Source organism: Micromonospora sp. DT68 (genome assembly GCF_049847245.1).
Classification (GTDB): domain Bacteria; phylum Actinomycetota; class Actinomycetes; order Mycobacteriales; family Micromonosporaceae; genus Micromonospora; species Micromonospora profundi.
This window is the reverse complement of the sequence record NZ_JBNCNZ010000004.1, coordinates 1-56,539: the sequence shown is the minus strand read 5'-3', so window position 1 is coordinate 56,539 and position 56,539 is coordinate 1. Positions and strand designations below refer to the sequence as shown.

50 protein-coding genes, 2 tRNA genes, 1 rRNA gene, 1 other RNA gene and 1 pseudogene (1 of these 55 cut by a window edge) are annotated in these 56,539 nt (G+C 69.5%); 30 read left to right on the top strand and 25 right to left on the bottom strand.

What is annotated here, in order from left to right; translation table 11 throughout:
- The 4 genes from ACPXB1_RS08815 to ACPXB1_RS08800 form a co-directional block, all read right to left on the bottom strand.
- A protein-coding gene (locus tag ACPXB1_RS08815) for an ABC transporter permease (RefSeq protein ID WP_355590268.1) crosses the window boundary here: on the bottom strand, nt 1-680 show its 5' portion. 325 nt of this gene lie to the left of the window's left edge; only the first 680 of its 1,005 coding nucleotides appear in the window; it begins with the start codon at nt 678-680; its stop codon lies beyond the left edge, outside the window.
- Between the two features lie 81 nt (nt 681-761).
- Nucleotides 762-2,423 carry an ABC transporter substrate-binding protein gene (locus ACPXB1_RS08810; protein WP_355590271.1) on the bottom strand — a complete coding sequence of 554 codons (1,662 nt, stop codon included), beginning with the start codon at nt 2,421-2,423 and terminating at the stop codon, nt 762-764.
- 324 nt (nt 2,424-2,747) lie between these two features.
- Entirely contained in the window at nt 2,748-3,341 is a 594-nt protein-coding gene (gene recR, locus ACPXB1_RS08805; RefSeq protein WP_053654896.1) for a recombination mediator RecR, read from the bottom strand.
- An 8-nt stretch (nt 3,342-3,349) separates the two neighbouring features.
- The gene (locus ACPXB1_RS08800) at nt 3,350-3,658 is read right to left on the bottom strand and encodes a YbaB/EbfC family nucleoid-associated protein (RefSeq protein ID WP_030489880.1); all 309 of its coding nucleotides are present in this window, start codon (nt 3,656-3,658) and stop codon (nt 3,350-3,352) included.
- A gap of 213 nt (nt 3,659-3,871) precedes the next feature.
- On the opposite strand from ACPXB1_RS08800, the gene ACPXB1_RS08795 reads away from it, so the two are divergent.
- Entirely contained in the window at nt 3,872-4,522 is a 651-nt protein-coding gene (locus tag ACPXB1_RS08795; RefSeq protein WP_425735048.1) for a DUF998 domain-containing protein, read from the top strand.
- Between the two features lie 141 nt (nt 4,523-4,663).
- On the opposite strand, the gene ACPXB1_RS08790 is transcribed toward ACPXB1_RS08795, so the two are convergent.
- The gene (locus ACPXB1_RS08790) at nt 4,664-7,921 is read right to left on the bottom strand and encodes a DNA polymerase III subunit gamma and tau (protein WP_425735047.1); all 3,258 of its coding nucleotides are present in this window, start codon (nt 7,919-7,921) and stop codon (nt 4,664-4,666) included.
- A 191-nt stretch (nt 7,922-8,112) separates the two neighbouring features.
- Nucleotides 8,113-8,202, bottom strand: an RNA gene (gene ffs, locus ACPXB1_RS08785) — signal recognition particle sRNA small type.
- A gap of 82 nt (nt 8,203-8,284) precedes the next feature.
- On the opposite strand from ffs, the gene ACPXB1_RS08780 reads away from it, so the two are divergent.
- Together ACPXB1_RS08780 and ACPXB1_RS08775 are read left to right on the top strand one after the other, a co-directional pair.
- Nucleotides 8,285-8,369: transfer RNA gene (locus ACPXB1_RS08780), tRNA-Ser, on the top strand.
- A 76-nt stretch (nt 8,370-8,445) separates the two neighbouring features.
- The gene (locus tag ACPXB1_RS08775; protein WP_355590280.1) at nt 8,446-9,282 is read left to right on the top strand and encodes a class I SAM-dependent methyltransferase; all 837 of its coding nucleotides are present in this window, start codon (nt 8,446-8,448) and stop codon (nt 9,280-9,282) included.
- A gap of 62 nt (nt 9,283-9,344) precedes the next feature.
- On the opposite strand, the gene ACPXB1_RS08770 is transcribed toward ACPXB1_RS08775, so the two are convergent.
- The gene (locus ACPXB1_RS08770; protein WP_355630519.1) at nt 9,345-9,983 is read right to left on the bottom strand and encodes a DUF1349 domain-containing protein; all 639 of its coding nucleotides are present in this window, start codon (nt 9,981-9,983) and stop codon (nt 9,345-9,347) included.
- A 126-nt stretch (nt 9,984-10,109) separates the two neighbouring features.
- Here ACPXB1_RS08770 and ACPXB1_RS08765 point away from each other — a divergent pair, with 126 nt between their 5' ends.
- From ACPXB1_RS08765 to ACPXB1_RS08750, 4 genes are all read left to right on the top strand, one after another.
- Entirely contained in the window at nt 10,110-10,664 is a 555-nt protein-coding gene (locus ACPXB1_RS08765) for a hypothetical protein (RefSeq protein WP_355630517.1), read from the top strand.
- A 93-nt stretch (nt 10,665-10,757) separates the two neighbouring features.
- Complete coding sequence (locus ACPXB1_RS08760) at nt 10,758-11,249, top strand: hypothetical protein (protein WP_355630514.1); 492 nt, start codon at nt 10,758-10,760, stop codon at nt 11,247-11,249.
- 303 nt (nt 11,250-11,552) lie between these two features.
- Complete coding sequence (locus ACPXB1_RS08755) at nt 11,553-12,425, top strand: YDG/SRA domain-containing protein (protein WP_425735046.1); 873 nt, start codon at nt 11,553-11,555, stop codon at nt 12,423-12,425.
- Nucleotides 12,426-12,772: 347 nt separating this feature from the next.
- On the top strand, nt 12,773-14,647 hold the full coding sequence (locus ACPXB1_RS08750) for a hypothetical protein (RefSeq protein WP_425735045.1): 1,875 nt from the start codon (nt 12,773-12,775) through the stop codon (nt 14,645-14,647).
- A gap of 11 nt (nt 14,648-14,658) precedes the next feature.
- Here the strand turns inward: ACPXB1_RS08750 and ACPXB1_RS08745 are convergent, their stop codons facing one another.
- Both ACPXB1_RS08745 and ACPXB1_RS08740 read right to left on the bottom strand, forming a co-directional pair.
- Nucleotides 14,659-15,195: a cysteine hydrolase gene (locus ACPXB1_RS08745; protein WP_425735044.1), complete on the bottom strand. Its 537-nt coding sequence runs from the start codon at nt 15,193-15,195 to the stop codon at nt 14,659-14,661.
- Nucleotides 15,196-15,199: 4 nt separating this feature from the next.
- Nucleotides 15,200-16,366: a hypothetical protein gene (locus tag ACPXB1_RS08740; protein WP_425735043.1), complete on the bottom strand. Its 1,167-nt coding sequence runs from the start codon at nt 16,364-16,366 to the stop codon at nt 15,200-15,202.
- Between the two features lie 909 nt (nt 16,367-17,275).
- Between ACPXB1_RS08740 and ACPXB1_RS08735 the strand changes: the two genes are divergently transcribed.
- The 12 genes from ACPXB1_RS08735 (at nt 17,276) to ACPXB1_RS08680 (ending at nt 26,952) form a co-directional block, all read left to right on the top strand.
- The gene (locus tag ACPXB1_RS08735; protein ID WP_425735041.1) at nt 17,276-17,521 is read left to right on the top strand and encodes a DUF6284 family protein; all 246 of its coding nucleotides are present in this window, start codon (nt 17,276-17,278) and stop codon (nt 17,519-17,521) included.
- Nucleotides 17,521-17,895: an RRQRL motif-containing zinc-binding protein gene (locus ACPXB1_RS08730; RefSeq protein ID WP_425735040.1), complete on the top strand. Its 375-nt coding sequence runs from the start codon at nt 17,521-17,523 to the stop codon at nt 17,893-17,895. The genes ACPXB1_RS08735 and ACPXB1_RS08730 overlap by 1 nt, the downstream gene beginning before the upstream one ends.
- Nucleotides 17,892-18,692, top strand: a complete 801-nt coding sequence (locus tag ACPXB1_RS08725; protein WP_425735039.1) for an ABC transporter permease — start codon at nt 17,892-17,894, stop codon at nt 18,690-18,692. Before ACPXB1_RS08730 ends, ACPXB1_RS08725 begins: the two co-directional genes overlap by 4 nt.
- 91 nt (nt 18,693-18,783) lie before the next feature.
- Nucleotides 18,784-19,113: a hypothetical protein gene (locus tag ACPXB1_RS08720; RefSeq protein ID WP_425735038.1), complete on the top strand. Its 330-nt coding sequence runs from the start codon at nt 18,784-18,786 to the stop codon at nt 19,111-19,113.
- Nucleotides 19,110-21,323 (top strand): cell division protein FtsK, encoded by a 2,214-nt coding sequence (locus ACPXB1_RS08715; protein ID WP_425735037.1) that lies wholly within the window; start codon nt 19,110-19,112, stop codon nt 21,321-21,323. Before ACPXB1_RS08720 ends, ACPXB1_RS08715 begins: the two co-directional genes overlap by 4 nt.
- A gap of 142 nt (nt 21,324-21,465) precedes the next feature.
- Entirely contained in the window at nt 21,466-21,714 is a 249-nt protein-coding gene (locus ACPXB1_RS08710) for a hypothetical protein (RefSeq protein ID WP_425735036.1), read from the top strand.
- Nucleotides 21,711-22,007, top strand: coding sequence for a hypothetical protein (locus ACPXB1_RS08705; protein WP_425735035.1), 297 nt, complete (start codon nt 21,711-21,713; stop codon nt 22,005-22,007). The genes ACPXB1_RS08710 and ACPXB1_RS08705 overlap by 4 nt, the downstream gene beginning before the upstream one ends.
- The gene (locus tag ACPXB1_RS08700) at nt 22,007-22,306 is read left to right on the top strand and encodes a hypothetical protein (protein ID WP_425735034.1); all 300 of its coding nucleotides are present in this window, start codon (nt 22,007-22,009) and stop codon (nt 22,304-22,306) included. Before ACPXB1_RS08705 ends, ACPXB1_RS08700 begins: the two co-directional genes overlap by 1 nt.
- 31 nt (nt 22,307-22,337) lie before the next feature.
- The gene (locus tag ACPXB1_RS08695) at nt 22,338-23,363 is read left to right on the top strand and encodes a bifunctional DNA primase/polymerase (protein WP_425735033.1); all 1,026 of its coding nucleotides are present in this window, start codon (nt 22,338-22,340) and stop codon (nt 23,361-23,363) included.
- Nucleotides 23,360-24,919 carry a hypothetical protein gene (locus ACPXB1_RS08690; RefSeq protein ID WP_425735032.1) on the top strand — a complete coding sequence of 520 codons (1,560 nt, stop codon included), beginning with the start codon at nt 23,360-23,362 and terminating at the stop codon, nt 24,917-24,919. The genes ACPXB1_RS08695 and ACPXB1_RS08690 overlap by 4 nt, the downstream gene beginning before the upstream one ends.
- Nucleotides 24,920-25,400: 481 nt before the next feature.
- Entirely contained in the window at nt 25,401-25,610 is a 210-nt protein-coding gene (locus ACPXB1_RS08685) for a helix-turn-helix domain-containing protein (protein ID WP_425735031.1), read from the top strand.
- A 16-nt stretch (nt 25,611-25,626) separates the two neighbouring features.
- Nucleotides 25,627-26,952, top strand: a complete 1,326-nt coding sequence (locus ACPXB1_RS08680) for a tyrosine-type recombinase/integrase (protein ID WP_425735030.1) — start codon at nt 25,627-25,629, stop codon at nt 26,950-26,952.
- A gap of 1,015 nt (nt 26,953-27,967) precedes the next feature.
- Here the strand turns inward: ACPXB1_RS08680 and ACPXB1_RS08675 are convergent.
- Nucleotides 27,968-28,054 (bottom strand) — tRNA-Ser (locus ACPXB1_RS08675).
- 75 nt (nt 28,055-28,129) lie between these two features.
- On the opposite strand from ACPXB1_RS08675, the gene deoD reads away from it, so the two are divergent.
- The 3 genes from deoD (at nt 28,130) to ACPXB1_RS08660 (ending at nt 30,083) form a co-directional block, all read left to right on the top strand.
- On the top strand, nt 28,130-28,837 hold the full coding sequence (gene deoD, locus ACPXB1_RS08670; protein ID WP_355590289.1) for a purine-nucleoside phosphorylase: 708 nt from the start codon (nt 28,130-28,132) through the stop codon (nt 28,835-28,837).
- Nucleotides 28,838-28,965: 128 nt separating this feature from the next.
- A complete protein-coding gene (locus ACPXB1_RS08665) occupies nt 28,966-29,604 on the top strand; it encodes a TetR/AcrR family transcriptional regulator (protein WP_355590292.1) in 639 nt (212 codons plus the stop codon).
- Nucleotides 29,601-30,083 (top strand): acyl-CoA thioesterase, encoded by a 483-nt coding sequence (locus ACPXB1_RS08660; protein WP_355590295.1) that lies wholly within the window; start codon nt 29,601-29,603, stop codon nt 30,081-30,083. The genes ACPXB1_RS08665 and ACPXB1_RS08660 overlap by 4 nt, the downstream gene beginning before the upstream one ends.
- A gap of 31 nt (nt 30,084-30,114) precedes the next feature.
- Here ACPXB1_RS08660 and ACPXB1_RS08655 read toward each other — a convergent pair whose 3' ends face one another.
- The 4 genes from ACPXB1_RS08655 to ACPXB1_RS08640 form a co-directional block, all read right to left on the bottom strand.
- Entirely contained in the window at nt 30,115-30,561 is a 447-nt protein-coding gene (locus tag ACPXB1_RS08655) for a nucleoside deaminase (RefSeq protein ID WP_355590409.1), read from the bottom strand.
- Nucleotides 30,562-30,718: 157 nt separating this feature from the next.
- Nucleotides 30,719-31,246 carry a tRNA adenosine deaminase-associated protein gene (locus ACPXB1_RS08650; RefSeq protein WP_355590298.1) on the bottom strand — a complete coding sequence of 176 codons (528 nt, stop codon included), beginning with the start codon at nt 31,244-31,246 and terminating at the stop codon, nt 30,719-30,721.
- A gap of 118 nt (nt 31,247-31,364) precedes the next feature.
- A complete protein-coding gene (locus ACPXB1_RS08645; protein WP_167946672.1) occupies nt 31,365-31,532 on the bottom strand; it encodes a hypothetical protein in 168 nt (55 codons plus the stop codon).
- Between the two features lie 126 nt (nt 31,533-31,658).
- A complete protein-coding gene (locus ACPXB1_RS08640) occupies nt 31,659-32,051 on the bottom strand; it encodes a hypothetical protein (RefSeq protein WP_377672692.1) in 393 nt (130 codons plus the stop codon).
- A gap of 63 nt (nt 32,052-32,114) precedes the next feature.
- Between ACPXB1_RS08640 and ACPXB1_RS08635 the strand changes: the two genes are divergently transcribed.
- Nucleotides 32,115-32,864: a M23 family metallopeptidase gene (locus ACPXB1_RS08635; protein ID WP_355630511.1), complete on the top strand. Its 750-nt coding sequence runs from the start codon at nt 32,115-32,117 to the stop codon at nt 32,862-32,864.
- A gap of 29 nt (nt 32,865-32,893) precedes the next feature.
- Nucleotides 32,894-33,964, top strand: a complete 1,071-nt coding sequence (locus ACPXB1_RS08630) for a PHP domain-containing protein (protein WP_355630508.1) — start codon at nt 32,894-32,896, stop codon at nt 33,962-33,964.
- 159 nt (nt 33,965-34,123) lie between these two features.
- Here ACPXB1_RS08630 and ACPXB1_RS08625 read toward each other — a convergent pair whose 3' ends face one another.
- Nucleotides 34,124-35,104 (bottom strand): DMT family transporter, encoded by a 981-nt coding sequence (locus tag ACPXB1_RS08625; protein ID WP_355590307.1) that lies wholly within the window; start codon nt 35,102-35,104, stop codon nt 34,124-34,126.
- A gap of 119 nt (nt 35,105-35,223) precedes the next feature.
- Between ACPXB1_RS08625 and ACPXB1_RS08620 the strand changes: the two genes are divergently transcribed.
- Entirely contained in the window at nt 35,224-36,894 is a 1,671-nt protein-coding gene (locus ACPXB1_RS08620) for a DUF885 domain-containing protein (RefSeq protein WP_355590310.1), read from the top strand.
- An 87-nt stretch (nt 36,895-36,981) separates the two neighbouring features.
- Here ACPXB1_RS08620 and ACPXB1_RS08615 read toward each other — a convergent pair whose 3' ends face one another.
- Both ACPXB1_RS08615 and ACPXB1_RS08610 read right to left on the bottom strand, forming a co-directional pair.
- Nucleotides 36,982-38,463, bottom strand: coding sequence for a DUF6114 domain-containing protein (locus ACPXB1_RS08615; RefSeq protein WP_355630505.1), 1,482 nt, complete (start codon nt 38,461-38,463; stop codon nt 36,982-36,984).
- A 128-nt stretch (nt 38,464-38,591) separates the two neighbouring features.
- Nucleotides 38,592-39,152: a DUF6230 family protein gene (locus tag ACPXB1_RS08610; RefSeq protein WP_355590415.1), complete on the bottom strand. Its 561-nt coding sequence runs from the start codon at nt 39,150-39,152 to the stop codon at nt 38,592-38,594.
- Nucleotides 39,153-39,601: 449 nt separating this feature from the next.
- Here ACPXB1_RS08610 and ACPXB1_RS08605 point away from each other — a divergent pair, with 449 nt between their 5' ends.
- Entirely contained in the window at nt 39,602-40,336 is a 735-nt protein-coding gene (locus ACPXB1_RS08605) for a class I SAM-dependent methyltransferase (protein WP_355630502.1), read from the top strand.
- Nucleotides 40,337-40,436: 100 nt separating this feature from the next.
- Here the strand turns inward: ACPXB1_RS08605 and ACPXB1_RS08600 are convergent, their stop codons facing one another.
- Nucleotides 40,437-41,477: a DUF3068 domain-containing protein gene (locus tag ACPXB1_RS08600; protein WP_355590319.1), complete on the bottom strand. Its 1,041-nt coding sequence runs from the start codon at nt 41,475-41,477 to the stop codon at nt 40,437-40,439.
- 134 nt (nt 41,478-41,611) lie between these two features.
- Between ACPXB1_RS08600 and ACPXB1_RS08595 the strand changes: the two genes are divergently transcribed.
- Entirely contained in the window at nt 41,612-43,096 is a 1,485-nt protein-coding gene (locus ACPXB1_RS08595) for an acyltransferase family protein (RefSeq protein ID WP_425735141.1), read from the top strand.
- A gap of 897 nt (nt 43,097-43,993) precedes the next feature.
- Here ACPXB1_RS08595 and ACPXB1_RS08590 read toward each other — a convergent pair.
- From ACPXB1_RS08590 to ACPXB1_RS08570, 5 genes and pseudogenes are all read right to left on the bottom strand, one after another.
- Nucleotides 43,994-47,149: pseudogene (locus ACPXB1_RS08590) on the bottom strand (alpha-(1->3)-arabinofuranosyltransferase); the annotation flags it as partial.
- 59 nt (nt 47,150-47,208) lie between these two features.
- On the bottom strand, nt 47,209-48,657 hold the full coding sequence (locus tag ACPXB1_RS08585; protein ID WP_355590322.1) for a glycosyltransferase family 4 protein: 1,449 nt from the start codon (nt 48,655-48,657) through the stop codon (nt 47,209-47,211).
- A complete protein-coding gene (locus ACPXB1_RS08580; protein WP_355590325.1) occupies nt 48,654-49,469 on the bottom strand; it encodes a glycosyltransferase in 816 nt (271 codons plus the stop codon). Before ACPXB1_RS08580 ends, ACPXB1_RS08585 begins: the two co-directional genes overlap by 4 nt.
- Nucleotides 49,470-49,499: 30 nt before the next feature.
- A complete protein-coding gene (locus ACPXB1_RS08575) occupies nt 49,500-49,661 on the bottom strand; it encodes a hypothetical protein (RefSeq protein ID WP_157552422.1) in 162 nt (53 codons plus the stop codon).
- A 40-nt stretch (nt 49,662-49,701) separates the two neighbouring features.
- Nucleotides 49,702-51,441 (bottom strand): hypothetical protein, encoded by a 1,740-nt coding sequence (locus ACPXB1_RS08570; protein ID WP_355590329.1) that lies wholly within the window; start codon nt 51,439-51,441, stop codon nt 49,702-49,704.
- A 164-nt stretch (nt 51,442-51,605) separates the two neighbouring features.
- Here ACPXB1_RS08570 and ACPXB1_RS08565 point away from each other — a divergent pair, with 164 nt between their 5' ends.
- The gene (locus tag ACPXB1_RS08565; protein ID WP_355590332.1) at nt 51,606-52,883 is read left to right on the top strand and encodes a polysaccharide biosynthesis protein; all 1,278 of its coding nucleotides are present in this window, start codon (nt 51,606-51,608) and stop codon (nt 52,881-52,883) included.
- Here the strand turns inward: ACPXB1_RS08565 and nudC are convergent.
- Entirely contained in the window at nt 52,780-53,703 is a 924-nt protein-coding gene (gene nudC, locus ACPXB1_RS08560; RefSeq protein WP_355630491.1) for an NAD(+) diphosphatase, read from the bottom strand. The two genes, ACPXB1_RS08565 and nudC, sit on opposite strands and share 104 nt — an antisense overlap.
- A 213-nt stretch (nt 53,704-53,916) precedes the next feature.
- Here nudC and ACPXB1_RS08555 point away from each other — a divergent pair, with 213 nt between their 5' ends.
- Both ACPXB1_RS08555 and ACPXB1_RS08550 read left to right on the top strand, forming a co-directional pair.
- Entirely contained in the window at nt 53,917-55,740 is a 1,824-nt protein-coding gene (locus ACPXB1_RS08555; RefSeq protein ID WP_355630488.1) for a VanW family protein, read from the top strand.
- A gap of 82 nt (nt 55,741-55,822) precedes the next feature.
- Nucleotides 55,823-56,212 (top strand): VOC family protein, encoded by a 390-nt coding sequence (locus tag ACPXB1_RS08550; RefSeq protein WP_355630485.1) that lies wholly within the window; start codon nt 55,823-55,825, stop codon nt 56,210-56,212.
- A gap of 98 nt (nt 56,213-56,310) precedes the next feature.
- On the opposite strand, the gene rrf is transcribed toward ACPXB1_RS08550, so the two are convergent.
- Nucleotides 56,311-56,427 (bottom strand): 5S ribosomal RNA (rrf, locus tag ACPXB1_RS08545).
- Between the last annotated feature and the right edge of the window lie 112 nt (nt 56,428-56,539).

Sequence of the window (56,539 nt, the reverse complement as noted above, 5' to 3'; positions counted from 1 at the left end):
ACCTCCAGCACGCTCGCCCGGGTGATCCGGACGATGATCGCCAGCGGGATGCTGGCCAGCGCGATGGCGGGCAGCACGAGATGCCAGAGGGCGTCGGCTGCCGCGTCCCACTCGCGGGTCATGAGCCCGTCGAGGACGAAGAAGTTGGTGACCCGGGTCGCGCCGAGCGTCGGGTCCTGCCGGCCGCTGGACGGGAACCAGTGCAGGTTCTCCGAGAAGATCGCCTTGAGCACGTAGCCGAGGAAGAAGACCGGGATGCAGATGCCGATCAGCGAGCCGCCCACGGACGCGTGGTCCAGGAACCGGCCGCGACGACGGGCCGCCAGGTAGCCGAGCGGGATGCCGACGCCGATCGCGATCACCATGGCGGTGATTGTCAGTTCGACGGTGCCGGGGAATCGCTCGATGAACTCCGTGGTGACCGCCCGCTTTGTGGAGGTCGAGGTGCCCAGGTCGAGCTTGATCATCCGGCGCACGAACCGCCCGTACTGCACCAGGATGGGCTCGTCGAGGCCCATGTTGCGGCGGATGGCGGCACGCATCTCGGGCGTACCGCGCTCGCCGAGGATCGCGGTCTCCGGGCCGCCGGGCAGCCGGCGGAGCCAGATGAAGAGCAGAAGGGAGAGCCCGAACAGCGTGGGTATCAGCTGAAGCAGGCGCCTGACGATGAACCGGAACACGGCGGCCTCGAAGGGGTGCGGAGGGTTGCGGGCGGGCGCTGTGCGACAGCGCCCGCCCGCGTTCCTTGCGTCAGATCAGACTTACTTGAACTCGGCGGTGGAGTACCGCTCGTCGGTGAGCGGGCTCGCCTTGACGCCCGTCACGTCCTTGCCGAACACGATCGCCGGCGGCGAGTGCGAGATCGGCACACCCGGCAGGAAGTCCATCACGGACTTGTTCAAGGCCTTGTACTTCTCGGTCCGGGCCGCGATGTCAGCGGTGCTGTCGGCGTCCTGGAACTGGTCGAACAGGGCCTTGTTGTTGAAGCCCCACTCGTCCTTCGGCCGGTCGAAGAACGTACCGATGAAGTTGTAGGCGTCGCCGTAGTCACCGGTCCAGCCGAGGAAGTGCAGGTCGTGCTTGCTGCCCGAGGTGGTGGCGTTCAGGTAGTCCGGGCTCCACTTGAGCGGGATCGCCTCGACGGTGATGCCGACCGCCTTCAGGTCCGCCGAAAGCAGCTCGAAGATGTCCTTCGGGTTCGGCATGTACGGCCGGGTGACCTCGGTCGGGTAGTGGAACTTCAGCGTGAGGTTCGACGCGCCGGCCTCGGCCAGCAGCGCCTTCGCCTTGGCCGGGTCGTAGGTGTACTTGGTGACGTCGCCATTCCAGCCCTCGACGGTGTCGGGCATGAAGTTGTCGGCCACCTTGGCGCCCGGCGGCAGCTTCGAGTCGACAAGCTGCTGACGGTTCAGGGCGTACGCGATCGCCTGCCGGACCTTCAGGTCGGCGAGCTTCGGGTTGCCCTTCTGGTTGATCGCCAGGTAGAGGATGTTGAACGCCGGGCGGGTGAGGACGTTGAAGCCCTCGCCCTTCAGCGGCTCGACGTCGGCCGGGCCGACGAGGTCGTAGCCCTGGATGTCACCGGAGCGCAGCGCCTGCTTGCGGGCGTTCTCGTCCGAGATCGTCTTGAAGATCAGGGTCTTCAGCTTGGCCTTGTTGCCGGCGTAGTCCTCGTTGCGCTCCAGGGTCAGCGTCTTGTTCGCGACGTCCCAGGACTTGAACTTGAACGGGCCGGTGCCGGTCGGGTGCTCCGTGGCGTACGACGGGTACTTGACGTCCTCGGCGGTGCCGGCCACGTTGCTGGCGTCGAACTCCTGCAGCGCCTTCGGGCTGTGCATCGAGAACGAGGGGAGCATCAGCGCGGCCGGGATCTTGCTGGAGACCCGCGTGAAGGCCAGGTCGACAGTGGTCGCGTCCTTGGCGGTGCAGGACTTGAAGAGGCTCGGCGGCAGGTCCGCGTTCTCGTTGGCGGCGAAGCCACCCATGACGTCCTGCCAGTACGCGGTCACGTCCGGGCTCTGCATGAGGCCCTTGGCGTTGTACCAGCGGTTGAAGTTGGTGCAGACGGCCTCGGCGTTGAAGTCGGTGCCATCGTGGAACTTCACGCCGGACCGAAGCTTGAAGGTCCAGGTGGTGCCGGCGGCGTCCGGGGTCCAGGACTCGGCCAGACCGGGGCTGACCTTGGTGCCGCCCTCCTCCGGCCGGACCAGGGTCTCGAAGACCTGACGCGCCACACGCAGCGACTCACCGTCGCTGGCGAAGCTCGGGTCGAGCACCTTCGGGTCTCCGGCGACGCCGAAGACGAGGGTGTCCTTCTTACTGCCGCTGGAACTGTCGTCGCGGTTGCTCTCGGCGCAGCCTGCTACCGCGAGGGCCGCGACCGCGACGGCCGCGATCGCGACCTTCGGCCTGGGTGCACGCATCGTGCTTCACCTCGTCCTTGGGGGTACGGACAACGTGGTGACAGGGGTCACCGATGGCGGTGACCATAGCTCCCGTGGCGTCCAGCCGGAAACAGGCGGGTGGACGGTTGGTATCGGATCGTGCCCCAACAGGCGTTTGACATTCGAATCGAAGGCGAGAGCGGCTCCCCGCCGAACAATCTGAATCCACGATGCCAAACTGTTACGTCGAACCGGCCCGATGAGCATGCAGGTGTCAGATCAATTCCGGGCAGTGACGAGGCCATGACGTGCCGATGGTCGGCACCCGAACGGGTGCCGACCATCGGCTGCACGACACGGATCTCAGACGGCTCGGCGCCCCTCGAAGGCCCGACCCAGGGTGATCTCGTCGGCGTACTCCAGGTCGCCGCCGACCGGCAGCCCGCTGGCCAGCCGGGTGACCGCGATGCCCATCGGCTTCACCATCAACGCCAGGTAGGTGGCGGTCGCCTCGCCCTCGGTGTTCGGGTCGGTGGCCAGGATCAACTCCCGCACCGTCCCGTCACCGAGCCGGATCAGCAACTCCCGGATACGCAGGTTGTCCGGCCCGATCCCCTCCAGCGGATTGATCGCGCCGCCGAGCACGTGGTAGCGACCCCGGAACTCACCGGTCCGCTCGATGGCCACCACGTCCTTGGGCTCCTCGACCACGCACAGCACCTCGTTGGTGCGGCGCGGATCGCGGCAGATCCGGCACTGCTCGGACTCGGCCACGTTGTAGCAGGTCGTACAGAACCGCACCAGCTCCTTGACCTTGCGCAGCGCGCCGGCCAGCCGGTTGACGTCGGCCGGATCCGCCGACAGCACGTGGAACGCGATCCGCTGGGCGCTCTTCGGACCGACGCCCGGCAGTCGACCGAGTTCGTCGATCAGATCCTGGATGGCACCTTCGTACATCTGCCGGCTCAGAAACCGGGCAGGCCGAGGCCGCCCATGCCGCCCGCGACCGGGCCCATCTTGCGCTCGGTCAGCTCCCGCGCGGCCTCGGCGGCGTTGTGCACGGCCGCGACCACCAGGTCCTCCAGAGTCTCCACGTCGTCCGCGTCGACGGCCTTCGGGTCGATCTTGATCGCCTTGAGCTCACCGGAGCCCGAGACGGTAGCGGTGACCAACCCGCCGCCCGCCGTGCCGGTCAGCTCGGCCTCGGCCAGCTCGGCCTGCGCGGCGGCGATCTGCTGCTGCATCTTCTGCGCCTGCTTCAGCATCTGCTGCATGTTCGGCTGTCCACCTGGGCGCACGGATGGCTCCTTCTCGCACTCGTCTGCTCGGCCGCCGCCCAGCCTAACCGCTGTGGCCGCCCTCGCCCCGCCCGGTGCGCGCGCCCACGCCGAGCAGCCGGAACGACCTCCGGGTACGGCTACCACCACCCTCAATCGACCATCTGGCGGTAGTGCGCCAGGCACCGCCACACTGGTCTGCTCGACGTCATGAACCTCAACCGCACCGGCCACGTCGGCGCGTTGTGCTGGGTGGCAGCGGCACCGGCCTTCCTTGCCGCCAACCTGGTGACCGGGCTGCGCTGGCAGGACCCCACCTACAGTTGGAGCACCAACAACATCAGCGACCTCGGCAACGTCCACTGCGGGATCTGGGACACCACCCGCCCCCGCTACGTCTGCTCGCCCTGGCACCCGCTGATGAACACCGCGATGCTTGCCACCGCCGTACTCCTCGCCGCCGGACTCCTGCTGACCTGGCGGATCCTCGGTCGCGGCGGCGTGGCCCGCTCAGCCCAGGCGCTGCTACTGCTGGCCTGCATCGGGTACGCCCTCGCTGCCCGCTACCCGGCCGACATCGACGAGAACCTGCACGTCCTCGGCGCATTCCTGATCATGGGGGTGGGCAACGTCGGCCTGCTCCTGGCGGGCTTCGCCCCAGGCAGCACACTGCTCGGCCGGTGGCGGCGGCTCACCCTCGCCGCCGGGCTCACCGCGCTGGTCGGCACAGTGCTGTTCGCCGCCCAACAGGGCGCAGGGATCGGGGTAGGCGGCATGGAACGCATAGCCGTACTGCCATTCCCCCTGTGGGCCTGCTGCGCAGGAGTCCTACTAGCCGAAAACAACCCCAGCCCCGCCTAACCCCTAGCCCCGAACCCTGCCCCGCCCACCTCACCCCGTCGATCATGGAGTTGTGGTGCCCGTCTTGATGCGCGACGGGCGCTTTGTCCCCCACCACAACTCCATGATCGACGAGCGAGGTTGGGACGCCGCGAGGCTTGGCTAGCGGGCGTCGACCTCGTCGATCTTCTCGGCGCCGAACGTCTCGCGGAGCAGCCGTACCGCCTGCTCCTCGCTGGACTCCCGCGCGGTCTTCTCGTCGATGACCTCGTCCAGCGGTTCGTCGCCCGGGTCGAACCCCTCGTAGGTGGGCGTCGCCGCCGGTGCCGCCCCGCCGGGCCGCCCGCCCCGCAGCGGTCCGTCGAAGTCCGGGTCGTAGGGCGGTTCGCCGGCCCATTCGGCGTCCGCGGTGGGCCGGGCTGCCGATCCGGTACGCGCACCGCGCCCCGCAGCCGCCGCGCGAGCTGCGGCGATGGCGCTGCTCACCGGGGCACCACCGGCTGAAGCCGGCTGCCGGGCCGCCGGTGCCGAGTTGCCCCGCGCTCCCGGGTTACCACCGCTGGCAGCAGGACCGGAACCACCTGCTCCAGCGCCATGCGCGCCGGTGCCGTGGCCGCCAGCACCGCTGCTGCCCGTGCCGTTGGTCCCCGCGCCGATGGCGCCCGTGCCGATGGCGCCCGTGCCGATGGCGCCCGTGCCGTGCGTCCCGGTCGCGGTAGGTGCCGAGCCGGAGCCGCCAAGTGCGCCGGTGCCCGCGTCGTTTCCGGCCGATGCGCCACCTGGACGGGCGGCCTCGGGCCAGTCCTCGTCGTCCGTCGCCTCGGTAGTGGCGGCACCGCCTCCGGGGCGGGCCGCCTCCGGCCAGTCGTCGTCGTCATCCGCCGCAGCAGCGGGCGGCGCTCCACCCTGCCGGCCCGCACCGTGGCCGCCGGAGCCCTGGCCACTAGAGCCCAGGCCACCGTTGCCCAGGCCACCGTTGCCCAGGCCACCGTTGCCGTGGCTACCGGAGGCGGGTCCGCCGGAGCCCTGGCCGCCGCGCACGCCCGTTGCAGCAGTTACGCCGCCATGGGCACCCGGGCCAGCGACGCCTGTCGGATTCGCTGGGTGAGGCGGCGCGCTGGTCGGGCCGGAGGCGGCGGTTGGTGTCCCCGCGGTGGGCTGAGCGCTCGGCGGTGCAGCAGTGGTGTTGATGCTCCTCGCGGGCTGCGCGCCCGACGCGGCGTGCACGTCCCCCGAGGTGGGTTGCGCGCCTGCGGCGGCAGCGCCGTGCATGTGCGAGGCAGCCGGTACGTCCGCCGGGGCGTTCATACTCGTCGCGGCCGGCTCCGTGCCTGGCGCGGCGGCATGAGCGCTCGGCGGTGCTGCTGCGGCAGACCGATTCGGTGCCGACGGCTCGGCGGGCGCGGCCAGCGGGGCCGACGGCTCGGCGGGTGCGGCCGGCGGGGCGGCGGGACGGGCCGGTGCGGCGGGCTGCGAGCGCGGCGGGCCGGACAGCGACGCAGCGCCCCGTTCGCCGGCTACCTCGCAGCGGATCTGCCAGCGTCCGCCCAACTCCTCGTAGAGCGCATCGGTGAGCACCGCCGCGTGGTCGGCCATCATCTTGGCCAGCACTGTCGACTTCACCGTCAACACCAGCATGTCGCCGTCGAGTTCGCGTACCACGGCGTCGCGCATGAGGGCCGCGATCCGCTTGTTGGTCCGGTTGACCTTGCCGACCACGTCGGGCCAGACCCGGCGGACCGCGACAGCGTCCAGGGCTGCGGCCGGCGCACCCGGTCGGGGCGGCTCGGGCGTCGCCGGGTCGGGTAGCACCGCCGACGGCGGCACCACGCGGCGCGGGGTCGGCGAACCGGTGCCCGGCCCGGCGGGCGAGACGGGTACCGCCCGATCGGCGACTGCCTGCCCGCCGGCTGACGCGCCGGGCGACACCGCGATCGGCGAGTCGACACCGGAAGCGTGCGAGCCCACCACACCCGAGGCCGGCGCGTGCGAACCAGCACCAGCAGCCGCGGCAGCCGCGCGCGCGGCAGCGGGCCCCGAGGCGTGCGGGCCAGAAACATGCGATGCGGCAGGGCCGGAATCGGCAACGCCGGAGGCAGCGGTGTTCTGCGCCGTGGACGTCACTGGGTCGACGGACCACGGCGGTGCGGAGGTCGGGGCGGCGACGGGTACGGGGGTGGCGGCAGCCGGAACCGGAGGGGCGTGCTGTGGGCGTACCCCCGGGTTGGTTGCGGCGGCCGGCGGCGCGTCGGTGCCGGTCAGGGTGAGACGGCGTTCCATGCGTTCCAGGCGTTGGAGCAGGCCGCGGGTGGAGTCGTCGGCGCCGGGCAGGAGCATCCGGGCGCAGATCAGCTCCAGCAGCAGGCGGGGCGCGGTGGTGCCGCGCATCTCCACCAGGCCGTCGTGGACGATGTCGGCGCAGCGGGACAGCGTGCCCGGGCCGAGCTGGGAGGCTTGGGCGGCCATCCGCTCGATCTGGTCGGCGGGGCCGTCGATGAGGCCCTTCGCCGCGGCGTCGGGCACCTGCTGGAGCACGATCAGGTCGCGCAGCCGCTCCAGCAGATCGGCTGCGAACCGGCGTGGGTCGTGGCCGGCCTCGGCCACCCGGTCGACCGTGGCGTACGCGGCGGCGCCGTCCCCGGCGGCCAGCGCGTCGCACATCTCGTCGATGAGCGCGGCGTCGGTGACCCCGAGCAGGGCCGCGGCCCGCGCGTAGCTGACGCCTTCGGGGCCGGCGCCAGCGATGAGCTGGTCGAGCACGGAGAGGCTGTCCCGGGCGCTGCCGCCACCGGCACGGACCACGAGCGGGAAGACCGCCGGTTCGACGGCGACGCCCTCGGCCTGGGTGAGTTGCTCGAGGTACGGGCGGAGCACCTTCGGCGGGATCAGCCGGAACGGGTAGTGGTGGGTCCGCGACCGGATAGTGCCGAGGACCTTCTCCGGTTCGGTGGTGGCGAAGATGAACTTGACGTACTCCGGGGGCTCCTCGACGAGCTTGAGCAGGGCGTTGAAGCCCTGTGTCGAGACCATGTGCGCCTCGTCGATCACGTAGATCTTGAAGCGGCTGCTGGCCGGCGCGAAGAACGCGCGCTCGCGCAGCTCACGGGCGTCGTCGACACCGCCGTGGCTTGCGGCGTCGATCTCGATCACGTCGATGGAGCCGGCGCCGTCGGTGGCCAGCGAGCGGCAGGACTCGCACTTGCCGCACGGCTCGGGGGTGGGGCCCTGCTCACAGTTGAGCGAGCGGGCCAGGATCCGGGCGCTTGACGTCTTGCCGCAGCCACGTGGGCCGGAGAAGAGATAGGCGTGGTTGAGCCGGCCGCTGCGCAGCGCCTGCGACAGCGGCTCGGTCACGTGCTCCTGACCGATGACCTCGGCGAAGGTACGCGGCCGGTACTTGCGGTAGAGCGCCAGCGTCACTCGTCCCGCCTCCTCTCGACCGAGCCATTCTGCGCCGGTCGGGCGCGGGTGACCACCCACCACCCCGGCGCGCTGGGGTTGCCGGAGGTTGCCGCGCTTGATCGACTCGGCTTCCTGGAAATCGGGGTGTCCGCAGGCCCGGGACACCCCGACATCAAGGATGTCGAGTGGATCAACCGGCCCGCAGACAAAAAGGCCTCCCGTGCACCCGGCAGAGCTCGCTTATCCTTGCTGCCTTCCGGCCCTGGGGAGGTTCACGAGATACCGCCGCACGGGAGGTGACGCCCAGCCTACCCGACGGCCCGTCGATCTTCAGGGGGTGGTGGGGTGGCCCAGCCGACGAGGGCCTGTATCCTGGCTCGCGGAGGATTCGCCTAGAGGCCTAGGGCGCACGCTTGGAAAGCGTGTTGGGTTTACACCCTCACGAGTTCGAATCTCGTATCCTCCGCTCGCTTGAGCAGCACGAACGCCCGGCAGACCATTATCGGTCGGCCGGGCGTTCGTCTTGTGGTCTCATCGATGCCGTGACCGATGCGGCATGGCAGTGGGACGAGACGTTGTACGCGGGCAGCGCCAGCCACTACAGCATCGGGCGCATGCCCTACCCGCCCAGCCTCGCGGACGCCGTCGCGAAGGAACTCGGCCTCGACGGCACCGGCCGGCTCCTGGACGTCGGCTGCGGGCCGGGGTCGTTGACGCTGCTGCTCGCACCCCTGTTCGAGGCGGCGGTAGGCGTCGACGCCGACCGGGACATGCTCGCCGAGGCGGGCCGCAGGGCGCGCGAGGTGGGACTGGCAAGCGTCCAGTGGCGACACTTACGCGCCGAGGACCTGCCTGCCGACCTGGGTACGTTCCGGCTGGTCACGTTCGCCCAGTCGTTCCACTGGATGGATCGACCGCTGGTGGCCGGGCGGGTCCGGGACATGCTCGCGTCCGGCGGGGCGTGGGCCCATGTCCACGCCAACACACACCAGGGCGTGACCGGGGACGATCCGCTGCCGCACCCCCGTCCGCCCTGGCAGCAGATCGACGACCTGGTCGCCAGCTATCTGGGCCCGGTCCGCCGGGCGGGGCAGGGCTGGCTGCCGGCGGGCACCCCTGGCGGCGAGGACGAGATCATGCGGGAAGCGGGCTTCACCGACCCCACCCATCTCACGATCGAGCAGGGGATGGTCGTGGCACGCGGTGTCGACGAGGTCGTCGCGGCGGTGTTCTCGCTGTCCAGTTCGGCGCCGCACCTGTTCGGCGATCGTCTTCCCGCCTTCGAGGCGGACCTGCGGCACCTCCTGGCGGCGACGGCACGCGATGGCCTGTTCGCCGAGCGGCGGCGCGAAGTCGCTGTCTCGATCTGGCGTACCTGACCGACCGCCTGAACCGTCGTACACATGTTCTATCCACAGGCTGTGGACGGCGGCGACCTGCGTCAGGAGCCGTCGCGAAGGTCGGCGAGCCGTTCCGGCCGGAAGCTGATCTCATCGAAGGTCGCGCTGCACCCTTCGCCGGTAGGCGACTGGCCGGCGAACCCGATGCGGTCGCCGGACGGGTCGCCGTCGAAGCCGAAAACACGGATCAACTGCCAGGTCGTGCCGTCGGCCGACGCGTGGTACGCGTAGACCCGGCCGATCCGCGAGACCCGCAGCCACACCGTCCGGTCGGGTACGACGAAGGCGTTCGCGTCGTCGGCGACCCCTCGGCAGATGACCGACACGATCATGGGCTCGGCCTCGGGCGAGAACTCGAAGCACAACTTGCCCCAGCACCGCTCGTCGCGCCAGAGCAGGAGCACCCCGGCGTCGAAGGTCGAGGCGAACTCCACCGTGACCCGGGCGCTGAACTGAAAATCACCGCCCGGGGGCAGGTCACCGAGCAGCGTCGCCGCGTTGAGGACGGGCGCGGGACCCTCGCCCGCCTCGACGCCATCGCCGCTCGGGTCGATGAAGATGTCCGTGCGCGGCTCCGCCGACACCGTCACCGCACCGGTCGACTCGTCGACCCGCCACAGCCCGCCGGACGAGGGCGTGAGCAGGGACGGCATGCCGGGGACGGTCAGTCGATCAGCCATTGCCCGACCGTACAGTCTGCCGCCGGGAAGTACGGGCAGCCCCCGGGGTACGGTCCGGGATATCGACGCCGGGCAACCCCGTCGTACACATGTTCTATCCACAGGCTGTGGACGGCGGAGGGTTCGATGGGTTACCAGCTCAGCGCGGTCGTCGCGGACGCCGAGCTGCTCCGCGAGCACACCGTCGAGCTGGACCACGCGGTCCTCGGCGAGCTGCGGCAGGACTTCGCGCTGATGCCGGTGACCCCGCAGTTGGTGGTGGAGTTGACCGGGTCACTGCCGGACTTCGCGGTGGACGACCGCACCGCAGAGCATCCGTTCGGCCTGGTCCTGTCGCCGGTGCTGACCGAATTGTTGAGCGGATGGTCAGGTCTGGGCCCGGTGGCGTACGTCGAGGCGGAGTTCGGCGGCGGCGCCGGCTACCAGTCGGCGATGGTGTGGCTCGGCGGCGCGGTGTCGTGGGGTCCGTGCTTCGACGACGTGCTGGACGGGCCGCGTGAGCAGTGGCCGATAAACGCGGCACTCCTCCGGCTCGGCGTCGAGCGGGGCGCGTGGATCGATCCGTTCGCCGAGGTGGGCCTGCACCTGGAGCGCAGCACCGACGGTTGGCTGGCGCACGGGCGGCGGAGGCTCAGTGCCGACTACTGGGACGAGCTGGTCGAGCAGTGGGAAAACCAGTAATCCGGCGACTGGCAGCAACCTGAGCGGCCCGCTCCCGTTGGGGACCGGGGGGATTCCATGAAATTGCGACAATTCGCGTTTATTGCCACGTTGATGACTGCTGCCTCGATCGCCGGCAGCGGCGCGCCACCACCCGGGTCGACACCGGCCAACTGGCCCGCCACCAACGAGGTCGTCGACCTGAACGGCCTGCGCAACATCGAGTTCGGCGACACCGAGGACGAGCTGACCCGCCGGGGCATCCTGCGTACCGACCTGGACGGCTGCGGGCTGACGCTCACCGGCCACGACACGGTGAGCCCTGTCTTCGTGGAGACCAAACTGGTGCTGCTGTGGGCCGCCGACCCGATGCGGACACCCGAGGGCATAACTGCCGGCTCACCCGTCGACCAGGTCTGGTCGCGCTACCCAACTGTCACCAGGCTGCCCGCTCCACAGGGGACACACCGCCTCGACGGGCTGCTCGCCCGCACCGGCGACCGCGCGTACCTGTTCCTGCACGACGGGCGCACGGTCCAGAAGACCATCGCGGGGTACGCCGACTGGGCCCGCCGCTTCTTCGACGAGGGAGCAGGCCCCTGCTGAATCGTGGGACAGAACGCGGAACGCCCGACCGATCCTCGCGGATCTGCCGGGCGTTCTCGCTGTTCACTGGCGGTGGCGGCGGGATTTGAACCCGCGGAGGGCGTAAACCCTCACACGCTTTCGAGGTCTGCGATCATGTATCCGCCGTGGTCCGGTAGTGGCCGTGAACAGGCGTGTTGATCCCTGACGACTGGCGGCAAACACCCGCGTACCGCGGTGAACGAGACCGCAACTGAGACCGCAACTGCCACACCGGCGCCTCGCCGCTCCGCGAACGTCCGCCCCTTGTCCTATCGTGCCGCCATGGCTTCCGAGCGGACCTACGGCGAAATCCCTGGCTACCCACCCGGCTCAACCTTCAAGAACCGGGATGAGCTCGCCGATTCCCAAGTGCACCGGCCGAACCAGGCCGGCATATGCGGAGGCAAGGACGGCGCTGAGTCCATCGTGGTATCGGGCGGCTACGTGGATGATGAGGACTACGACACAGAGATCGTTTACACAGGTCAGGGCGGCAATGACCCAGCCACCAAGCGGCAGATCGCAGACCAGCAGCTAACCCGCGGGAACCTCGGACTCGCTCGTAGCCAGATCGACGGCAACCCGGTCCGGGTGGTCAGGGGCGCCGGCGGCGACCCGGATTACTCCCCCAAGGTTGGACTCCGGTACGACGGGCTGTTCCGGGTGGTCGATCACTGGCGTGACACCGGCAAGGATGGCTTCCAGATTTGGCGTTACCGCCTGGTCGCGCTCGAAAGCGCCGACCCGCCGCCCGCGGGCGCCCATGGCGCTACAGGCAAGCCTGCCGCGCGCACCGCGGCCATCATCCAGCGCTTGGTTAGAAGTACGGCCGTTGCCAATGAGGTGAAGCGCCTGCACGGATACAGGTGCCAGGTCTGCGGCATCGGGCTACAGACGCCGGCTGGCCCGTACGCAGAGGCAGCACACATACGCGCGCTGGGCAAGCCGCACAACGGCTTCGACGTGGCGAGCAACGTCCTCTGCCTCTGCCCCAACGATCACCTGCTCTTCGACACCGGCGCCATCTACGTCGACACCGACGGCGTTGTCAGGCATGCGGGTACGGCTGCCGATCTAGGGAAGCTCCGGCTCGTGGCCGGCCACTCTGTGGACTGGGCACAGCTGGCTTACCACCGGGAGCATCACAAGCCGTAGGCCCTGCACGCTTTCCAAGTCTGTTGCGTCATGTCCACCGCTAGCCGCTGTCGTCCAAAGCACCAGCGGTCGCAGCTAGCGGCACTTGGCCGAACGATTTCGGACGTGGCCGAACGAGACGACAACTGAGACGACACGGATGCCGCTTTCATGAAGTCGGTCATTGGCCCGACCCGACGCGGGTAAGCCGGGGTTGGCGGGCCGGATCGTTCCGCCGTTCCGGTGACTTCGGCTGGCTGGATATCCCGGGCGTCCGAGATAACGACCTGAAGTGGCAAGCCCGCCGGTAGGACAATCGGCCCAAGGCGCTCTAGTCCACGGCGTGTTTGACGCACTACGCTCCGTATGTGGACCAGGATGAGGTTGATCTTCCCCGGGTGTTGATCACCGAAGCGCGACCGCGCTTCACTCTGCTGCTTCTAACGATCATGGACGATGATCTAAAGCGAGGGTTTGAGCGCCTTCTCTATGAGGTCAAACGCCTTAGCTTAAAGGCAAGGGGAAGTAGCAGCAAAGAGCTGGTCGCCGATAACATCGACTACTCTTCGGTCGACAGCGATGAACTATTTTGGATCAATAGCGAACCGTACCAAACGGCTGCCTACATCTTTCGGGAGCATTGCCCACCATCGTGGGCCAAGTACGGGTCGTTATTCGTGGACACGGCACATAGCTTAGTAATACTCATGAGGAAGGGTCCACTGGCAGCCGTACACAGCGATTCGAAGACGCTGATATCAGCAATTCAGGCATGGCTTGACAGGAGCCCCAGGCCGCGTTTTAGGCGCATCAGTGAAGGTATTCTGAACGCCGCTTTTTTGGCTGAGGGTGAAGCGCGGAGCATGTGGCTTCGAGGCGTACACGCACCGAGATCTACCAAAGCGAACTCGAAACACCTGAGCGGTCCTCGTCTGCAAGACGCGCTTCTTCACGCCGTCGATGGAACGTTTGCTATGGGCGCTGCACGCGCCTTGCTTCCAGCAAGTGAAGGACTGCAAAGCCTTCGCGGGATTATCGGGTTAACTCCCCGGAAATCCCAGATATGGCATCAGCAGCCCGTAACGCCCGACATCTTTTTCGCCAATGTGGCAGATGTGCTTAATCTAATCGAAGGCATCGCGGAACGCGGTATCAGCCTCGATAATCCGTATCCGGTTCTTTGCACGCACGAGCGAGATCTCGCCGAAGTGCGGGGTGCGTTCGATATTTCAACCCTGCCTCGATCTGACATTCAGGCAAGGGGTGACGCAGATGATGACTTGCTAGAGGCTGCTGATCGACTGGAGCACGCTTTTATCGACGTGCGCGCGATAGGAAAATCATCGAGCTTTCATGTCGATGTCGGTCAGAATGGAGCGATCTGCGGAACTCTAAGCGGTCGCATACACGTGGGAGCAAAATCGCTATCGTTAAGGTTCGGGCTTCATGGGGAGCCCACCAACCCACCACCCGTAAGGCACATCCTGGACGATCTAAACCGCTATGCGGACGATCTGGTTACTATCTACTACGAGTCGGGGCATACGGCTTTAATGAAAGCTGTGTACAAGCAACATCGTAGTGCAGTCGTGTTCCCTAATTGGATCTGGGAGGACTTCGCCGGCTTCGATATATCAAAAGAAAAGCCGCCCGTAAGAAGCCCTCAGGAGATCCACGACCAAATTGGGTCGGCGGCAGATGACTCGTTATTTAGTTGGATTGCGAGACGCTTCGGCGATGGTTGGCTCACCTGCGATGACGGCAGTGGCGAGGTAGCGGACTTTATTCACCTGAGCAACGACGGGATTCTTAGCCTTCTGCACGTTAAGGGCGCGAAGCTTAATCATCGAAATCGTAAGGTAGCGGTCGGTCCCTACGAGGTAGTCATTAGCCAGGCCGAGAAGAATGTTCGTTATCTTACGGTCGATACGCTCATCAAGCGCCTGTCGCAAAGCCCGGTCGATCGCCCTGCGAGTTGGCGTTTCGGGGAAAGAGTGGATGACCGGGCGGAGCTTATCGAGATGCTGGGCACCCTGGATCCTCGTGCCCGAACGAAGGTGTTGGTAGTCCAGCCACATATGAGTAAGAGGCTTTACGATGAAGCCTTAGGTCGGAGGGAGGAGGAAACAGCTGCTTCTGCCGATACCCTTCGCACAGAGTTGCTAGAAGCGCTTCTCAATATCGCTCATGCAGGGATAGTGGGCAACGGTTCTGACTTGTACGTTATGGGAAGTCTGGAATAGAGATCTTATGATTACAAGTCGAACTGTATTTCTGCCTGGGTCACGACTTGGCGAGGCCCGATGAACCTTCGGGCAACCAGTAGTCCGGCATTGTGCGCCTCTTCGCCCGCGTGGCTAGCGGATGCGTCCGAGATGAGCCACGGCGTGAAACCTCGTTCGAATGCGTCTACTGCTCCCTTCAAGACGCAGCTCTCAGTCGCGATTCCGCAGAAGTAGAACTCATTCCATCCCATTCCCTGGAATAGCTTGATTCCGTCCGCCGTGAACGGACTGTAGATTTCCTTGTCAAGCACTACGCCCCGATCCACGTGCGGGCGCACCTCAGGAACGATGTCAATGTCGGGCGAAGTCTGAAGCCGCTTCCAGCCGAAGAAGCGCTCGAAGGGGCTGCCAGGGTAGTTCAAGTACCGAGTAAAAAGCGTGTCGCCACCGGCTGCCTGCCAACGTTGCACCAACTCGGCGACGACAGGAACGATGTGTGCCGACTGCTCGCGTACGAAGCCGTTTTGCATGTCGGTCACGACAAGCACAGGGCGACCCGTTGTCATTGGCTCAACCTCGATCCGTATCGCGGAGGGTTTCGATGGCTTGGTCTAGGGCTGGCATCAGGTCACTCGTTCGCAGGATCGCTCGACGCATCGCCTGATGCTGTCCAGTTTCCCACAGTCGGGAAACAGTGAGTCGGGAGCGCACTCCCCGAAGGTAGCGCCATCCGTGCTCTGCAGGCACCCGCGGATCTCGCCCTCGCTCTACCTGGCGGGCAATCGCGTCGCTATAAGCCCACATGGACTGAATCGCAAGCTCACAGGCGACCATCTCGGCTTCCGTCAAGGAACGACCGGCTGAGATCGGGTGGTACACGACTCCGGACCATGAGGCGTAGCCCACCGAGATTCCAGGTACGCCGAAGGATTCGATGCCTACGTGGTCGTACGCCTCGGACAGCAACGACTGCTCGACCATCTCGGCATGCGCTAGGTGTTCGTCGTCCAGGGCGCGGCCACGGTGCAGCACCACCTTTGGCGTCGACATGATGCGTAGCGCGCTATCCAGTAGCTCAGCCGACCACGCCGGCTCAGTAACCCAGTGAGCGCCGAGGACGTACACCGCAGACTCGTCCTCGGCGGGTGCGACGGGTGTGAGGTAGTCGGTAGCCCATTTGATGTTGTCGCCGTACGACACCTCTCGCCATGCGGCGAGTGCTGCGATCGTGGACAACTGGACGTGCTCGATAAGGTGAAAGATTGCCGACCCGCACGGCCAGACGTAGAGGATGCAATCGCCCTCCGGGTGCTCGACGGGAGTCGAGTAGCAGGTGTGCCACTGTTTGGCGGCCGGAGTGCAGCCGGCGCTTTCGCGTAGCCGGGCAGCGCCCTCAGCGCCGACGAACGCCGTCACGAACTTGTGGGATCGCGCTGTGAAGTGCGGGCGATCCTCGGCGCTGCCGGTCAACTCGCCGAACAGGTCGTGTGGCTTTGCGTCGTACGCCAGGCAGTAGAGCTGCCGGTAGATCGGGTCGGTGACCGCTACGCGCCCGGTCTCGTGGCGGTACATCGCTTTCTCGATGGCCTCGACCGTGGGCGTCTCGCGGATGCCGCGCTGTTGGCCGACGCGGTGCAGCTCTCGCGCAGCGCGCTTGCGCGACTCCCAGCCGGCCGCCTTCCTACGGTTGACCAGCACGAGATTGGGCTTGTACTGCCGTGGGACCTCAGTGGACATAGGGCGTGTCCTTCGTGTCCGTGCGTAGGACCTGCCTGGATCGCTGCTCGGCGGGCAGTCTCATTGGCAGGCGAGCAAGGTGCCGCCGTAGACGGGAGCCGAGGACAGGAGGCACCAGATGATCCGACCTAGCCCGTGGTGCCTTTACGCGGCCTCTCGGCCTGCCACTTCCGGATCGTCTCGGGCTGCCACGCCGGGGACCGGCCGAACAACCGGTCAGGCGCGGGGGCCTGCCCACGTGAGACGTAAGAAGCCCAGGTTGCGCGACTGATCGGGGCACCTACCGAAGCCAGGTAGGTGCGTACGTGGTCCGTCGTCCACCAGTCGGCGGGCAGGTCAGCGTCAGTCATCAGTACAAGCCTACGTGGTACGGGTGCTTGCGCGAATACAACGTGGCGTTGTAGCGTCACAAATACAACGCCACGTTGTAGTCCGTCGGTTGGGGTCCGGGGAAGGCAGTGCGCAACAGCACTGCGCGCCTACGTCCCGCTGTGCGGTTGGTCATTGAGAACTTCAGAGCAGAAGCGCCGCGTTTGATCTGGCTTGCGGTATTCCCGCCTTGAGTCACACGGTGGCCGACCTCGGTAGATCCCGAGCGAGCGGGCCGAGCGGTCGGGTCTTGGCGCGCGGAACGTCTTCTGCCTCTCTGCATCTGCCCCGGGGTGGGGTGTCGCGCCGTTCTGGTGCGCGGCCTCACCCCGGGTTTTCCCGTCCTTGATCCCGTTTGTGGAGGTGAGCCGTCATGACCGTGAGCGTCTTCGCTGCCGTTCGAGTGACCACCAAGAGCAGCGCCGTGTGGCGTACCTGCAACCGGTGCGACCGGCTCGCCCCGCTGGCACCCGATGAGCGTCACTGCCGGTCCTGTCCGCCGGCTGTGCGTTCTCGCCGTTCTGGAAGGAACCGATCGAAGTGATCACTAAACTCCCCACCACCGCCGCCGAGCCGACCGCTGCCGCCCTGGCCGCGATCGACGCGGAGTGGCCGCTGATCGCGGCCGAGCTGGACCTGTTGGACGCCGAGATCACGCTGCTCTACGCCGAGGACCACGGCGGCCCGTCGCCGCTGGACTGGCGTCGGCTGCGCCGGGCCGAGGCCCGCGTCACCCGCGCCGCCGCCGACACCGCTACCCGTACCGACCCGCGCCGCGCGGCCTAATGTCGCGCATCCGCGCCGCCTACTTCGACCCGGACGGCACGCGGTACGGCATCCCCACCTACTGGTGGAAAGGTGCCCCGCCCGGCTACGCCACCCGCCGCCAACTGACCGCCGCTGGCCTGCGCCCCGGTGGTCAGCCGGTCGCCGCTCAGGTGCTCTGGCGTGGTGTTGGCGGCACCCGCACCGCCTACCTGTACCGGGTCGACCTGGCGGCGCCGAAGCGCACCGCGACTCCCGCGCAGCGCGCCGCCATCGGCAAGGCACTCACCGCCCGCCGCACCTGCCCGACCTGCCAAACGGTCCGGCCTTACGTCATTCCGCGCTCGCTCGGCGAGTGCGTCGACTGTGCCTATCCCCAGGAGGACGCAGCATGACCGCCCCCACCATCAACGGCACCCGCTACCCCCAACCGATCGAAGACCTGCTTCCGGCAGCCCGCGCGCTGGACCTGCCCGACGGGGAGGCGTTCCCGTCGCGTAACCGGCTCATGCGGGAGTTCCGCATCGGCGCACCCAAGGCCGGCGAACTGCTCGCGCTGCTCAAGACCACGCCCGCCGCGCCGCCGGCCGACACCACCGAGCCGGTGACGCCGGACCCGACCCCCGCACTGGCCGCACCCGAGCCCACTCCGCCGGTCTCACCGGACCCGACCCCCGCACCGGAGATCACGCCGCCCGAGCCGGTCGAGCAGGTCGCGCCGGTCAGTCGCCCGGACACGCCCACCCCGCCCGCGCCGGCTAAGGCATCCCGTCCGGCGGTGGTGTGGCCGGTGGTGCTGCTGGCGCTACCCGCGTTCGTCGCGATCTGGTCCGGGTGGGTCGGGTTGGGTGGACTCACCGGGTTCGGCATCGTGCACCCGCTACCGGGCATCTGGGACAGCTTCTCCATCAACAGCGCGATCACCCTCCCGATCGGGGTGGAGACGTACGGCGCGTACGCGCTCTACGTGTGGCTGTCCGGCCGGGTGCCCGAGCGGGCACGCCGGTTCGCCAAGTGGTCCGCCCTCGGTTCCCTCGCCATCGGCGCGCTCGGCCAGGTCGCCTACCACCTGCTCGAAGCCGCCGGAGTCACCTCGGCCCCGTGGTGGATCACCACCGCCGTGGCCTGCCTGCCCGTCGCGGTGCTCGGCATGGGCGCCGCACTCGCACACCTGGTGCGCACGCACGACTAGTTCCGCCCGGCGGCACGGCCCCTGGCCTGGAAACCGATGCCGTGCCGCCGGCCCTCCCATCCGGCACTCACACCTTCAGGAGAGATCACTGATGTTGTCACCCCTGCGAGCGCTGCGGAAAGCAGCGACCCGCTTGCGGCCCCGCCGCCCGATCTGGCTCGGTACACCGCTGCGCGCCACCATCGCCCCCGCCGCGTGCGGCGGCTACATCCTGCTCATCGACTACAACCAGGGCACCGAGTGGGTCGACCTGCCACTTCGGATGCAGGAGTACGACCGGCCCGATGAGCGGGAGTTCACCGCCGTTGCCGCAGCCCTCGCCGCTCGCGGCCTGATCCGCACCACGCCGTGGCAGATCGACGCCTACGGCCGTCTGTGCGCCCCGATCGCTGTCATCCGCACCGGGAAGGAGTCCCGATGAGCGCCCCGAACAACGAGCCCGGCGACCGTTTCGACTGGCAGGCCGCCGAAAACGACCTCACCACCGGGGAGGGTGCCGAGGTGGTCGACCTGGACGACGCCCGCGCCCGCCGGGTGCCTCGCCCCCGCCCGCCGGCCGACGCGGACACCACTGTCGAGGACGACGGGGATGCCGAGACGGTCGATGACGGGCCGGAGCGCGTCGGTGGGTTGGTCGACGCGGCCGAGGACATTCCGCCGGACGTGTTGGCTCGGCAGCGGGAGCGCCGGCCGATCCTGGCCGAGTGGGCGCGTTCGTGGCGTGGCCTACGCGCCGCCGCGCGGCACCAGGGCAAGGATGCCGGCTACGTCACCGCCTACCACGCCGTGCGGCTGCCGAAGTACGCGGCGAAAACCGTCGTGTGGGCACCGGTTGGGCTGTTCCGCGGCCTCGGCCGGGCGGTGCACTGGGCCAGCGCGGAAGAGGGCAACTGGCACCTGCGGCAGGCCGCCGCGACGCGCGGTGAGGCGGACGTGTGGCTCAAGCTCGACGCCCGTCGGCAGCGCCAGAGCGTGTGGCGGTGGTGGGTGCTCGCCGCCGGTGCCGGCGCGACCGTGACCGGGGCAATCGTGCTCAGTCTCGGCCCGCCGTGGTGGCGCTACGTCGCCCTCGCCGTGGTGGTGCCGCTGCTGGCCACGCTCGGCCGACCGGCGGACAAGCCGCTGACTGACCGGGTTACCGAGGGCACCCGCTACCGCAAGCTGACCGCCGACCTGGTCCGTCGGGCGTTGACGTCGCTGCAACTGTCGGCGATCAACAGCGCGGTTGCCAAGGACCCGAAGGCGATCAGCTTCCCGGTCGACATTCACCGCGACGGCCCCGGGCACCTGGCCGTGGTGGACCTGCCGTATGGGGTGGAGGCCGCCGAGGTGGTCGCCCGGCGCGGCCGGTTGGCCTCGGCGATGCGGTTGCCGCTTGATCAGGTGTGGCCCGAGCCGGCACCGGGTCACACGGGCCGGTTGGCGTTGTGGGTCGGGTATGAGCCGGCGTCGCAGATGAAGCAACCCGCGTGGCCGCTGCTGTCGGAGTCGGCGAAGGTGGACGTGTTCACAGCGTTCCCGTTCGCCACCACACCCCGCCTGGACACGGTTGCGGTTGACCTGATGTTCCGCAACTACCTCTTCGGCGGGCAGCCCGGGTCCGGGAAGACGTTCGCGCTGCGCGATCTGATCCTGGCCGCCGCGTTGGACGCCCGTACCGAGATCCGTGGCTACGAGCTCAAGGGTGTTGGGGACTTCGCCGTCCTTGAGCCGGTCATGGCCGAGTACGGCAACGGCTTCGATGACGACACCCTCGCCCGCTGCTTCGCCTTCATCGAGTGGCTCTACGAAGAGTGCCGCCGCCGCTCGAAGCGCATCGAGCACTACGCGAGGTTGGGCAAGGCCCCGGAGAACAAGGTGACCCCGGAACTGGCGTCGCTCAAGGGGTCTGGGCTTCACCCCCTGGTGGCGTGGTTCGATGAGCTGCAAGAGCTGATGACCAGCAAGTACGGCAAGGAAGCCGGAGAGATCCTGGAGAAGGTCATCAAGCTTGGCCGGGCGCTCGGTGTGATCATCCTGATCGGGACGCAGATCCCCGACAAGGACAGTTTGCCGACCGGCATCACCCGCAACGTCAACTCCCGCTTCTGCCTGTCCGTGGCCGACCAGACGGCCAACGACATGATCCTCGGGACGTCGGCGTACAAGAACGGCTACCGGGCGACCGTGTTCCAGCCGGTGGCCGAGGCCGGGTGGGGCATCCTGCGCGGCTTCGGCGCGAAGGCGTCGGCGGTGCGGTCGTTCTACGTCGACACCACCGCCGCCGCCCGCATCGTCGCCCGCGCGGTGGCGCTGCGGACCACGGCCGGGACGCTGCCGAAGCTGGACGAGCAGACCCGCGACGTGGCCCCGGTCGCCGACGTCCTCGGCGACCTGGCGCGGGTGTGGCCGGGTGATGAGAAGGCGGTGTGGAACGAGACGCTGTGCACGCTGCTGGCCGAACTGCGGCCCGACGTGTACGGCGGGTGGGAAGCCGCGCAGCTCACCACCGCGCTCAAGCCCCACCCGGCGGTGAAGGTCGGCGACGTCGGGCGGCGTATCGACGGCAAGGCCACCACCCGGCGCGGCATCAAGCACCCCGACGTGCTCGCCGCGATCGCGGAGCGTGACCGGAAGCGGTCCGCCGGCTAACCACTGCGGAGGGTGCTAGCGCTAGCGGCCCGTCCTGCTAGCGCTAGCACCCTCGCTAGCACCTGATCCGAATCATGAGCTGCCCTCTAGCGGATAGCAGCTCACGGCCCCGTGCACCCAAGAACCGGCCCAGGAGGCACCTGTGAACCCCCACCTGACCGCCGCTATCGCCCTCGCCGCGATCCCCGCCCTGATCACGTTCGGTTACGCCGGGCTGTGCTGGGTCAAGCCCGTCAAGACCTGCCAGCGGTGCGCCGGCACCGACCGCATCACCACCCGCGTTCTCCACCGCCCGCGTGCCTGCCGGCGCTGCGACCGAGGCCACCGGCTGCGCACCGGCCGACGCGTCTACAACCACCTCCACCGGCTACGCGCCGAGGCCAACCGATGAACCGCCGCACCCGCGACGGGCACACCGAGTGGTGCGGCAAAGACCACCGCTGCAACCTCGGCGAACACCGCTCCGACGACATCGTGGTCGACGTCGCCGGCCGCTCCCGCGCCGTGCTCGTCAGGGTCCGCACCGCCGCCGGCCGCGAACACGCCGAGGTCCGCGTCAGGGTCGCGCTCGCCCCTACCGAGGTAGCCGCCCGCCGGCAACTGGTCGGGCTGCTCGGCGACCTACGGCACGCCGTCACCCGCGCCGCGATCACCGCCCGGCCACGACCGAGGCGGGCCGGCTGATGCCCGGCGCGCGCCGCGATGGTCCGTCGTCGCGTGACGCCCGGCTGTCCGGGTTGGAGGTGTGGCTCACCGGCACGCCCGCCGAGCTGGACGCCGCCACTTCCGCCCTGGCCGACGTCGGGCACCTCATCCAGCACGGCACCCGCCGGTCACTGACCGGTGCCGACGCCGGCCGCTACCGGCTCTATCTCCGGCTGAGCGTCGCCGCCGACCGGCGGCGGCCCGGCGGCACCACGGACGCCTCCGGCGGCGCGCTGATCGACCTCGCGGCCGCGCGCGCCGCCCGCCGCCCGGCCTGACCCGATTCCCCCGAGCCTTGGGAGATGCCCCATGTCTGATCTGTTGACCGTCGCGCTCGCGCACGCTGCGCGTGGCTGGCACGTCTTCCCCCTGCGCCCCGACGACAACCCGCACGACCCGGATGCGGCCAAGCGGCCCGCGTTCCCTAACCGCTGCACCGCCGAGCGCTGCCCCCGCACCGACCCGCGCTGCCGCGCCGCCGGCCGTCACGTCGGCTGGGAGGAACGCGCCACCACCGACCCGCAGCGCATCCGCCGGGCGTGGTCGACCCGCCCCTACGGGATCGGCATTGCCTGCGGCCCGTCCGGGCTCGTCGTGGTCGACCTCGACGTGCCCAAGCACGCCGACGACACCCCGCCGCCACAGTGGGCCGAGGCGTGTGACGGCCTGGACGTGTTCGGCACCCTCGCCGCCCGGCACGGCACCCCTCTCGACCCGTTCGACGGGTTCGGCCCTGACGCGCCGCCGCGTGGCGGTATCGACGCCACGTACACCGTGACCACGGCCAGCGGCGGCAGCCACCTCTACTACCGGCACCCCGCCGGGCCGGAGCTGCGCAACACGACCGGCGACCGGGGCGGGTTGGGCTGGAAGGTCGACACCCGCGCGCACGGCGGCTACGTCGTCGCCGCTGGCAGCACCGCCGCCGGCTACCCCTACGAAGTGGCGCTGGACTGCGACCCGGCACCACTGCCCGCATGGGTCGCCGGGCTGCTCGCCCCTACCCCACGACCCGCCCACCGGCCAGCCCCGGTGGCGCTGCCGCCGGACCGGCGCGGCGCGTATCTGGCAGCGGCAATCCGCCGGCAGGTCGCCCACCTCACCACCGCCCCGGAAGGGCAGCGCAACCACGCCCTGTTCGCCTCAGCGGTGGCGCTCGGCCAGCTCGCCGCCGGGGGCGCACTTACCGACGCCGACGTGAGCGCCGTGTTGGAACCCGCCGCGTTGTCGCTCGGCCTGCCGGCTGGGGAGGTCGCGCGCACGATCGCGTCGGGGCTGCGGACCGGTGCGCGTAACCCGCGCACGCTGGCCGGGGTGGGGAGGGCGGCGGCATGACGACCCGGTTGCAGATCGGCTCCGGCCCCGAAACGATCCGCGTGCTCAAAGCGGCGCTGGTCGACGGGCTGCTACCCGACACCTACGTGTCCGCCGGAGCGCTCGTGCACATGGAAGCTGTGTCCGGTGGGCTGGCTACCGCCGCCGATGAGGACTCGCCGCTGCCGGTGTCGGCCAGCATGGTCAACCCTGCCGGGCTGGCCGGGCTGCTGGCCGAGCACGCCTACGTGTACCGACTCAAGACCCGCAAGAGCGACACCGGCGACCCCGAAATGTACGAAGACGAGGTGACCCCACCTCGGGACATCCTGTCGTCGGTCCTAGCAGGGAAGACGTGGCCGGGCGTGCCACCGCTGCGCGGAATCATCGGCGCCCCGGTCCTGCGCCGCGACGGCACCCTGTTGCAGCAACCCGGCTACGACCCTGCGACCGGCCTCTACCTCGCGTCCAAGGTGGCACTTCCCCCGGTGCCGGACGAGCCGACCCCGGAGCAGGTCGATGAGGCGCGCACGTTCCTGCTCGGCCGGTTCCTGCGGGATTTCCCGTGGTCCAGCCCGGCTGACCGGGCCAACTACGTGGCGCTGCTGGCCACGCCGATCCTGCGGCACTTCACCCGCAGCTTGACCCCGTTCGCGCTGATCGACGCCACCATGCCGTCATCCGGGAAGACGATCCTTACCGCCGGGCCGGGGATGCTCTACGGCCAGCGGGTCATGACCTGGGCCTACTCCGATGAGGAACTGCGCAAGTCGATCACAGCGGTACTGGCCGAGCAGGTCGGCGTGGTCATCTGGGACAACCTGGCCGAGGGAACCGTCATCGACTCCGCCGTGCTCGCCCAACTCGTCACCTCCGGCGTCTGGTCAGACCGCCAGCTCGGCGCGTCGCGCAACGTCGCCACCGTCAACGACCGGCTATGGATGGCCACCGGCAACAACCTCCAGGTTGGCGGAGACATGGCATCCCGCACCGTGCGGGTGCGCCTCGACCCGGACATGCCCCGCCCCGAGCTGCGCGACCAACGCGGGTTCGGCATCCCGCACCTTGACCAGTGGATCACCGACCCGGCGAACCAACTGACCGTGCTGTGGCATCTGCTCGTGCTGGTGCTCGACTGGACCCGGCGGGGAGCGCCGAAGGTGTCGGGATTGTCGATGCGGCAGTTCACCCCGTGGGCGCAAGCCCTCGGCGGGTTCCTCGCCCACCACGGCATCGACGGATTCCTCACCAACGCCGCCGATATCCGGGAGATCGATGAAGACGAAACGCGCTGGCGCGCGTTCCTCACCTGCTGGCACGACCGCCACGGCGGCCGTGCACTGACCGCCGCCGAACTCCGGCAAGACGGCGAGCCCATGCACCTCGGCAGCGACGTCAACGACCCGTGGGACGGGCAGTTCATCACCACCCACAACGGCCGGCTACCCAACCCGCTGCAACTCGGCCGGCTGCTCACCGGGCAGGCCGGGCGGTGGCGCGGTGAGCACGTCGTCCGCGCTGGCCGCAACGACCGGGGCGACCGGTCCGTGTTCTGGGTCGAGCGTCACGAGGGGTAAAGACCCGCTGAACCATCTCCGCATCTCCGCAAGGCCGCACCGACCCCCTACCACCTGGGGAAACACTCTGCGGAGATCAGAACCAAGAGGAACATCGATCTCCGCATCTCCGCAACCCACTGCGGAGATCCCACCTCTTTGCGGAGATGACCCCTCACCACCTCCGACCATCTCCGCAAGCATTCGCCCAGCTCACGGCCATGTTTGCGGAGATGCGGAGATGCGGAGATGGTTCAGCCCCTCCCGCAACGAGCGCCGACCACCGCCACCGGACCGCGCAGACCGGCCCGCTGAAAGCCCCTGAACCGAACCGGCCCATGCCATCACCCCAGCCTGCCCGAAATCTTGGCCCTACGGCGACCTCAGCCACCCGCTCTAACGGCCGCCATCGATCCGACTGCCGCACCTAGCAACTGACCCTCGCCCAACGAGAACGCCCACCACCGGCGCTCTCAACCCAGCGGAACCACGGGGAGAAGCCGTGCCCACGCCAGAAACTCGCGTCGTCCTGACCATCGAACAAGCCGCCCAACAACTCGGGATCGGCCGCACCACCATGTACGCCCTCATCAAAGCCGGCCAGATCCGCACCGTCACCATCGGCCGTCTCCGCCGCGTGCCCACGTTCTGCCTCGACGAGTACGTGCGGAACCTGCTCACCGAACCCACGTCCCTCGACCGCGCCGCCTGACGAAAGGAGACAGCCAATGGGACGCAAACCGAATGGCGCATCCAGCATCTACCTGGGTGCGGATGGCTCGTGGCACGGCCGGGTCACGGTCGGGGTAAAGGACGACGGATCGACGGATCGACGCCACGTCCGAGGCAAGACGGAAGCTGCGGTCATCAAAAAGGTCCGACTCTTGGAACGGGAGCGGGACAGCGGCACGGTCCGCAACGCCGGCCAGCGCTGGACGGTGAAGACCTGGCTCACTCACTGGGTAGAGAACATCGCTGCCCCGGCCGTGCGAGAGAACACCCTCGCCGGCTACCGGGTTGCTGTCTACCGGCACCTCATTCCCGGTCTCGGTGCCCATCGGATCGAACGCTTAGAGCCTGAGCACCTGGAGCGCTTCTATCGCCGGATGCAGGAGACAGGCAGCGCCCCGGCGACCGCCCACCAAGCGCACCGCACGATCCGAACCGCGCTAAATGAGGCCGTACGCCGAGGGCACCTGGCCAAGAACCCGGCCACCCTCGCCAAGGCACCGCGCCTGCCAGAAAGCGAGATTGAGCCATACACGGTCGCCGAGGTCCAGCGGCTTATGGCTGCCACCCATGGCCGACGCAACCGCGCGCGGTGGGCGGTCGCGCTGGCCCTCGGCCTGCGCCAGGGAGAAGCACTCGGCCTGCGATGGCCAGATGTTGACCTGGACGCCGGAACCCTGACCGTCCGGCGCGGCCGGCAACGACCGAGGTGGGAGCACGGGTGCCGCTCACCGTGCGGCCGGAAGCACGGCGGCCACTGCCCCGACCGCCGCCAGATACGGGCCGATACCGCCGACACCAAGTCTCGGGCCGGTCGGCGCAGCATCGGCCTACCTGACGAGCTGGTAGCGCTGCTACGCAAGCACCGCGACGAGCAGGAGCAGGAACGCGCCACCGCTGCCCAACTCTGGAAGGGGGGTGACTGGCTATTCGCCACGCCGACCGGCAGCCCGGTCAACCCGCGCACCGACTACGACGAGTGGAAGCGACTGCTCAAGCTCGCCGGGCTACGGGACGGCCGATTGCATGACGCTCGGCACACCGCCGCAACGGTGCTGCTCATTCTCGGCGTGGCCGAGCGGGCGGTGATGGGCATCATGGGCTGGTCCAACTCGGCCATGGCGGCCCGGTACCAGCACCTCACGTCACAGGTCCGTCGCGACATCGCTCAACAGGTCGGCGGACTTCTCTGGGGTACTCACGACCGCCAGAACCTGGTGGTGGACGACAACGGCCCCGGTGGGGCCTCCCAGAAGCTGGCTTCACCAACAGGCGAGCCCTGTTTCTCGACAGGCGACACGCCGGGAGGTCACCCGAAAGGGTGAACTTTAACCTCGTTGCTGTCTGTGATACCAGCAGGTCGCGAGGGGGTCATCCACAACCCATCCACACGATATCCACAAAAGTGCTTGATCACGGCGATCGAGGTTGATCGACGCATTTATGACCTTGAGCTGCCCGTTCACGCTACTGGAACATGCGTTCGAAGAACCCTCGCGCCCGCCGCCGCCCGCGCTCCACAGGGCATCGACACCGCTATCCACAAGATGTGCCCATTGTCGACCCACCTGGCCACTACATATGCGGGTCCGCGCCCCGCTCGATCTCCTTGCTCCCGGCCAGGACATCGAGTAGCGTGACCGCAGCATGACAGCACGAAGACCCAGCAAGGTGCCGGGTTTCCGGGCACCCCACCGGGTCATCGTTTCTACGTGGCAGTAGACCGGCGACGTTAGCATCGGATGAAGCCTTTCGCGAGACTTCAGCGGAGTGAGATCCTCCGCAGGGGCGTCCGGCGTGCTCGATCAACAAGGAGCGCACGTTGGCAAGCAAGGCAGCAAAGCCGTCTGGAGCGGGCAGTAAGCCCGCCGCTCGTCCGGCTCCCAAGCCGGTCGTTGTGAACCCTGGCACGCCCGCCCCGAAGAGCGGCCAGTACAAGCCCACCAAGGGCGGACCCGAGGTGACTGTTCCGAAGGGGCACCGGATTCCGCCAACCCCGAACGGCGGCCCATCCAAGTTGGTCGACCCCACCAAGAACAAGTCCGGCAAGTGATCTACCTGGCCTAGCTGAGGCTCGGCCAAGCAGTACGGTGCCCGTCCAGTCCCCTGGGCGGGCACCGCTTGTTTCGCGGACCTTGTGCAGCACGTTCGCCCTGTCTGCTGCCTCCGGCCAGAGCCATTCAGAGGCGCCCGGACCGACCGGGCTGACGCGGATCGGTTCATCCGGCAGCGACGTGCGTAGAGGCCCGGCAAGTGGCAACCGAGACCACAATTGAGACCGGATGCGGAAACGCCCGGCCGATCCTTGCGGATCGTCCGGGCGTTTGTGCATTTCATGAGCGGTGGCGGAGGGATTTGAACCCTCGGAGGGCGTTAACCCTCACACGCTTTCGAGGCGTGCTCCTTAGGCCACTCGGACACGCCACCGCCGACGAGGGTACAGGACCGCCGGTTCCCACGCCGAACCGGTATCACCCGAGCCGGCCTGGCAGGATCTTTGCCATGAGTACGCACATCGGCGCGAAGCCGGGCGAGATCGCTGAACGGGTCCTGATGCCGGGCGACCCCCTGCGGGCCAAGTGGATCGCGGAGACTTACCTCGAGGGCGCCACCTGCTACTCGACGGTCCGGGGCATGCTGGGTTTCACCGGCCGCTGGAACGGCGTCGAGGTCTCCGTCCAGGGCTCCGGCATGGGCATGCCGTCCGCCTCCATCTACGCCCATGAGTTGATCAACGAGTACGGCGTGAAGACCCTGATCCGGGTCGGCTCCTGCGGCGCTCTCAGCGCCGACCTGCAATTGCGGGACGTGGTCGCGGCGATCGGCTCGTCCACCGACTCGAACATGAACCGGATGCGGTTCGACGGGTTGATCGACTACGCGCCGGTGGCCGATTTCGGGCTGCTGCGTACCTCGGTCGAGGTGGCCGAGCGGCGCGGCATCGCGATGCGCGTCGGGCCGATCCTGGCGGCGGACGCCTTCTACACCGACCGGCCGGACCTCTACGACACGCTTGCCGACTACGGCGTGCTGGCGGTGGAGATGGAGTCGGCGGCGCTCTACACGATCGCCGCCCGGTTCAAGGCTCGCGCACTTACCGTGCTGACGGTCAGCGACCACATCAAGACCGGCGAGAAGACCACGTCGGAGGAGCGGGAGCAGACCTTCAGCCAGATGGTCGAGATCGCCCTCGACACGATCATCGCCTGAACCTTCGTCGTACCCGCCGCCCCGCCGTCCCGTCCGGACGGCGGGGCGGCGCGCTGCGCGCCAATGGGTGACGACAGTCACCGAGAGAAACAATACGACCGGTCGTTCTTATTGAGTACGGTGTCGACATGACCGTCGACGGACGCCTCGCCCGGGGCGAGCGCAGCCGCAACGCGGCACTGGACGCGGCAGTGGTGCTCGCCACCGAGTCCGGCCTGGACGGGCTCAGCCTCGCCCAGCTCGCCGACACACTCGGCGTGAGCAAATCGGGCCTCTTCGCGCACTGGCGGTCGAAGGAAGCCCTACAGCTCGCCGCGATCGACAGGGCGGTGGCGCTCTGGCGGGAGCGCGTGATCGCACCGGCGCTACTCGCCCCGCAGGGCGTACGACGGCTCCGCGCCCTGCACGACGCCCGACTCGACTTCTACGCCACCGACGTACTCCCCGGCGGCTGCTTCTTCGCCAACACGCAGTTCGAATTCAACGCCCGTCCCGGCCCGGTCCGCGACCGGCTCGCCGAGGCGTACACCCGGTGGACGGCGTTCCTCGAAAACCTCGTGCAGGAGGCTGTCGACCTCGGTGAACTCCCCGCCGACCTGGACGTTCAACAGTTGGCGTACGAGATCGACGCGCTCGGCATGGCTGCCGCCATGAACTCCCGGATGCTCAACCCGGACGCCGCCTACCGGCACGCCCGCGCCGGCCTGCTGAACCGTCTACGGGCGCTCTGCCCCGCCCCGACCCTGCCAACGGAAGGCCCCACATGAGCAACGCCGTCGCCGACCAGCCCGCCGTCACCGACCAGCCGCAGCCCGGCTTCGGGCACGTCGAACATGTCACTGTGCACTTCGACGATCTCGACGCGATGGGAATCCTGCACAACGCCCGGTACGCGGTGCTGCTGGAACGTGCCCTGACGCCGTACTGGACCGAGCGTGGGCTTGCCTACCGGGGCAGCGCCACCCCTCCGGACCTGTTCCACGCGGTCCGCGAGTTCACGATCAGCTACCGGGCGCCGATCACCACGACAGGGCCGGTGGCGGTGCACTTCTGGCTCGAACGCTTCGGCACCAGCAGCGCCGAGTACGGCTACCAGTTCCGCTCGGTCGACGGCAGCACGGTGCACGCCGAGGGGCGTCGGGCGATCGTCCGCCTCGACCCGGCGACGCTTCGGCCGGCACCGTGGACCGAGGCCGCGCGGGCCGTGGCCGCCACCCTGCTCCGCCCCGCTACCGCCGCGGCGTGACCTGAGCAGCGTCCGTCCCAAGAGGGAGGGATCAGCGGAAGAACGCCCGCAGGACAGCTGCGGTTTCGGCTTCCAGCACGCCGCCGTACACCTCGGGTCGGTGGTTGAGCCGGCGGTCACGCAGCACGTCCCAGAGGGAGCCGGCCGCGCCGGTCTTGGGTTCCCACGCGCCGAAGACGACTGTGGAGACCCGGGCCAGCACCAACGCTCCCGCGCACATGGTGCACGGCTCAAGTGTGACAACGAGGGTGCAGCCGTCCAGCCGCCACCGACCGGCGAGTTCGGCTCCCCGGCGCAGGGCCAGCACCTCGGCGTGAGCCGTCGGATCCCCGCTCAGCTCCCGCTCGTTGCGTCCGATCGCGAGTTCGGTGCCGTCCGGCCCGTAGAGCACAGCGCCCACCGGCACGTCGTCCACGTCGGCTGCGCCCAGGTCGTCGGTGGCCGGGCCGGTGACGGCGACCTCCAGGGCCCGGCGCATCCACAGCTCGTGTCGCTGCCGCCGGCCGATCTGCCCCGGCTCGGCAAGCCCTTCATGAGCACCCGGCCCGGCCCGGCCGGGCGCGCCAGTCGTCTCCAGCAGAGGATCCGTGGCGTCGGCCGGCTCCGCGCCGCCGGTCGGCACCGACCCGAGTGGATCAGACCTCACGCAGCTCCTCGACCTCGTCGGAGCAGCCGAGCACCTCGCAGATCTCGGCGGTGACGTCCGCCGGCAACATCCCCTCGTGGGTGCAGAGGTTCAGCAGCTTCTGCGCCGGGATGCCCAGGTTGGCCAGCAGATCCGCCTCGCCCACCGGGTCGGCCTCCGGGTCGACGGCGGGCTGCTCGCTCTCCTCGTCGCCGCTTGCCGCCGGGCGGGGCTCGTCGTCGCCGTCGAGCCCGGTGACCGAGGTCTTCAGGTCACCCACGAGCAACTGACCCAGCCGGGACTCCTCGGCGAACGCCGAGTCCGACCCGAACACCCGCAGGTCCTCGCCCTCGTCGAGACGCAGGATCACCAGGTACGCGTCGTCGGCCTCGACGAAGAGCAGCGACACGTCGGCTTCCTGGTCGACGTCGCGCAGCCGATCGGCGACCTCGTCGATGTCGGTGGCGCCCCGCAGGTTGACCTCAGCGGCGGTCCAACCGCTGTCGTCGCGCACCACGGCCGCAGCGAAGTACGACACGGTCCCCCCAATAGCCCTCGGCACAGCGCCGACTTCTTTACGCGTGCACGTTAGCCGGTCGGGTCGGCAGGCGACCGGTCAACGCCCCGACAGGCCGGCCGAACCTGACAAAATTGGATCAGCTGGCGACGCGGCGGCGGGTGGCAATGAGCTGACGTAGACGCTCCGTGCGCAGGCGCTGCGGCCGGGTGCGCTGTCGTACCGACCGAGCGCCCGCCAACTCGGCGAGCAACTGGAGGCGACGGCGGCTTCGATCCGGGTCCTGCCGCGAGGTGGTCCAGGCCATACCGCCGAGCGTGCCGAGTCTCGGCGGCCACGTCAAGACGGCGTTCGCTACGCAGCCAACCGGGCACTCGGCGCAGTCATCCACGCCCGTTTCCGGGCCTACGCAACCCACTCACGGGCTGCTCACTCACCACAACGGCCAGTCACCGGTGCCCGCCCAGCGGACCGCCACCACGGCGGCGGCGATACTCCAACCACCTGCCGTGACGATTGCCACGCCGGTGCCCACGCCCCGATCGCCGTAGCGGACCAGCACCAGGGCGGTCGCCCAGGCCAGCAGACCGGCGATAACCGTCCACCACGCATAGGTGGCCAGGTCGGTGCCGAGCAGACCGAACAGCAGCAGCCAGGTCGCCGCCATGCCGCCGCCGGCTGCGACGCCGCCGCCGGTCACCGGGTGCGGCTCGCGGTAGGTGGGCCTGGTCGGTGGCCCAGCCGGAAACAGCCCCGAGGGGGTACGCGGCAACGGGTGCGCGGCGAAGCCGGGATCCCGGTCGGGGCCGGGTCGGGCGATGGTCACCGTCGCTGCCCTCCCTCACGCGCGTCGCTCGTGCCCACGGTACCGGTCTGCCAGGATGACCGGATGCCCTCGCCGATGATCCGCCGCGCGCGTCCGGCGTACCTGATTCTGCTGGTGCTCGCCCCGGTGCTGGCCGGCGGCTGCGCGACCACGCGGCCGGGGGTTCCGGCGGGCAGTGCCGCGCCGAGGACGCCTGCGGTCTGGGAGAGCGGCGATCAGCCGGGGGCGCCGTCGGCGAGCGGGCCAGCAAGCCCGGCGCCGTCGTCGGCCGGGCCGTCGTCGACAGCGCCCCGCGCCGGGCTGCGGCACGTCTTTCCGGTACGCGCCGACGACGTCGCCTATCACCCGACGCACGGCGCGTACCCGGCGACGGACATCTTCGCCGACTGCGGTGAGCCGTTCGTGGCGGTGACCGACGGGACGGTGCTGGAGGTGAGCCGGGTCGACAGGTACCGCAAGCGCGGGCCGCAGGGGCCGGACAACGGCGGCCTGTCGGTGGCCCTGCTCGGCGACGACGGGGTGCGCTACTACGGCTCGCACCTGAGCGCAGTGAGCGCGGGCGTCGATGCCGGGGTGCGGGTCCGCGCCGGGCAGCAGCTCGGCAAGGTGGGCCGCACCGGAAACGCCAACAACGTCTGTCACGTGCACTTCGGCATCTCACCGCCGTGTACGGGCAAGGACGGTTGGTGGATCCGACGCGGCGTGCTCTGGCCGGCGCGTTACCTGGACTCGTGGCGACGCGGCGACAATCGTGAGCCGGCCGCCGAGGTCACCGCGTGGCAGCGGAAACACGGCTGCCCGAAGGCTCCCTGACGCGCCCCGTACCCGCTAGGTTCGGTGGGATGAACGCCCGGGACCCCATCGCCGACCTACGCCGGATCGCGTTCCTGTTGGAGCGGGCGAACGAGGCCACGTACCGGGTGCGGGCGTTCCGGTCGGCGGCGAAGGCGCTCGCCGGCCTGCCGGCGGCCGAGGTCGCCGAGCGGGCCGGCAACGGCACGCTCACCACGTTGGCCGGGGTGGGTGATGTGACGGCCCGGTGTGTCGCGGAGTCTCTGGCCGGCGAAGAGCCCGTCTATCTGCGCAGGCTCGTGGCGACCGAAGGCAGCGACCTGGACGCCGAGGCGACGGCGCTGCGCGCCGCCCTGCGCGGCGACTGCCACACGCACTCCGACTGGTCCGACGGCGGCTCCCCCATCGAGGAGATGGCGCTCGCCGCAGTGGAGTTGGGCCACGAGTACATGGTGTTGACCGACCACTCGCCCCGGCTGAAGGTGGCGCGCGGGTTGACCGCCGACCGGTTGCGTCGCCAGCTGGACCACGTCGCGCAGGTGAACGCGGCGCTGCCGGAGGGCTTCCGGATCCTGACCGGGATCGAGGTGGACATCCTCGCCGACGGCTCGTTGGATCAGGACGAGGAGCTTCTGGCCCGGTTGGACGTGGTGGTGGGATCGGTGCACAGCGGCCTGAGCGACGAGCGGGCGAAGATGACCCGGCGCATGCTGACCGCGATCGCCAACCCGCACCTGGACATCCTCGGCCACTGCACCGGGCGGATGGTGTCGTCCCGACCGGCCGGCGTTACCGGCCCAGGTGACCGGGGGCATCGGGCCCGCACCCGCGGCGAGAGCGACTTCGACGCGGACGCGGTCTTCGCCGCCTGCGCCGAGCACGACACCGCTGTCGAGATCAACTCCCGACCGGAGCGCCAGGACCCGCCGAAGCGGCTGATTCGCCGCGCCCTGGAGGCCGGCTGCCGGTTCGCCATCGACACGGACGCGCATGCACCCGGTCAGCTCGACTGGCAGCGGTTCGGCTGCGAGCGGGCGGCCCGCTGCGGCGTGCCGGCCGACCGGGTGGTCAACACCTGGCCGGCGGAACAACTTGTGGAGTGGACGCACAGCCGAGGCTGACCGCCGCCTCGATGTCCGACACCGCTTGATCGACACTGCTTGATCGACTCGCGTTCCTGGAAATCGCGGTGTCCAAGCTGGACGGACACCGCGATTTCAAGGAAGCCGAGTCGATCACCCTGAACCGCCCGACGGACGCCGCGCCGGGCGCCGGCGGGCTCAGCCGCGGGCAGGCTCAACCGCGGGCGCGGCGGGTGCGCCGACACCGATCACCGGGCGGGGCTTCCGGCGGCCGAAGGCACCCTGCGCGACCGCGACACCCAGCAGCACGATGAGCGCGCCGACCGGTTGGTGCCAGTTGAGCCGTTCGCCGAGTACGACAGCGCCGATCAGCACCGCGAAGATCGGGATCAGGTAGGTGACCGTGGACGCGGTGCTCGCGCCGGCCACCCGGATGTTACGGATGTTGATCACAAAGGCGAGACCGGTGCCGAGAGCACCGAGAGCCAGCACGCTCCCCACCACCTTCGGCGACAGGTCGGTGGGCAGCGGCGGGGCGCCCGCCACGAACGGGGTGACGACAGCGAGTTGCACGGCGGCCAGCAGCACCTGCACCGTGGAGAGCGACAGCCCGGAGTAAGCGCTGCCGGCGACGAACCGCTTCTGGTACGGAATGGCGACGCCGTAGCAGGCCGCTGCTCCGAAGCACATCAACTGCCCGACGAAGTGCGCGCCGCCGATGCCCTCCCAGACCCCGAGCACCACGAGAACGCCGAGGAAGCCCAGCCCGAGCCCGACCCCACGGCGGACGGTCAGCCGCTCGGTGCGGAAGACGAGCACCGCCAGCGGCAGCACGATGAGAGGTGTGGTGGCGTTCCAGATGCCGGCCAGCATCGACTCGACCCGTTGCTCACCGTAGCCGAAGAGGGTGAACGGCACGGCCACGCCGAACGCGGCGACGACGAAGAGATGCGCCCAGATCCGAGGCTCGCGGGGCAGCCGGTCGCGCAGCACCGCGAGGACGACAAGCAGCGTCAGCGCACCGGCGAGGACCCGGTAGAGGGTGAGCTGGACCGGGTGCAGCTCGGCCACCCCGACCTTGATGAACAGGAAGCTGGAACCCCAGATGGCGGCGAGGGCGAGGAAGCCCGGCAGCCAACTGCGCAGCGGCGCCTTGTCAGGAGTGATATCGGTCGTCACCCCTGACACTCTGCCGGACAGGTACGACAAAGTCGCGGGACTTCCGACAGGCGGATCGGACGCCCGAACACGCCAAATGCCATCGACATCGGGGCGGGTTGGTCACGTAGTGTCGCAGCGTGGGACAAATTGATGAACTCGCCAACCGCTACGTAGCCGAGTGGGCACCGTTGAGCCCCACCGGCGCGACCTATGTCGGCATCGCCGGCCATGACGACCGGCTCGACGACCTCTCACCCGAGGGCTACCGGGCGCGCGCCGACCTGACCCGCCGGACGCTCGCCGAGCTTGACGTCGCCGAGCCGGACACCGAGGCGGAGCGCACCGCCAAGGAGGCCATGCAGGAGCGACTCGGCCTGGACCTGGCCCGGTACGACGCAGGCGAGGCGACCAGCGAGATCAGCGTCATCACGAGCGGGCTGCACGAGATCCGCATGGTGTTCGACCTGATGCCGACCGCGACGGCCGACGAGCAGGCCAACATCGCCGCCCGGCTCAACGGCCTCGCCGGGGCGTTGGAGGGCTACAAGACCACCTTGCGCGAGGCGCTCGCCGCCGGCCAGGTCAGCTCGAAGGTGCAGCTGGTCGAGGTGGCCAAGCAGTGCGACATCTGGACCGACCCGACTGGGGACAACTTCTTCCACGGGCTCGTCGAGCGGCTGGGCGCGGACGGCACGCTCGGCGCGGAGCTGCGTCGGGGCGCGGCGTCGGCCACTGCGGCGACCGCCGAGTTCGGTCAGTTCCTGCGCGCCGAGTTGGCACCGCACGGGCGGGACAAGCAGGCCGCCGGCCGCGAGCGCTACGAGCTGGCCTCGCAGTATTTCCTCGGCGCGAAAATCGACCTCGACGAGACGTACACCTGGGGGTTTGCGGAGCTGGCCCGCCTGGAGGCCGAGATGCGGGTCGTGGCCGGGCAGATCGCCGGCTCGGGTGCCAGCGTCGACGAGGCCGTGGCCAAGCTGGACGCCGACCCGGCGCGGACCATCCAGGGCAAGGAGGCGTTCCGCGACTGGATGCAGGCGCTCGCCGACAAGGCGATCACCGAGCTGAACGGCACCCACTTCGACATCCCCGAAGAGGTCCGCCGGATCGAGTGCTGCCTCGCCCCGACCAGTGACGGTGCCATCTACTACACCGGGCCGAGCGAGGACTTCTCCCGCCCGGGCCGCATGTGGTGGGCGGTGCCGCAGGGGATCACCGACTTCTCCACCTGGCGGGAGGTGACGACGGTCTATCACGAGGGCGTACCGGGTCACCACCTTCAGGTGGCGCAGACCGCCGTCCGCGCCGACCTGCTCAACCGCTGGCAACGGCTGCTCTGCTGGGTTTCCGGGCACGGCGAGGGTTGGGCGCTCTACTCGGAGCGGCTGATGGACGAGCTGGGCTACCTCCAGGACCCGGGCGACAGGCTGGGCATGCTCGACGGCCAGGCGATGCGCGCCGCCCGCGTCATCGTCGACATCGGCATGCACCTGGAGTTGGAGATCCCGAAGGACAACCCGTTCGGCTTCCACCCGGGTGAGCGGTGGACGCCCGAGTTGGGCTGGGAGTTCATGCGGGCGCACTGCCGGGTGCCGGACGAGAACCTGCGCTTCGAGCTGAACCGCTACCTGGGTTGGCCGGGGCAGGCACCGTCGTACAAGGTGGGTGAGCGGATCTGGTTGCAGGCCCGCGAGGACGCGAAGGCCCGCAAGGGCGCCGACTTCGACCTGCGGGAGTTCCACAGGCAGGCGTTGGACCTGGGCGCATTGGGCCTCGACCCGCTGCGCAAGGCGCTGGCCCGGCTCTGAGCCGGTGACGGTTCCGGGCGTCGGCGGTACGTCCGCCGGCGCCCGGAACCAGCGCCGTTCATTCCGGTACGCCCGCAGGCGTGCCGTTCAGCCGAGGGTCAGCGCCAACGCGGGTCGGGCGGTGAGCGTGTTGCTGGTGACGTACGCCAGGTCGATGACCGGGTCGGTGAACGACACCGGGATGGGCACCGTGACCGGGAGGCCGTCGGGGAACGGCAGGTCCGGCGTGAGCGTGATCTTGATGCCGGCCAGCTTGCCGACGAACCGGGTGGAGTAGAAGGCCACGTCACCGCGCACGGTCAGCCGGTCGGTCGCGTACCGCTGAGTACGGCCCTGCGGACCGTCAGCGGTGAGCAGGAAGTCGTCGGTGACGGCCTCCTTCATGCTGAACTTCAGCACCTTGAGGGTGCCCCTCTGGGTCTCCAGATCGGTGATCCCCTCGAACCGCAGCCCGGTCATCGTCACTTTGGAACCGGTGAGCTTCGACGGGGTCTGCGCCACCCTCGGCAGACCCGGGTCGGCGGCGATGCGCGGCAGCGGCTTGCCCGGCTCCACCTTGGCCGGCTTCTCCGGTGTGGTCGTACCCGGCTTACCGGGGGTCGTCGTACCCGGCGACGGGCAGGCAGTGGGCTTTGGCCGGGCCGTCGGTGTGGGGGTCGGGCTCACCGACGGCGTCGGGGTGGCCTTGCGGCGTCCACCGGTGAACAGGTCGCCGATCCCGTCCAGGATGTCGGTGATGATGTTGCCGTCCCGTCGCGGACTGGCGCTAGGGCTCGGCGTCGCGCTTGGCGACGGCGCTACCGACCGGGACGGGGTGGGGCAGGCGCTCGCGGTGGGCCGGGCCGGTGCCGCCTGTACCGCTCGGGGCTGGGTCGCCACCCCGGCCGCGGCGAGGCCGAACACCACCAGGACGATTCCGAAGGTACGCGGATTCGCGGACCGGTTGGGCCAGGCGGGCGGAGGACTCGCGTCGGCCGCCTCCGTGCCCGGCTGCTCGGCGGCGAAGCGGTCGACGGGCGAGTGGTCGACGGCCGACTGGTCAGCAGTCGACCGCTGAGTGACCAGCCCGTCGGTGGCCGACTCGGCGGTCGGCTGCTCGGCGGTCGGCTGCTCGTCGAGGGCCGGCTGCTCGGCGGTCGGTTGCTCATCGTCGGCCTCGGCGGGCGGAGGTGCCGCCGGGCGGGCGGGTGCCCAGGCGAAGGCGAGCGCGCTGCCGACGATGCCGAGCAGCAGGCCGACGAAGAAGCCGCCGAGGTTGAGCCCGATCAGCGAGTAGACAGCCGTGACCGCCGCGACGACCGAGTAGAACAGCCGCTGTGCGGGACTGAGCCAGATCAGCAGGCCGCAGGTCACCAGGATGACCGGGATCAGCAGTGACAGCAGACCACTGGCTCCGCTGTGGAAACTCAGACCGTTGATGGTCATGCGTGTGGACGCGAACATCTCCACACCCGCCAGGATCGTGAAGAGGCCGCCCCAGAACGGCCGGCTCCGCTGCCAGCGGCGGAAGCTCCGCCACGCCTGGGCCGCCGTACTCGGGCGGGCGTGGGACGGGTTGGCGGTTGTCACGTACTCCTCCTGGCGGAGCGGGAACAGGGGTGGACCGGCGTGGCCTGGGAGTTGGGGCTACTGGCCGGGCTGGCCGAACAGGCAGCGGCGGGGCCCGCGGTGGTCTGCCACCGCGGGCCGCACTCAGCTCAGAAGCACTCCTTGCCCTTGGCGTCCTCACCCACGTTGACCTTGAGCCGGAGGCCGACCAGGTTGAAGGTGGCAGCTGTGGTGTAGCGGGACACCTGCTGAAGGTTGCGGATGCTGACGCGCTCGGAGTTCTGGCCGAACGAACCCTTCTGCGCCGTCGGGTTGAGGTCGGTGGCGTCCCGGCCGATCTGGATGTTTGTGAATGTCGCGTTGCCGTCCAGCGAGTCCATGGCGATGAGCAGGTCCTTGGCGCGGGCGGGTTCCTTGCCCTCACCGGCGTTGATGGTGAGCACCACAGGCACGCCGGGCAGGTCGGCGCGGACGGACTGGCAGAGGTTGTACAGCTCGGCGCTGCTGATCTCGGAGAGAGCGATGGGGTGGACCTTGCCGTCCTTGCCCTTCTCGCGGACGATCCCGCCGTACTGCTTGAAGCCGTCGCCCTCCAGGCGATCCGCCGCGATCTTGAACGTCTGCCCGGACACTGTGATGTCGGAGGCGATCGCGCCGCTCGACATGCCGAACAGGATGGCGCCGGCAGCGGCGGTGGCGGGCACCATCATGGCGGCGAACCGACGCCACCGGGTACGACCCTGATTGTCCTGCACCGGTTCCTCCTCGGGGTGGATGCGCACAGGGGCCGGGTGTCGGTCCGGAAGCCCGTTGGCGCGCCTGTCACTGTTACCGGCGGGTAACGATCGGGCTTGATGGTGCACCCCTTGCGACGCAGCTCACAACCCCCCGACTACCCGGCAGTAACACGAAGTCGACCAACAGGGACGTCACCTGCACGATGCGTTAGGCGCATAAGGATCGATAGGCGATCAGGTCCGGCAAAACACCCCGCCGACGCAACCCAGAGTTACCGGCCATCGATGGATTACAATCGGGTAACGAATGTAAAGTACGGAACCCTCCGCTGACCTTTCGGATCACCGCCCCCACCCGAACATCCCAGCGTGCGGGGACCGGGTCGATCCCCATCGACGCCTGCATGGCCTAGGGTTTCGGCGTGAACCTGAACGACGTGCGGCGCGACTGGACCAAGCTGGGCGCCGAAGATCCGTTGTGGGCGGTCCTTGTTCAACCCGGCAAGCGCGGCGGGCGGTGGGACGTCGAGGAATTCCTGGCCACCGGCCGCGCCGACGTCGAGGAGACGGCCGACTGGCTGAGCCAACTCGGCCTGCCCACCCGGTGGGAGCGGGTGCTGGACTTCGGCTGCGGCGCGGGTCGGTTGTCTCAAGGGCTCGCCCCACGCGCCGACGAGGTCGTCGCCGTCGACATCGCGCCGTCGATGCTTGAGGCTGCCCGGCGACTGGACCGGAGCGCAGGAAACATCCGCTTCGTCCTCAACGACGCCCCGGATCTGAGCCAGTTCCCCGACGGTCACTTCGACCTGGTCTACAGCGCCCTGGTGCTGCAACACCTGCCGCGCACTGCCATCGACGGCTACCTGGCCGAGTTCCTCCGGGTCCTACGGCCCGGCGGCATCGCCGTCGTCGGGCTGCCTACCGAGCCGGCGCGTACGGCCAAGGGCGTCATCTGGCAGCTCGTGCCGTTCCGCCTGATCAGCTGGGCGCAGCGTCGGCTGCTCAACTACCCGGCACCGATGAGCATGACCGCGGTGCCGCACGCCGACATGGTGCGACTTGTGGAGGCTCACGGCGGGGAGATCGTCGGGCAGCGGCCCGATCTCCCGTACACCGAGGACTGGGTGTGCACCCGGTACGCGGTGCGGCGCCGCTAGGCCCACCACCGGGCGGCCCCGAGACATGAGCGGGCCGGCCGATCCTCGGGATCGGCCGGCCCGGCCAGCTCGGTGGGGTGATGGTGTTGAGGTGTGGTTGTTACGGCTCGCTGCGCTCCACAGCGTGGCGCCCGCCAGCGGGCGTCGTGGGATCGTCGGCGGGCTCCGCTGACCGCTGCGACGGCAGCTCGGTCGTCGGCTGATCGCCGGACCGTACCGGCGCCCCTGAGGGCCCACGGCGCGTCGCGCGGATGATGATGAACATGCCGAGGAGGACCAGCAGGAGACCGAGGACACCGAGCGCGATGGGCACGGTCCTGGTCAGCAGGTTGATCTGATCGCGGGCATCCTTGGCAGCCTTGGCCTGCTGCTTCTGCGTCTCCTCGTTGAAGATCAACGTGGCGTCAATGATCTTGATCTTGTCCGTGCCGGTTGCGTCCCGGAGCGTCTGGAGCTGCTTCTCCTGACCCTTGACGATCACGCCGCTGTCCGGCTCCACCCACAGGGTGCGGGTGTTGGCGTAGTAGCGGCCAGCGGAGACAGTGGGCTCCGGCGAACCGATCAGGCTGCCCGGAACATCGATCTCGCTGATCTGGACCGGCTCTGCCGTCATCTCGAACTTGTAGACGGTCAGACCCTGCAGCTTCTCGGTGCCCAGGTACTTGGCGGGGTACGCCTTCCGAGCGGTGTTGTCGAAGTACTGGTAGGTCTTCTTCTCGGTGCCGAACGGGAAGGTGTAGGTCAGGCCCTCGTGCTTGAAGGGCGCACCGTTGATGTCCTCGGCGCAGCAGGCGACCGCCTCCGCGGTCCGCCGGTCGAGGGCAACCCGGTCCGTGCTGACCGTGATCTCCTTGTCGGCGTCGTCGATCACCCGTACACCGACGTTGAAGACCGCCCGGTCGGCGTTGCCGTCGTTGACGTCGCCCCGCACCGCGCGGTGGGCGGTCAGGTTGACGCCACTCCGCTCGGAAAGCGTGCTGAAGTCAAGGACGGTCGCGTTCTGGGCCTCTGAAACCGTTACCGAACTCTGGTCAAGGGGCACCTTGACGAGAGCGGGCGCGAGGATCAGCGGCGTCGCCACGGCCCCGACGATCAGGAACGCGCCTGCCGCCACCAAGATGGCACCCGACGTGGGTCGCATGTAACTCCTCCCCTTGTAAAGACTCGACTAGTCGGCTGACAGTACATGACGACGCCGATTTCGGATATGGTCCGTCGCAACCTTCGAGGCGTACCGACTCCGGCGCCAAGCAGCCACCTGGCTGCCGGGATGAAATGGATGTTGAGGGAACTGTGAGCCGACCCGTCAGACCGGACTCGATCAGCGAGCAGACGAGCCATTCCGCGCCGCGTACTGGCCGTTCGGATGGCTGGCTGCCCGGTTTGGAAGGGCTCCGAGCCTTGGCGGTCATCGCCGTTGTCGTCCACCATGTCTCGTTTCTCAGCGGCCTCACAAACTCCCTCCATCCACTAGCAGGTCTGCTGGCCAGGCTGGATGTCGGGGTTGCGATCTTCTTCGCACTGTCCGGCTTCCTCCTCTACCGGCCGTTCGCGCTGGCCACCATTCAAGGGCAGGCGCAACCGCCCATTCGCCGATACCTCTGGCACCGCGCTCTGCGCATTCTGCCCGGGTACTGGGTAATGGCTGCCGTCGGACTCATCTGGCTCAACATCGATTACCTGAAGTCGGTCTGGGATTGGGCGATACCCCTTCTCTTGGCACAGATTTATCAGCCGTTGCGACTCCCGGTCGGCATGGAGCAGACCTGGAGCCTGGCTACGGAGGCGACCTTTTACCTGGCGCTGCCGGTGATAGCGGTGCTCGGCCGCCGAATTGGCGGCCGCACCCCGCTCGGGCGAGCCCGACGCCAACTGGCAATTGGCGTCACACTCGTCCTTGCCGGCTTCGCCTGGAACGCGTATGCGCATGGTCCCGACTCGCCACTGCCGGGACTCGCGGTGCTCTGGCTACCCGCCTTTCTGGACTGGTTCGGAATCGGAATCGTGCTGGCCGTGCTCGCCTCGTGGCCCTCCAGCACGACCTCGTCCCCGTTCCTCACGGGCTTCGCTGGCGGCGAGCCCGGGCGCGGCGGCGAGGACCTGTGGTCCGCCACGCCGCGCGGCCTGCGCGTCGTCACGTTCGCCCCTGGGACGTCGTGGCTCATCGCCGGTGCGCTGCTGTGGATCGGCAGCACGCCGATCGCCGGCCCGCGCGGGGTCGAACCCGCCAGGCCGTTCGAGTCGATCACCGAGCACCTGCTGTTCCTGGCCGTCGCCTGGTGCGTGATCGCCCCGCTCGTCGGCCCCGGCTCGGGCGGAGTCCCCCGTGCGCTTCTCGGCCACCGGGCGGTTCTGTTTCTCGGCCGGATCTCCTACGGCATCTTCCTCTGGCACCTCCTCGCCCTCGAGGCATGCTTCCGCCTGCTCGGATTCACCCGGATGAGCAGCTCGTTCTGGGTTCTCCTCGCGCTCACGATGGCTCTCACCATCCCGGCCGCGACGGCCAGCTACTACCTCATCGAGCGGCCCGCTCGGCGACTGCGGCGGATCCGGCAGCGGCGGACCGATCGCCCCGGGCCCGAGGTCGGAGGCGACTCCCTGGTCCCGGCGCCGGCGCCAGCGCCGCGGGCCACGTCGCACGTTTCTGTCGGACAGCCGACCCGCGCGGCGCTTTTCGTACCGTCCACGGACACGCCGGAAACGCAGTATCAGGGCGGCGATCGCAACGAGGAGCAGCCCCGTCGGGAGCATGACCAGTAGATCGGCAAGCCGTTCCGGGCCGACCTTCGGCAGCCACCACCGCTGAGTCCCGTAGACCGTGAGACCCAGGGTGGCGGGTATCCAGATCCATCCAGGGCTGGGCGTCCGACGGCGGTGCAGCACCAGGACCACTGCGGCGCAGCCGAGCCCGACCAGACCGCCCAGCAGCGCCGGCACACCCACCGCGAGCAGCGGCGCGCTCGGCATCGACGCCGGCACGACGGGGTACGCCGGACGGTGACGTCGCGCGGGGATCAGCGCTGCGACGACCAACAACAGCAGCAGACCCCCTGCGATACGCAGAACGAGGGCGTACTGCTCCCCGGGCGTGAAGACCAGATCGACGCGGCCGGCAGCCCCGGCAGGCACAAGCCATGCCTGCTTCCACCCGTCCAGTCGCGTCGGCACGAGCGCCGCTCCGTCGAGGGTCGCCCGCCAGCCGGGGTTGGCGTTCTGCGGGACGACGAGGTAACTGCCTGCGCCCGCCCCGACCTCGACCGACCGGTGCTGGTCGTCCCAATTGAGGACCGTGACTGCCCGGCGGGGCGGGTCGACGCCCGCTGCCGGGCCGGGCAACTCGGCCGGCTCACCGGTCAGGATCACGCTGTCGACGATGAACCGGTCGGGCGGTGCGGAGACCTCGTTCGGGCCAGCCCGCAGCGGGACCCGCTCCGCGCCCGCCTTCGGGGTGGCCTTGGCCCGGCTCGCCGGCTTGTTGTCGAAGACACACGCGCGGTACCGCAGTGGCCGCAGATCCCGTAGGTCCCGCAGCGTGCCGGAGGCCGTTGTCGGCACCGACGCCCCGTTGATCACGACCGTCGGGCCCGCGCCACACGGCAACGTCACAGTACGGTCGACTCCACGAGGCTGGTTGGCCTCGGGCACGTTTTCAACGTCCACGCCGCTGAGGCCGACCGGGAGCGGTTGCGGCTCGAACAGCGCCGTCGACCGGCTGACCCTCGGCACCGCCGAGGTCACGGCCACGGCGAGACCTCGGGTACGCAGGGCCGGGAAGCGGGCCACACCATCCAGGTCCACCGCCACCTCCCGAATGCCGTCGTCGCCGGTGATCCGCACCGTCCTGGGCGGTGCCGCAACGAGGGTCTCCGGGAACCGCAGGCGTACCCAGCTCACTTTCCGCACCTTGGCCCAGCGCACCTTCACTGTCGGCTGCGGGTCACTCGGATCCGCCCACCACGCCGTGCCGTCGTCCCCGTCGCCAAGCGATCTGGACGAGGCGACCGGGTCCGCGAACCACGAACTCGACGTGGTGTAGGTCGCGCCGCCGGTCATCTCGTCGTACACGGCGAGCGCCGTCGCAGGTGTCGCGCGGGCCAGTCCGGTGAGGTTGTTGGTGGAAGCCACCGGCTGTTCGAAGCGCCTGGGCGCCAGCCCTGTCTCCTCGCCCTGACGGATCAGGCTGGGAGCGCACAGGTAGTGGTCACCGGCGCTGGCGCAGGCCGGCCGGTCCACGGCCTTGCGGGCCAGCGCGACAACCTCGGGCGCTCTGGTGGCATCGGGCGACTCGGGCAGTTGCAGATACCGCTGCGGGCTCACCCCGGCGACGCCCACCTCCCGGATGCCGGCCCGGCGACCCGGCACATCGGCGCCCGCGACACCGTCGATCGTCACCCGGAGCCAGGTGGTACGCCCCGACGGCAGCGACAGTCGCAACGGGGCGTGCCAGCCGTCGACCACCGAGTGGACGTACGAACCGCCCTCGGTGCTGACCTCGACCCGGGTGACAGGTGCGCCGACGACCTCGTCACCGACCACCTGCAACTCGACCGAGCCGGCCTGGATCTTGTCCTCGAACCGGATCTCCACCCACTGGCCGACGGGTTTGCGTGCGCCGTCGGACAACCACGACGTGCCGCTGTCGCCGTCGATGGCCGCGTACGGCGTGGCGGAGGGGTCGCGCAACCCGGCCGGGCCGGCGACGTCGGCCGCGCTGGAGGACGCCTTGACGCTTGTCACCCCGGTGTATCCCGACGAGGTGACCGACGGCTTCCATGCGGGGTCGATGATGTCGTGTTCCAGGCGTGGCAGTTGCGGCTGCTCCTGCGGTGTCAGCGTCCGTGAGGTGTTGCCACGTACGAGGCCGAAATCGACCTCCCGGTTGCGCAGGCTGTCGGCGAGCACCACGCCCGCGTCGGTTGCCTGCGGGGCGTCACCGTCAAGGATCACCGGTCGGTTGCCGAGCACACCGGCGTCGCTGAGGTCCAGCAGTGTCTCGGGTGCCCCTACCAGGTTGAGCGGCTGCGCCGCGTCCGCGAGCGTGGCCCGAGGGGCCGGCCGGTCCACCTCGTAGATCTCCACAGCCGGATACGGCTTGTGCAGCCCGTAGTCCCACGCCCCGCCGAAGTCCGGCGGCGCCCCGGTTTCAGGGCCGAACGCGGCCACCCTGAACAGCCCGGGGGCACTCTCCAGCGTTCGGTGCACAAGAACCGGCCAGGCGACGCCACCGACCGGCTGTCGAAGATCATTGCGGACGAGCAGGTACCGCACGCCGAGCCGATTGAGCACGTCGGCCAGCCCTGGGGAGGCGGCACCGGAGGCGAGCCGCTCGTCGATTGCGGAGAGCAGCCGGGCGTTGCCCGCCGATCCGGCCGGCACCAGCGACCGCACCGCCCACGGCGAGTCCAGCAGGGGTTGGACCGGTTCGTCCAACGGTCGGCCCCAGTTGTACTCGGCGAAGTTGGAGCCGGGCACGAGCAGCGTGGTGCCCTCGGCGGCGTTCCGGTCAAGCCATTGGGTCGCCTGCCGCCAGTGGTCGGGCACCGCCCAGAAACCACCGCCCGCCGCAAGCCCTGCGCTCCCCGCACCGCCGGTGACCGCGACGAGCGCGACTGCGGTGACCCCCAACGCGACCCGTCGGGGTGCCATGTTCGTGGGCCGCGTGAACCGGCGGATGACGGCGATCCGCCCGACGGTGTCCAGCATGTGCGCGGTGGCCAGTGCCAGCGGCAGGCGGATGACGACGTCGAACTTGTGCAGGTTGCGCAGCGCGGCGAGCGGGCCGTCGAGGACCTCGCGTACGGCCGGGGCGAAGGCGGCGCCTCCGTTGGACAGGTTTCCCGCAGTCAGGGTCAGCAGCCCGACCAGAGCCCCGACGAGCAGGAACCGCCGCTCCGGCAGATCCCGACGGGCCAGGCCGGCCAGGCCGATGCATGCGATCAGGCCGGTGAGCACCACCATCCACTGCGTCGTGATCAGCGCCCATCCCGAGCGCCACCAGGGCAGCCCGTCGACGGCGAGGTAACCCACCCAGTGGGTGGCGCCGCGCACGGCCGACGGGAGCGACGTCACGCTCGTCGTGACAGCGGCGCTCTCGGTGTACGGCAGGAACGGGAACCCGTACCGCTGCAGGAGCAGCAGCGGTACCAGCCACCAGAAGGTGGCCGCGACCATCGCCACCGTCCACCAGGCCAGCAGGCGGATCCGCCGCCAGCCGGGTGCGCGGGTCACGACATAGAGAAACGCCGGCAGTACGGCGCACGCAGCGGCCGCACCGTTTGCCCCACCCATGCAGACCACAGCGAGCCCGCTGAGCGCGGCCGCCCGCCGCAGTGAGCCACCCGCGGCTCCCTTGACAAGTGGCAGCAGCACCCACGGGGCGACGCAGTAGGGCAGCAGTTCCAGCGATACGGTGCCGACCAGGGAGAGAGCCCGGGGCGACAGCGCGAACACCGCGCCGGCCACGAGCCGCGACGCCGGGCCGCCCAGGTCGAGAGCGCGCGCAAGGCGCACCACGCCGGTGAGGGCCACGCAGAGCAGGGCTGCCATCCAGAGCCGCTGGACGAGCCAGGCGGGTAGTCCGACCGCCTCACCGAGCAGGAAGAACGGCCCCATCGGGAAGAAGTAGCCGACGGCCTGGTTCTGGAGGGTGCCGAACTGCCAGTCCGCGGTCCACAGGTTGGCCGCCCGCGCGAGGAAGCCGCCAGGGTCCAGGGCCATGTCAATCTTGGTGTCGGGCACGATGAGCCCGGGTTCCTGGGTGACGCAGAGACCGATCAGAGCGAGGCAGACCAGCAGCTCACGCAGGCGCCACACCGCCAGGGACACCGTGGCGGTCGGTATTCCTGGGGCGCGGCGAGCGGTCGACCAGGCGGTCAACACCGTCGTACCGGAACTCCGGTGAGCAGTTCGTCCTCGCTGGCGTTCCGCTCGCTGATGTCTTCGGCTTCGACGCCCGCCCCGAGCAGCAGCTGCCGGACGGCGACCGGATCCGCGCCCGGCACCAGGATCCACAGGCCGCGTTCGTCGACCGCGACGTGTCGGGTGTACGGGAGTAGAGGAGCGACCCGGGCGAGGAGGCTCTCCGGCTCGTCGGTCCGGACCACGAGAGACGTGTTCCCCGCCGCCCACGGCACCGCACGTGGCTCAAGCAGATCCCCGAGGACCGCCCGGACTCGCCGGCCGGTGTCGGCCCAGCGGAACGCGCCGCTCCACTGTCGACACTCGGCGGCCATCCGGTCCGCCTCGGCCGGCACCTCGAGGGCGGCCAACGCGCTGTCGAGACCGGCCGCCAGCCCGCGTGCGGGGTTGTCACCCTCGCTGACCAGCCAGCCGGTACGGCCCGGCCGGACGGCGTCGCGGAGCCCGTCCACGTCGAAGGCGAGCGTTGGCAGTCCGGCAGCGGCGGCCTCCACCACGACGAGACCCCAGCCCTCACCCCAGGAGGCGGAAACGTGCAGCCACGCGGCTGCCAACAGCGCGTCCCGCTCGGCGGCGGGCAGGTGCCCGTGGACCGTGACGGTGTCGGACAGCCCGCGCTCGTCGACCTGCCGTCGGACCGTCGCCACGTCTGGCCCACCACCGACGATGTCCAGACGCAGATCGGGCCGTTTCGCCCGGAGCTGTTCGACGGCGTCAAGCACCAGATCCACCCGCTTGTGCCGGGTCACCCGGCCGACGCAGACGACACGGGGACGGGTGTCACGGGCCCGACCTCCGGCTGCCGGCGGCGACGCGTCCGCGCCGTTGGGCACCACTACCACCGGGCCGGCCCAGCGAAGCCGGTCCCGGACGGCCACGGCGGTCGAAGGTGACACCGCGAGGGTCACCGCACGGCGATAGACCAGTCGGGCGACAGGCCCCTCCAACCACGCCCCGAACCGACCCACGATCGGGCCGAAGTACAGCCGGAACTGACGGTCGTGCACATGGTGGATCACGCACACCACCGGCACGTCCGCCGGCAGGACTCCCGGGCTGAAGAACGGGATGCCGTTCTGACAGTCGACGACCGCGTCGAACTGACGCCGGCGTCGCGCCAACCAGGCAAGCACCCTCGGATAGATGGTCCACCGGCCACCGACCCGCACGATCCGGATGCCGTCCCGAACCTCATCGCCGAGCTGGCCTGCCGGGCGCGCGGTGACGAAGGTGACCTGCGCACCGGCTGTCACCAGGTCGCGGGCGACCTGCCAGGCGTAGACCTCGGCGCCCCCGGCGTCCGGATGCCAGGGGTCCTTCCAGTTGAGCACCGCGACCCGGCGGCCCGCGACCGTGTTGTCGGTGCTGGGAGCCGCGGCGGTCCGGGATGGTCCGACACTCACGGCCGCAATCCAACGGCGGCGGCGCCACCGGTGACGTCCGGGCTGACCGGAAGGGTGACGACCGGCATCGGCATCGGCATCGCCGGGGCGACGTCGACGCCACGGAGCCGCCACTGGATCTTCGCGACGTCCACGAAGCTCTGCCATCCGTGGCGGACCGGCGAGAAGCGTGAGCCGGGCACGTCCACCCAGTGCACGGGAACCTCCACGAGCCGAGCGCCGGCCCGCTCGGCGCGGCCCAGCACCTCGACGTCGAAGGCGAACCCACCACACCGAAGTGGTGCGAACGCCCGCCGAGCGACATCGTTGCGGAAGAACTTGAACCCGCACTGCGTCTCACTGACGCCGCGCACCACCTGCCGGACTGCACCTCGGAACGCCACTGCGCCCCACCGTCGGAGCACGCTGTGCCGCTCCTGGACGACCGACTCGGGGTGGGCCCGCGACCCGACCACCGCGTCGGCGCCCTCGACCAGGAGGCTCAGCACCTGCCCGAGAACGTCCGGCGCGGTGGCCAGATCGGCGTCACAGAACCCGACGAAGCGCGCGTCACTCGCCAGCACACCGGTCCGCACCGCGAAGCCCTTGCCCGGTTCACCGCACCAGAGCAACCGGACGGGGACCGGGCCGGACGGTGCGCCCAGCACCACGTCACCTGTGCCGTCGGTGCTGGCATTGTCCACAACCGTGACCCGGCAGGGAACACCGAGGTCGGCGAGCGCCGCCCGGAGCAGGACCAGGGTGTCGGGCAGCCGGAGTGCCTCATTGAACGCGGGAATCACGACGTCGAGTACGACCACATCTGACGACACGTCAGGAGGAGAGACCTCCATGGAGGGCCGTCAACGCTCGCCGTACACGATGATGGGCTGCTCCACGTTCGCAGGCTTGCTGTTGGTGTTGACGATGGTGGACGTCCCGATCGAGACGGCCAGGATTCCGAGCACGGCACCCACCGCCGCGGCGACAACCGCGGTCAGGAGGGGGTTGAAGGATGCCTTCATCGATGATCCCTTCGGAAAAGGTACCGAAGAGTAACATGCGTCACGCTCGTTCGGGCCGGTGTAAAAGGGTGATCAACAGGGTGGCCCCGAGTACCGAATAGCCCAAGAGTGGAACTATCCCGATACGGCCGGTCGACTCGGCGAAATCGGCACCAGGCAGGCGTAACAGGGTCAACGCTCCGTCCCGCCGCACCACCTCGGCGTCCGCGAAGCGGGCTTCGACCTGGGCACCGTCGGGTTGATCAGTTTGAATGAGTACGTACCGCACACCGAGCCGACGGAGTGCCTGCCCGGGATCACCGGGCGTTGCCAGCACCGCCGCCACCCGATCGGCCTCGCGGCTCTCGCCCCGAATCCGGTCCCGCCCGACCAACACGTCCTGGTCCCCGATCACCGGCCGCTGGAACGCACGCGACGCCGGATCGAGCACGGGCACGTTGCCCGCCCACCGGTAAGCCCGGAACGAGGACCAGGGCAACGAGACGAGGCTGCCTCCAGACGGATCGCCGTTCACGTCGGCGCGCACCGCCGACCACTCTTTCGGGTACCGGACCGTGTCGAGCTGACCACCGAGACCCCACGCCAGGCCGGGCATGAGCACCAACGGAGCGACCACCACCAGCGGCGCCCACGCCCGGGCACCCGCCGTCGCCAGCGACTCCGCCAGCATCCCGAGCCCCACCGCCTGCACCAACGCCAGCGGGGCGAGCAACCGGGTGCCGTCCCGGACCGCGCCGGCCAGGGGAACGTGCTCGACCAGCGCGACCATCCACTGCAAACCGATCGGCCAGGCCGGTGCCAGGGCGATCACGGTGCCCAGGACCGCGCCGACGAACAGGCCCCACCAGGCCGCTGACGGCCAACGACGACGGGTCAGCACGTACCCCCAGAGGGCCGCGCCTGCGAGGGCCAGCGCGAGCAGGGCGACCAGCCACTGGTCCCGGCCGATCGGTACGGCATGCCGACTCCAGATGCCGCCGAGCGTGCCGACGCTGCCGAGCGCCCCCAGCGGCGTGTCCGGGCGGACGGCGAAGGCGGCGACGCCCCGCTCGTCGAGATCGACGGCACCACGACGGTTCACCAACGCCATCCACCACGGTGCGGTGAGGCCGATCAGCGTCGCGGCCCCAGCCACCAATGCCCGCCACCGCCGCGCCAGGGCCAACGCCGGGGCGCAGGCCAGTACCGCTGCCAACACCATCGCCGGACCACCCAGCACCACCGTGACCCCACCGGCCACGGCGGAACGCCGACCCGGGACGGTGCCGCCGGGCGGTGGCCGCAGCACCCCCAGCACCCAGGCGAACGCCCAGGGCAACGCTGCGTACCCCGCGATGACCGCCCACTGCCCGAGGTGCAGTCGGCCGTACACCCAGGGATTCCAGACGTACGCGAGCCCGGCCGCGATCCGCGCCACCGGGTGGGCGACGGGAGCCAACCGGGCGGCACCCACCGCAGCCAGGGCGAGGCAGCCGGCGAGCAGCACCTTCTGGGCCACGTCGGCGGGGAGCAGCTGGGACAGGCCGACCGCGAGCAGTTCGCTGGGCACCGCGCGGGGCAGCTCGGACCCGCTGCCCCAGACCATCGCGCCGAAGGGCGGGTCGGGCACGAACACCAGGTCGTACCGGAGGACGAAACCGCGGCGGAGCACCGGTCCGAGAATCGCGATGACCACGCCGAACCCGAGCGCCATCTCCGGCCACCACCGACGGAGTACGACGGCAGCCCGCAGCAGCACCGGGCGTAACTCCGGTGACGGTCGACGCACACGAACCCCCATGGACCTGGACCGGACTCGGGCCCGACATCGCTCCCGGGACTCCGGACAGCACTCTAGGCAGAGGGGAAGCGCGGACGGTAGCTTGCCAGACAACTCGACGAGCTGCCGCGACGACGCGAGGCTCGGGACGAACCCGTTCCCCCGGCGAACCGACATGAGGCGCGATGACAGAGACGACGGCTGGTCCTGGCGCGGGCCGCATGGGAGCGGCGGGCGCGGCGGTGGCGGTCGCCGCGATGGTGACGAACGGACTGGCCTACCTGCTCCCGATGCTCGGCGCCCGGCGCCTGGCGGTCGAGGAGTTGAGTGTGCTGGCCACCGTGCTGGCCCTCGTCGCGATAGCCGGCGTCGCAGGTGTGGGCCTGCAGATGGCGATCGCCGTGCACCGGGCCCGGCACCCGGGCGCATCGACCAGCCGGGTCTCCCTCGTCACCACGGCCGTCGCCGGTGGTGCCGTCGTCGTGGCCACGCCGCTGATGGTTACCGCGCTGCGGCTGTCGTGGACGGTCGCGGTGCTCGTCGCCGCCACCACCGTCGCGGTCGTCCTGGCCGCCCGATGGCTCGGAGAGTTGCAAGGTGACCAGCGGTTCCTCCGCCTCGCGTGGGCGATGGGGCTGGTCGCGGTCGGCAGGTACGGCGGCATGATCGTCGCGCTCGTCCTCGGCGCCGATGTCGTCGACACCCTTGTGGCCGGCATGGTGACCTCGTACCTGGTGCTGCCCGTGTTGGCGTGGGTCGCCCGACCGGTCCGGCAGGCCACCTCGGACGGGGACAGCGCTGTGGGCGCCCTGCGCATCCGGCAGGTGACGAGTGCAGGCACGGCCGCGCTTGCCATGCTCGCCGTGTCGTACGCCGACCTGATCTTCGCCCGCCAACTGCTGTCACCTGCCGACTCCGGGGCGTACGCCGTCGGAACCGTGCTCACCAAGGGTGCGCTGTGGGCACCCCAGGTGATCGTGGTGCTGGCACTGCCCCGCCTGGCCGTGGGAGACAACCGGGTCCGCACTGTCGTGCTCGCGATCGTCGCCGGCTGCGGTGCCGTGCTCGTCGCCGCCTCGGCCCTGGCCGGCGGCTTCGCGTTCCGGCTCGTTGGCGGCGAGGACTACGCGTCCCTGGGTGAGTACGCCCCGTTCTTCGCCGCCACCGGTGCGCTCTACGCGCTGGTGTTCGCGGCCGTCAACGCGAAGATCGCGGCGGGAGCACGCTGGCCCTCCGCGCCGCTCTGGGTGGCCGCGGGTGTCCTGGCCTTCCTGACCATGGCCGTCGCGCCACGCACGCTCGAGGGAATCATGTGGTGTGCGCTCGCCACCGCTGCGGCGACCGCGCTCGTGATGATCCTCAGCCTGCCGTCAGCCACTGGCCGAGCATCTGGTGATCGATCGAGTCCACCCGACCGAGCTGACGACCTGCCGCGACCCGCTCCCGCAGTTCCGCCCGTGTGAACCAGCGCGCCTCCAGCAGCTCCACGCCGTCGACGCGTACCTCCTCGGACGTGGCAGTGGCCCGGAAGCCCACCATCAGGCCTGCGGGGAACGGCCAGCCCTGCGAGCCCTGGTAGGTCACGTCGGTGACTGTCACGCCCGCCTCCTCGGCCATCTCCCGGCGGACCGCGTCCTCCAGGCTCTCGCCGACCTCTACGAAACCGGCCAACGTCGAGTACGACCCCTCCGGCGCGCCCGCGTGCCAGGCCAACAGGCAACGGTCCGGCGGGCCGGGCGCCTCCACCAGCACGATGATCGCCGGCTCGATACGGGGAAACAGCAGGCGACCGCAGCCTGCGCCGGCGCAGGTTCGAACGTGTCCACCGCCGCCGGCGACAGCCAGCGCACCGCACGTGCCGCAGTACCGCGACTGTCGGTGCCAGTGCAGCATCCCTCGGGCGTACGCCTGGACGGCCGCCTCGGCCGGGTCGAGCCGCCCCACCAGGGACCGGACGTCGACGGCCCGTGCCGCACCGACCATCTCGACGGCCGACCGCTCGTCGAGCGCGGAGAGGTCCACGGCGAACACGGCGGCGTCTCCGTCGAGCCCCAGGAAGACGGTCTCGTCGGCGGCGGCCCGGACGAGGGACGTACGGTCCGCGGTGAGCCGGACCGGGCCGCCCCCGTCGACGAGGCAGCGGTCCCGCCACAGCGGCAGCACCACCGTGGTCGGCTCGCTCAGCAGCGCCTCCAGTCGGGCCGGATCGGCGCGCAGCGGGCCCGCCCGGTCCAACCAGCCACCCCCGTACGCCAGCACCCGCTCCCGCTCCGCAGCGTCCACCTCGTCACCGTGCCACGGCGGCGCAGGGACGCCGCCACCGACCCCGGCTCCCGCCCCCGCCCGGCTGTCCACCGGCCCGGGTTCCGTGACACGCCGGGCGACACGCGGCGGCGACGCGGGTGGGCGCAGCCCGCAACGACCGCTGACCATTGGCTACCGTAGGTGTCTCCGGGAGGAGCGGACCTCCCGTGGCACCTGGCGATCGAGGTTGTAGTGACGCTGTACGGCGAAAAACGTCCACCCGCCGACGACCGGCCCACAGTGCAGGTCACCGCGGTCACCTGGCCCGACGACGGGCCGGAGACGGTCACACCGCCCGCCCCCGTCGGTGAGCCCGCGAACGGTGGGGGTCGACCCCGGAGGATGCGGATGCTGCTCGCGGCCGGCGTCACCGGCGGCGTGCTCGCGGCGGTGGCGGGCGCCGGCGCCTGGGCGTACGCCGGGGACGTACCTCGGGGCACGAGCGTGCTCGGCACCGAACTGGGCGGCCGGAGCCTCACCGCCGCCGACCGGGAGTTGCGGGCCGAGCTGGACCGGCGGGCGGCTGCCCTCGCCGCGCCGTTGAAGGTCACCGTCGGGGAACGCACCGCCGAGATCAACCCAGCCGACGTGGGGTTGACCATCGACGTGGCGGCGACAGTCGCGGCGGCGGCAGAAGCCGACGCGCACGCGGTCAGCCGGTTGGTCGGCTCCCGCACCGTCGACCCGGTGGTCACCGTCGACGCCGATCGGCTGGACGCGGCGCTCCGCAAGGTGCTCGGCGACCAGGCCCGCCCGATGACCAAGCCGGCGATCAGCTACCAGGGCACCACACCGAAGGTGGTGCAGCCCAAGCCGGGCCTGGCGTTCGACCCGGAGCGCTCCGCCGACGTCGTCCGCGCCGGTTGGCTGGCCGGCACTCCGGTCACCGTGCCGCTTGTGGAGAACCACCCGGCGACCACCGCCGAGGAGTTGGACCGGCTGGTCACCGAGCTGGCGAAGCCGGCCGTCGCCGCACCGGTAACCATCCGCACCGACAAGGGCTCGGTGAAGGTACCGCCCGCCGCCATCGCGAAGAGCCTGCGGTTCACCGCCGACACCGCCGGCAAGCTCACCCCGTCCGTGGACGTGAAGCGGCTGCGCGCGGCCCTCGGCGACAGCCTGAACGCGATCGAGGTGCCGCCGAAGGACGCGACGATGACCATCTCCGGCGGAAAGCCCACTGTCACCGACGGGCGCGCCGGCCAGCAGCTGGACAGCGCCGCACTGGGCCGCGACCTGCTCGCCGTGCTGCCGAAGTCCGACGGCCGCGAGGTGACCGGCGAGGTGAAGGAGACGCCTCCGGAGCTGACCGCGGAGAAACTCGCCGGCCTGGGCATCAAGGAACGGGTGTCCACTTTCACCACCAAGTTCACCGGTGGGCTGGCCTCGTCGCGCAGCCAGAACATCGTCACCATCGCCAAGAAGGTGGACGGCACCGTCGTGCTGCCTGGCAAGACGTTCTCGTTGAACGGGCACACCGGCGAGCGCGGCTACAAGCAGGGCTACCGGGACGCGCCGGTCATCCTCGACGGCAAGCTCGTGCCGGGCGTGGGCGGCGGCACCTCGCAGTTCACCACCACGCTGTTCAACGCCACCTACTACGCCGGGCTGGAGGACGTCGAGCACAAGCCGCACTCGTACTGGTTCGACAGGTACCCGGCGGTCATCGAGTCGACAATCTTCTGGCCGAACCTGGACTTCAAGTTCCGCAACAACACTGAGCACGGGGTGCTCATCGACACCTCGTACACGTCGAGCTCGATCACGGTGTCGATCTGGAGCACGAAGATCTACGACAGTGTGAAGACGGAGTACGGCCCGCGCCGCAACGTCACCACGCCGAAGCTGATCCATCTGGAGCCCGGCCCGACGTGCATCCCGACGAACGGCATCAACGGCTTCACCCAGGACGCCTTCCGGGTCATCAAGAAGGACGGCAAGGTCGTCAAGCGGGAGAAGTTCACCTGGCGCTATGACGCCGAGCCCCGCTACGTCTGCGGGCCGAAGCCCTCCTGAGCCAGCTGGTTGCCGTGCGGTGCCTGCTCCCCACAGTGGAGCGGGCACCGTTGCGGTATCCGGGGCTCGTAGCATGGCCGGCATGGCGGCCAGACAGCTCAAGGTGGGCCTGCGGGTACGTGACCTCGACAGATCGTTCGACCTCTACCGACAGCTCGGCTTCCGGCACCTTCCTCAGCCGGGCCAGGCGCAGCTGCGCTACCTGACCTTCGGTCACACCTGGCTGATCCTGTCGCACGTCGACGAGCACGGCTATCACAACGCCGAACGCGAAAGTCAGACCAGAGCCGGGCCGCCTGGGCTCGGCTTCGTGCTCGTCGTACCGTCTGCCGACCTCGATGCGACGTACGCACTGTGGAGGCGCGAAGGCCTGCCGGTGACGCTCGAACCGGAAGACGTCGGGTGGGCGCGTATCTTCTACGGCCTTGACCCGGACGGCTACGAGGTCATGTTCGAGGAGTTCCCCGCCTAGCGGCAGACTCGGACCCTGTCAGAGTGCCGGCGGCGCCTTCGTTGTGGAGAAACGCATCAGGGCCACCCCGGCAACGGGGTGGCCCTGATGGAAAGATTGTCCGGCGGTGTCCTACTCTCCCACACCCTCACGAGTGCAGTACCATCGGCGCTGGAGGGCTTAGCTTCCGGGTTCGGAATGTAACCGGGCGTTTCCCCTCCGCCATGACCGCCGTAACTCTATAGACATATCAAACAACACCACACAACTGGGGTTTGTTGTTCGTTTGTCTAGAGTTGCACAGTGGACGCGTAGCAGCTTAGTAGTCAAGTCCTCGGCCTATTAGTA

What these genes read in the sequence shown, in the direction of transcription:
- ACPXB1_RS08810 (WP_355590271.1), bottom strand. Translation starts at nt 2,423, where the DNA reads ATGCGTGCACCCAGGCCGAAGGTCGCGATCGCGGCCGTCGCGGTCGCG.
- recR (WP_053654896.1), bottom strand. Translation starts at nt 3,341, where the DNA reads ATGTACGAAGGTGCCATCCAGGATCTGATCGACGAACTCGGTCGACTG.
- ACPXB1_RS08800 (WP_030489880.1), bottom strand. Translation starts at nt 3,658, where the DNA reads ATGCAGCAGATGCTGAAGCAGGCGCAGAAGATGCAGCAGCAGATCGCC.
- ACPXB1_RS08795 (WP_425735048.1), top strand. Translation starts at nt 3,872, where the DNA reads ATGAACCTCAACCGCACCGGCCACGTCGGCGCGTTGTGCTGGGTGGCA.
- ACPXB1_RS08770 (WP_355630519.1), bottom strand. Translation starts at nt 9,983, where the DNA reads ATGGCTGATCGACTGACCGTCCCCGGCATGCCGTCCCTGCTCACGCCC.
- ACPXB1_RS08765 (WP_355630517.1), top strand. Translation starts at nt 10,110, where the DNA reads ATGGGTTACCAGCTCAGCGCGGTCGTCGCGGACGCCGAGCTGCTCCGC.
- ACPXB1_RS08760 (WP_355630514.1), top strand. Translation starts at nt 10,758, where the DNA reads ATGACTGCTGCCTCGATCGCCGGCAGCGGCGCGCCACCACCCGGGTCG.
- ACPXB1_RS08755 (WP_425735046.1), top strand. Translation starts at nt 11,553, where the DNA reads ATGGCTTCCGAGCGGACCTACGGCGAAATCCCTGGCTACCCACCCGGC.
- ACPXB1_RS08745 (WP_425735044.1), bottom strand. Translation starts at nt 15,195, where the DNA reads ATGACAACGGGTCGCCCTGTGCTTGTCGTGACCGACATGCAAAACGGC.
- ACPXB1_RS08740 (WP_425735043.1), bottom strand. Translation starts at nt 16,366, where the DNA reads ATGTCCACTGAGGTCCCACGGCAGTACAAGCCCAATCTCGTGCTGGTC.
- ACPXB1_RS08730 (WP_425735040.1), top strand. Translation starts at nt 17,521, where the DNA reads ATGTCGCGCATCCGCGCCGCCTACTTCGACCCGGACGGCACGCGGTAC.
- ACPXB1_RS08725 (WP_425735039.1), top strand. Translation starts at nt 17,892, where the DNA reads ATGACCGCCCCCACCATCAACGGCACCCGCTACCCCCAACCGATCGAA.
- ACPXB1_RS08720 (WP_425735038.1), top strand. Translation starts at nt 18,784, where the DNA reads ATGTTGTCACCCCTGCGAGCGCTGCGGAAAGCAGCGACCCGCTTGCGG.
- ACPXB1_RS08715 (WP_425735037.1), top strand. Translation starts at nt 19,110, where the DNA reads ATGAGCGCCCCGAACAACGAGCCCGGCGACCGTTTCGACTGGCAGGCC.
- ACPXB1_RS08705 (WP_425735035.1), top strand. Translation starts at nt 21,711, where the DNA reads ATGAACCGCCGCACCCGCGACGGGCACACCGAGTGGTGCGGCAAAGAC.
- ACPXB1_RS08700 (WP_425735034.1), top strand. Translation starts at nt 22,007, where the DNA reads ATGCCCGGCGCGCGCCGCGATGGTCCGTCGTCGCGTGACGCCCGGCTG.
- ACPXB1_RS08695 (WP_425735033.1), top strand. Translation starts at nt 22,338, where the DNA reads ATGTCTGATCTGTTGACCGTCGCGCTCGCGCACGCTGCGCGTGGCTGG.
- ACPXB1_RS08690 (WP_425735032.1), top strand. Translation starts at nt 23,360, where the DNA reads ATGACGACCCGGTTGCAGATCGGCTCCGGCCCCGAAACGATCCGCGTG.
- ACPXB1_RS08680 (WP_425735030.1), top strand. Translation starts at nt 25,627, where the DNA reads ATGGGACGCAAACCGAATGGCGCATCCAGCATCTACCTGGGTGCGGAT.
- deoD (WP_355590289.1), top strand. Translation starts at nt 28,130, where the DNA reads ATGAGTACGCACATCGGCGCGAAGCCGGGCGAGATCGCTGAACGGGTC.
- ACPXB1_RS08665 (WP_355590292.1), top strand. Translation starts at nt 28,966, where the DNA reads ATGACCGTCGACGGACGCCTCGCCCGGGGCGAGCGCAGCCGCAACGCG.
- ACPXB1_RS08660 (WP_355590295.1), top strand. Translation starts at nt 29,601, where the DNA reads ATGAGCAACGCCGTCGCCGACCAGCCCGCCGTCACCGACCAGCCGCAG.
- ACPXB1_RS08655 (WP_355590409.1), bottom strand. Translation starts at nt 30,561, where the DNA reads ATGCGCCGGGCCCTGGAGGTCGCCGTCACCGGCCCGGCCACCGACGAC.
- ACPXB1_RS08645 (WP_167946672.1), bottom strand. Translation starts at nt 31,532, where the DNA reads ATGGCCTGGACCACCTCGCGGCAGGACCCGGATCGAAGCCGCCGTCGC.
- ACPXB1_RS08635 (WP_355630511.1), top strand. Translation starts at nt 32,115, where the DNA reads ATGCCCTCGCCGATGATCCGCCGCGCGCGTCCGGCGTACCTGATTCTG.
- ACPXB1_RS08630 (WP_355630508.1), top strand. Translation starts at nt 32,894, where the DNA reads ATGAACGCCCGGGACCCCATCGCCGACCTACGCCGGATCGCGTTCCTG.
- ACPXB1_RS08610 (WP_355590415.1), bottom strand. Translation starts at nt 39,152, where the DNA reads ATGATGGTGCCCGCCACCGCCGCTGCCGGCGCCATCCTGTTCGGCATG.
- ACPXB1_RS08600 (WP_355590319.1), bottom strand. Translation starts at nt 41,477, where the DNA reads ATGCGACCCACGTCGGGTGCCATCTTGGTGGCGGCAGGCGCGTTCCTG.
- ACPXB1_RS08595 (WP_425735141.1), top strand. Translation starts at nt 41,612, where the DNA reads ATGGATGTTGAGGGAACTGTGAGCCGACCCGTCAGACCGGACTCGATC.
- ACPXB1_RS08575 (WP_157552422.1), bottom strand. Translation starts at nt 49,661, where the DNA reads ATGAAGGCATCCTTCAACCCCCTCCTGACCGCGGTTGTCGCCGCGGCG.
- ACPXB1_RS08570 (WP_355590329.1), bottom strand. Translation starts at nt 51,441, where the DNA reads ATGGGGGTTCGTGTGCGTCGACCGTCACCGGAGTTACGCCCGGTGCTG.
- ACPXB1_RS08565 (WP_355590332.1), top strand. Translation starts at nt 51,606, where the DNA reads ATGACAGAGACGACGGCTGGTCCTGGCGCGGGCCGCATGGGAGCGGCG.
- ACPXB1_RS08550 (WP_355630485.1), top strand. Translation starts at nt 55,823, where the DNA reads ATGGCGGCCAGACAGCTCAAGGTGGGCCTGCGGGTACGTGACCTCGAC.